At 48.2% G+C, this 57,671-nt stretch carries 49 protein-coding genes (2 of these 49 running past the window's edge); 31 read left to right on the top strand and 18 right to left on the bottom strand.

What is annotated here, in order from left to right:
- The 5 genes from B4E62_RS06010 to B4E62_RS05990 form a co-directional block, all read left to right on the top strand.
- On the top strand, positions 1-414 hold the 3' portion of the coding sequence (locus B4E62_RS06010) for a FadR/GntR family transcriptional regulator (RefSeq protein WP_310075534.1). Its footprint begins 297 nt before the window's first position; only the last 414 of its 711 coding nucleotides appear in the window; its start codon lies off the left edge, out of view; the stop codon is at positions 412-414.
- A gap of 83 nt (positions 415-497) precedes the next feature.
- Positions 498-1,283 (top strand): SDR family NAD(P)-dependent oxidoreductase, encoded by a 786-nt coding sequence (locus tag B4E62_RS06005; protein WP_310075536.1) that lies wholly within the window; start codon positions 498-500, stop codon positions 1,281-1,283.
- 187 nt (positions 1,284-1,470) lie between these two features.
- A complete protein-coding gene (locus B4E62_RS06000) occupies positions 1,471-3,036 on the top strand; it encodes a sodium/sugar symporter (RefSeq protein ID WP_331351482.1) in 1,566 nt (521 codons plus the stop codon).
- 101 nt (positions 3,037-3,137) lie between these two features.
- Entirely contained in the window at positions 3,138-4,019 is an 882-nt protein-coding gene (locus tag B4E62_RS05995) for an SMP-30/gluconolactonase/LRE family protein (RefSeq protein WP_331351481.1), read from the top strand.
- A 17-nt stretch (positions 4,020-4,036) separates the two neighbouring features.
- Positions 4,037-4,531, top strand: coding sequence for a GNAT family N-acetyltransferase (locus B4E62_RS05990; RefSeq protein WP_331351480.1), 495 nt, complete (start codon positions 4,037-4,039; stop codon positions 4,529-4,531).
- A 16-nt stretch (positions 4,532-4,547) separates the two neighbouring features.
- On the opposite strand, the gene B4E62_RS05985 is transcribed toward B4E62_RS05990, so the two are convergent.
- Positions 4,548-5,504 (bottom strand): AEC family transporter, encoded by a 957-nt coding sequence (locus tag B4E62_RS05985; protein WP_331351479.1) that lies wholly within the window; start codon positions 5,502-5,504, stop codon positions 4,548-4,550.
- Between the two features lie 82 nt (positions 5,505-5,586).
- Positions 5,587-7,002 (bottom strand): glucuronate isomerase, encoded by a 1,416-nt coding sequence (gene uxaC / locus B4E62_RS05980; RefSeq protein WP_331351478.1) that lies wholly within the window; start codon positions 7,000-7,002, stop codon positions 5,587-5,589.
- 485 nt (positions 7,003-7,487) lie between these two features.
- Between uxaC and B4E62_RS05975 the strand changes: the two genes are divergently transcribed.
- The 3 genes from B4E62_RS05975 to B4E62_RS05965 all read left to right on the top strand — a co-directional run bounded on the left by B4E62_RS05975 (position 7,488) and on the right by B4E62_RS05965 (position 11,625).
- Positions 7,488-7,838, top strand: coding sequence for a pentapeptide repeat-containing protein (locus B4E62_RS05975; RefSeq protein ID WP_331351477.1), 351 nt, complete (start codon positions 7,488-7,490; stop codon positions 7,836-7,838).
- A gap of 19 nt (positions 7,839-7,857) precedes the next feature.
- On the top strand, positions 7,858-9,162 hold the full coding sequence (locus tag B4E62_RS05970) for a glycosyl hydrolase (protein ID WP_331351476.1): 1,305 nt from the start codon (positions 7,858-7,860) through the stop codon (positions 9,160-9,162).
- A 219-nt stretch (positions 9,163-9,381) separates the two neighbouring features.
- On the top strand, positions 9,382-11,625 hold the full coding sequence (locus B4E62_RS05965; RefSeq protein WP_331351475.1) for a glycoside hydrolase family 3 C-terminal domain-containing protein: 2,244 nt from the start codon (positions 9,382-9,384) through the stop codon (positions 11,623-11,625).
- Positions 11,626-11,688: 63 nt separating this feature from the next.
- Here B4E62_RS05965 and B4E62_RS05960 read toward each other — a convergent pair whose 3' ends face one another.
- Positions 11,689-12,237: a PEP-CTERM sorting domain-containing protein gene (locus tag B4E62_RS05960; RefSeq protein ID WP_331351474.1), complete on the bottom strand. Its 549-nt coding sequence runs from the start codon at positions 12,235-12,237 to the stop codon at positions 11,689-11,691.
- A gap of 129 nt (positions 12,238-12,366) precedes the next feature.
- Positions 12,367-15,753: a glycosyl hydrolase gene (locus tag B4E62_RS05955; RefSeq protein ID WP_331351473.1), complete on the bottom strand. Its 3,387-nt coding sequence runs from the start codon at positions 15,751-15,753 to the stop codon at positions 12,367-12,369.
- Between the two features lie 294 nt (positions 15,754-16,047).
- On the opposite strand from B4E62_RS05955, the gene B4E62_RS05950 reads away from it, so the two are divergent.
- A complete protein-coding gene (locus B4E62_RS05950; protein WP_331351472.1) occupies positions 16,048-16,509 on the top strand; it encodes a GNAT family N-acetyltransferase in 462 nt (153 codons plus the stop codon).
- A gap of 62 nt (positions 16,510-16,571) precedes the next feature.
- The gene (locus B4E62_RS05945; RefSeq protein WP_331351471.1) at positions 16,572-17,123 is read left to right on the top strand and encodes a pyridoxamine 5'-phosphate oxidase family protein; all 552 of its coding nucleotides are present in this window, start codon (positions 16,572-16,574) and stop codon (positions 17,121-17,123) included.
- Positions 17,124-17,204: 81 nt separating this feature from the next.
- Here B4E62_RS05945 and B4E62_RS05940 read toward each other — a convergent pair whose 3' ends face one another.
- Together B4E62_RS05940 and B4E62_RS05935 are read right to left on the bottom strand one after the other, a co-directional pair.
- Positions 17,205-17,489: a transcriptional regulator gene (locus tag B4E62_RS05940; RefSeq protein ID WP_331351470.1), complete on the bottom strand. Its 285-nt coding sequence runs from the start codon at positions 17,487-17,489 to the stop codon at positions 17,205-17,207.
- A complete protein-coding gene (locus B4E62_RS05935; protein WP_310075563.1) occupies positions 17,489-17,962 on the bottom strand; it encodes a hypothetical protein in 474 nt (157 codons plus the stop codon). Before B4E62_RS05935 ends, B4E62_RS05940 begins: the two co-directional genes overlap by 1 nt.
- A 331-nt stretch (positions 17,963-18,293) precedes the next feature.
- On the opposite strand from B4E62_RS05935, the gene B4E62_RS05930 reads away from it, so the two are divergent.
- Positions 18,294-19,310 carry a hypothetical protein gene (locus tag B4E62_RS05930; RefSeq protein ID WP_331351469.1) on the top strand — a complete coding sequence of 339 codons (1,017 nt, stop codon included), beginning with the start codon at positions 18,294-18,296 and terminating at the stop codon, positions 19,308-19,310.
- Between the two features lie 86 nt (positions 19,311-19,396).
- On the opposite strand, the gene B4E62_RS05925 is transcribed toward B4E62_RS05930, so the two are convergent.
- Positions 19,397-20,314: a response regulator gene (locus B4E62_RS05925; RefSeq protein ID WP_331351468.1), complete on the bottom strand. Its 918-nt coding sequence runs from the start codon at positions 20,312-20,314 to the stop codon at positions 19,397-19,399.
- 46 nt (positions 20,315-20,360) lie between these two features.
- A complete protein-coding gene (locus B4E62_RS05920; RefSeq protein ID WP_331351467.1) occupies positions 20,361-23,819 on the bottom strand; it encodes an ATP-binding protein in 3,459 nt (1,152 codons plus the stop codon).
- Between the two features lie 445 nt (positions 23,820-24,264).
- Between B4E62_RS05920 and urtA the strand changes: the two genes are divergently transcribed.
- The 5 genes from urtA (at position 24,265) to urtE (ending at position 29,327) form a co-directional block, all read left to right on the top strand.
- The gene (gene urtA, locus B4E62_RS05915) at positions 24,265-25,527 is read left to right on the top strand and encodes an urea ABC transporter substrate-binding protein (protein ID WP_310075571.1); all 1,263 of its coding nucleotides are present in this window, start codon (positions 24,265-24,267) and stop codon (positions 25,525-25,527) included.
- 203 nt (positions 25,528-25,730) lie between these two features.
- Positions 25,731-26,657, top strand: coding sequence for an urea ABC transporter permease subunit UrtB (gene urtB, locus B4E62_RS05910; protein ID WP_310075574.1), 927 nt, complete (start codon positions 25,731-25,733; stop codon positions 26,655-26,657).
- A gap of 15 nt (positions 26,658-26,672) precedes the next feature.
- Positions 26,673-27,878: an urea ABC transporter permease subunit UrtC gene (gene urtC / locus B4E62_RS05905; RefSeq protein ID WP_331351466.1), complete on the top strand. Its 1,206-nt coding sequence runs from the start codon at positions 26,673-26,675 to the stop codon at positions 27,876-27,878.
- Positions 27,868-28,614: an urea ABC transporter ATP-binding protein UrtD gene (gene urtD / locus B4E62_RS05900; protein WP_310075579.1), complete on the top strand. Its 747-nt coding sequence runs from the start codon at positions 27,868-27,870 to the stop codon at positions 28,612-28,614. The genes urtC and urtD overlap by 11 nt, the downstream gene beginning before the upstream one ends.
- 23 nt (positions 28,615-28,637) lie before the next feature.
- A complete protein-coding gene (gene urtE, locus B4E62_RS05895) occupies positions 28,638-29,327 on the top strand; it encodes an urea ABC transporter ATP-binding subunit UrtE (RefSeq protein WP_310075580.1) in 690 nt (229 codons plus the stop codon).
- Positions 29,328-29,427: 100 nt separating this feature from the next.
- Here the strand turns inward: urtE and B4E62_RS05890 are convergent, their stop codons facing one another.
- Entirely contained in the window at positions 29,428-29,748 is a 321-nt protein-coding gene (locus B4E62_RS05890) for a hypothetical protein (protein WP_310075582.1), read from the bottom strand.
- 291 nt (positions 29,749-30,039) lie between these two features.
- On the opposite strand from B4E62_RS05890, the gene B4E62_RS05885 reads away from it, so the two are divergent.
- The 4 genes from B4E62_RS05885 to B4E62_RS05870 all read left to right on the top strand — a co-directional run bounded on the left by B4E62_RS05885 (position 30,040) and on the right by B4E62_RS05870 (position 37,869).
- Positions 30,040-34,710 (top strand): glycosyl hydrolase, encoded by a 4,671-nt coding sequence (locus tag B4E62_RS05885; RefSeq protein WP_331351465.1) that lies wholly within the window; start codon positions 30,040-30,042, stop codon positions 34,708-34,710.
- Positions 34,711-34,890: 180 nt separating this feature from the next.
- Positions 34,891-36,048, top strand: a complete 1,158-nt coding sequence (locus B4E62_RS05880; protein WP_310075586.1) for a helix-turn-helix domain-containing protein — start codon at positions 34,891-34,893, stop codon at positions 36,046-36,048.
- A gap of 122 nt (positions 36,049-36,170) precedes the next feature.
- On the top strand, positions 36,171-37,400 hold the full coding sequence (fmdA, locus tag B4E62_RS05875; RefSeq protein WP_331351464.1) for a formamidase: 1,230 nt from the start codon (positions 36,171-36,173) through the stop codon (positions 37,398-37,400).
- A gap of 100 nt (positions 37,401-37,500) precedes the next feature.
- Positions 37,501-37,869 (top strand): zinc ribbon domain-containing protein, encoded by a 369-nt coding sequence (locus tag B4E62_RS05870; protein WP_331351463.1) that lies wholly within the window; start codon positions 37,501-37,503, stop codon positions 37,867-37,869.
- A 71-nt stretch (positions 37,870-37,940) separates the two neighbouring features.
- Here B4E62_RS05870 and B4E62_RS05865 read toward each other — a convergent pair whose 3' ends face one another.
- Together B4E62_RS05865 and B4E62_RS05860 are read right to left on the bottom strand one after the other, a co-directional pair.
- On the bottom strand, positions 37,941-38,558 hold the full coding sequence (locus B4E62_RS05865; RefSeq protein ID WP_331351462.1) for a TetR/AcrR family transcriptional regulator: 618 nt from the start codon (positions 38,556-38,558) through the stop codon (positions 37,941-37,943).
- Positions 38,559-38,657: 99 nt separating this feature from the next.
- A complete protein-coding gene (locus B4E62_RS05860) occupies positions 38,658-39,401 on the bottom strand; it encodes a hypothetical protein (protein ID WP_331351461.1) in 744 nt (247 codons plus the stop codon).
- A 408-nt stretch (positions 39,402-39,809) separates the two neighbouring features.
- Here B4E62_RS05860 and B4E62_RS05855 point away from each other — a divergent pair, with 408 nt between their 5' ends.
- The 3 genes from B4E62_RS05855 to B4E62_RS05845 are packed head-to-tail and all read left to right on the top strand — an operon-like array spanning position 39,810 to position 41,582.
- The gene (locus B4E62_RS05855; protein ID WP_331351460.1) at positions 39,810-40,298 is read left to right on the top strand and encodes a DUF3465 domain-containing protein; all 489 of its coding nucleotides are present in this window, start codon (positions 39,810-39,812) and stop codon (positions 40,296-40,298) included.
- Positions 40,299-40,333: 35 nt separating this feature from the next.
- Complete coding sequence (locus B4E62_RS05850; protein WP_331351459.1) at positions 40,334-40,888, top strand: cytochrome b; 555 nt, start codon at positions 40,334-40,336, stop codon at positions 40,886-40,888.
- Between the two features lie 4 nt (positions 40,889-40,892).
- The gene (locus tag B4E62_RS05845; protein WP_331351458.1) at positions 40,893-41,582 is read left to right on the top strand and encodes a VIT family protein; all 690 of its coding nucleotides are present in this window, start codon (positions 40,893-40,895) and stop codon (positions 41,580-41,582) included.
- A gap of 1 nt (position 41,583) precedes the next feature.
- Here B4E62_RS05845 and B4E62_RS05840 read toward each other — a convergent pair whose 3' ends face one another.
- Complete coding sequence (locus tag B4E62_RS05840; RefSeq protein ID WP_331351457.1) at positions 41,584-42,288, bottom strand: type 1 glutamine amidotransferase; 705 nt, start codon at positions 42,286-42,288, stop codon at positions 41,584-41,586.
- A 331-nt stretch (positions 42,289-42,619) separates the two neighbouring features.
- Here B4E62_RS05840 and rhlB point away from each other — a divergent pair, with 331 nt between their 5' ends.
- From rhlB to B4E62_RS05820, 4 genes are all read left to right on the top strand, one after another.
- On the top strand, positions 42,620-44,239 hold the full coding sequence (gene rhlB, locus B4E62_RS05835; protein WP_414633253.1) for an ATP-dependent RNA helicase RhlB: 1,620 nt from the start codon (positions 42,620-42,622) through the stop codon (positions 44,237-44,239).
- Between the two features lie 88 nt (positions 44,240-44,327).
- Positions 44,328-45,200, top strand: a complete 873-nt coding sequence (locus B4E62_RS05830; RefSeq protein ID WP_331351456.1) for a DMT family transporter — start codon at positions 44,328-44,330, stop codon at positions 45,198-45,200.
- Positions 45,201-45,227: 27 nt separating this feature from the next.
- A complete protein-coding gene (locus B4E62_RS05825; protein WP_331351455.1) occupies positions 45,228-46,037 on the top strand; it encodes a class III extradiol ring-cleavage dioxygenase in 810 nt (269 codons plus the stop codon).
- Between the two features lie 86 nt (positions 46,038-46,123).
- A complete protein-coding gene (locus tag B4E62_RS05820) occupies positions 46,124-47,386 on the top strand; it encodes a response regulator (protein ID WP_310075613.1) in 1,263 nt (420 codons plus the stop codon).
- A 66-nt stretch (positions 47,387-47,452) separates the two neighbouring features.
- On the opposite strand, the gene cysZ is transcribed toward B4E62_RS05820, so the two are convergent.
- Genes cysZ through B4E62_RS05805 form a run of 3 tightly spaced genes read right to left on the bottom strand, consistent with a single transcriptional unit; the run spans position 47,453 to position 49,708 of the window.
- Positions 47,453-48,190 carry a sulfate transporter CysZ gene (cysZ, locus tag B4E62_RS05815; protein WP_310075614.1) on the bottom strand — a complete coding sequence of 246 codons (738 nt, stop codon included), beginning with the start codon at positions 48,188-48,190 and terminating at the stop codon, positions 47,453-47,455.
- Positions 48,191-48,934: a rhombosortase gene (gene rrtA / locus B4E62_RS05810; RefSeq protein ID WP_331351454.1), complete on the bottom strand. Its 744-nt coding sequence runs from the start codon at positions 48,932-48,934 to the stop codon at positions 48,191-48,193.
- A gap of 3 nt (positions 48,935-48,937) precedes the next feature.
- Positions 48,938-49,708 carry a DUF6748 domain-containing protein gene (locus B4E62_RS05805; RefSeq protein WP_331351453.1) on the bottom strand — a complete coding sequence of 257 codons (771 nt, stop codon included), beginning with the start codon at positions 49,706-49,708 and terminating at the stop codon, positions 48,938-48,940.
- Positions 49,709-49,900: 192 nt separating this feature from the next.
- Here B4E62_RS05805 and B4E62_RS05800 point away from each other — a divergent pair, with 192 nt between their 5' ends.
- On the top strand, positions 49,901-50,818 hold the full coding sequence (locus tag B4E62_RS05800; protein ID WP_331351452.1) for a VanZ family protein: 918 nt from the start codon (positions 49,901-49,903) through the stop codon (positions 50,816-50,818).
- Here B4E62_RS05800 and B4E62_RS05795 read toward each other — a convergent pair.
- Together B4E62_RS05795 and B4E62_RS05790 are read right to left on the bottom strand one after the other, a co-directional pair.
- Positions 50,805-52,109, bottom strand: a complete 1,305-nt coding sequence (locus B4E62_RS05795) for a GGDEF domain-containing protein (RefSeq protein WP_310075623.1) — start codon at positions 52,107-52,109, stop codon at positions 50,805-50,807. The two genes, B4E62_RS05800 and B4E62_RS05795, sit on opposite strands and share 14 nt — an antisense overlap.
- Positions 52,110-52,496: 387 nt before the next feature.
- The gene (locus tag B4E62_RS05790) at positions 52,497-52,703 is read right to left on the bottom strand and encodes a PA3496 family putative envelope integrity protein (RefSeq protein ID WP_310075626.1); all 207 of its coding nucleotides are present in this window, start codon (positions 52,701-52,703) and stop codon (positions 52,497-52,499) included.
- A 253-nt stretch (positions 52,704-52,956) separates the two neighbouring features.
- Between B4E62_RS05790 and B4E62_RS05785 the strand changes: the two genes are divergently transcribed.
- Entirely contained in the window at positions 52,957-53,421 is a 465-nt protein-coding gene (locus tag B4E62_RS05785) for an ATP-dependent zinc protease (protein ID WP_310075627.1), read from the top strand.
- Between the two features lie 37 nt (positions 53,422-53,458).
- Positions 53,459-54,364: a 30S ribosomal protein S6--L-glutamate ligase gene (rimK, locus tag B4E62_RS05780; protein ID WP_310075629.1), complete on the top strand. Its 906-nt coding sequence runs from the start codon at positions 53,459-53,461 to the stop codon at positions 54,362-54,364.
- Between the two features lie 24 nt (positions 54,365-54,388).
- Here rimK and B4E62_RS05775 read toward each other — a convergent pair whose 3' ends face one another.
- Positions 54,389-56,707, bottom strand: coding sequence for a putative bifunctional diguanylate cyclase/phosphodiesterase (locus B4E62_RS05775; protein ID WP_310075632.1), 2,319 nt, complete (start codon positions 56,705-56,707; stop codon positions 54,389-54,391).
- A 473-nt stretch (positions 56,708-57,180) separates the two neighbouring features.
- On the opposite strand from B4E62_RS05775, the gene B4E62_RS05770 reads away from it, so the two are divergent.
- Positions 57,181-57,671, top strand: the 5' portion of a protein-coding gene (locus B4E62_RS05770; RefSeq protein ID WP_310075634.1) for an STAS domain-containing protein. It continues 172 nt past the right edge of the window; only the first 491 of its 663 coding nucleotides appear in the window; its start codon is at positions 57,181-57,183; its stop codon lies beyond the right edge, outside the window.

Raw genomic sequence — 57,671 nt, 5'->3', positions numbered from 1 at the left:
GAGTTCACCCAACTGCGCATGGCAATAGAACCTGAAGCTGCTGTTTTGGCGGCGGAAAACAATCAGGACACGGTAAAAATTAAAGCCATCGGTGATGCGCTGGCGCGGATGAAGCGCGCCGATGAAGGCCACGATGATCCGCTTTCGGCTGATATAGAGTTCCATTGCGCGATTCTGGCGGCGGGCAACAACCGCTTCTTTTTTCAGTTGCGCGAGTTTATCCAGGTTGCCCTGCGGGTCAGTATCGCCAGCACCAACCAGCTGAAAGGCGTACTGACGGCGGATTATGACGACCACAAGCGCATCTATGACGCCATTTGTGCGGGCGATCAGGAAGGTGCGAGTAAGGCGGTAAAAACACTGCTGCAGGAAGTTATGCAGTTGATTAATGTATCTCTGGTTAAACCTAAATAGCTAAAGCAGGTCTCATACAACTGCCTATGCTTATGAGTGCCTGTGTCTTCACGAATAGCACCTGAACCCAGAGAGAAATCAACATGTATAGCTACTCAGCCCATAAAAGATATACCGCTTACCCCAGTTTGCAGGGGCGCAGTGTATTTATTACTGGCGGCGCCACTGGTATAGGCGCGGCATTAGTCGAAGCTTTTGCTGCGCAGGGCTCAAAGGTGGCTTTTGTCGATATTGATGAGCAGAGCGCAATTGAGTTGTGCGATGGGATGGTGGCAAAAGGCTACGCCCGGCCCTGGTTTGAAGTGTGTGATGTGAGTGACATAGCCGCATTGCAGCGCAGTATTAGTGATGCCCAGCAGGCGCAGGGAGATATAACTGTACTGGTCAACAATGCCGCCAATGACCAACGCTTTGATACACGCAGTATTACCGAAGCGGACTGGTATCGCGGTTTGGCGATTAATCTCCACCCAGCTTTTTTTGCGGCGCAAGCGGTGCAGCCGATGATGGCCGCGCAGGGCGGTGGATCAATTATTAATATCAGCTCGATCAATGTGCAGTTCGGGCCACCGCGTTTGGCGAGTTATATCACCGCCAAAGCGGGAATTTTGGGAATTTCCAAAGCGCTGGCGACGGATTATGGCGTGGATAATATTCGCGTGAATTCTATTTTGCCTGGTTGGGTAGCAACCCCCAAGCAACTGGAAAAATGGTTGAGTGCGGAAGAGGAAGAAGAGTTGATGAAACGAGTGTGCCTCAAAAAACGTTTAGGCGCACACGATGTAGCGAATTTGGCTCTGTTTTTGGCAGCGGATGATTCTGCCATGATCACCTCACAAGAATTTGTTGTCGATGGTGGGAGAATTTAAGTAGCGAGATTAGTTATAGAAGAATTGCTACAAGCGTTAACCCGGAAGCATTCATTAGTCACCCTAATGAATGCTTCTTGTTTAAAGGGCAAACAGAATTGCGAGTAATTTGGTTTGCCGCCATAAAAAGAAAATTTTTTAATAACAAAGTGCGCTCCCCATACGCACTACTACATAGAGGTCAATCATGATTTTAAATGGACTCGATATTGGGGTATTGATTGCTTATACCCTGATCCTGCTGTTTGTTGCTTACTGGGTATCGCGTGACGAAAAAGGTCACGAGAAAAATGCCAATGATTATTTTCTCGCGAGCAAATCCCTGCCTTGGTGGGCGATAGGTGCATCCTTAATTGCCGCTAATATTTCCGCTGAACAAATCATCGGTATGTCCGGCTCCGGTTATGTGATCGGTATGGGTATTGCGGCCTATGAGTTAATGGCAGCGATTACGCTGATTATTATCGCCAAATATTTCCTACCGATTTTCCTCGCCAAAGGCATCTACACTATGCCGCAGTTTTTGGAGAATCGTTACGATGGCCGCGTGCGCACAGTCATGGCCATTTTCTGGCTCGCGCTTTATACCTTTGTAAATTTAACGTCAGTACTTTACTTAGGCTCGCTGGCGATTTCACAATTCCTCGGTGTGGATATGCTTTACGGCATGATCTTCCTCGCCATTTTCTCCATGACCTATTCAATTTATGGCGGCCTTAAAGCCGTGGCCATGACTGATATTATTCAAGTGGCTTTGTTGGTATTAGGCGGCATCTTGGTGAGTTATTTGGCACTGAATCAAATTTCAGGTGGAACCGGCGTACTGTCGGGTTTCTCTACACTGTTAGAAAAAGCGCCGGAAAAATTTGACATGATTCTGTCTAAAGACAACCCCAGCTATGCAAACCTCCCTGGTATTTCGGTGTTGATCGGTGGCTTGTGGATTATGAATATCAGCTACTGGGGTTTTAACCAATACATCATTCAGCGTGCGCTCGCTGCAAAAAGTTTGCAAGAAGCGCAAAAAGGTATGACCTTTGCGGCCTACATTAAATTATTTGTTCCATTGATTGTAGTATTGCCTGGAATTTGCGCGGTAGTGCTTGCACCGGATTTGAGTAAGGCGGATCAGGCTTACCCGGAAATGATGAAATTGTTGCCACATGGTTTATTGGGAGTTGCCTTTGCTGCACTGGTCGCTGCAATTGCATCTTCACTCAGCTCCATGAGCAACAGCGTCTCCACTATCTTCACTATGGACATTTATAAAAAGTCCATTAACCCTGCAGCATCTGAACATAAATTGGTATTTATCGGGCGCGCTACAGCATTTGTCGCGATGATAATTGCAGTGCTATTGGCAAAACCTTTAGTGGGTAAATCAGAGCAGGCATTCCAGTTTATTCAGGAATTTACTGGCTTCTTTACCCCGGGTATTGTTGTGATTTTCTTGTTTGGTTTCTTCTGGAAAAAAGCAACCGCAAGTTCAGCATTAACGGCGGCGATTGCATCGGTCACTTTCTCCTGGTTGTTTAAAATTTACATTCCCGAAGTTCCGTTTATGGACCGTGTTGGTTTAGTCTTTATTCTCTGCTGTCTATTAGCGGTAATAGTGACCTATTTGGGCGGTGCAAAAGATCAACCAAATGCGGTTGACCTTAATGATGTGAGTTTCAAAACTACGTCAGGTTTTAATATCGGTGCTGTCGGTGTTGTGCTCATCCTCATCGCAATCTATGCCACCTGGTGGTAAGCTGCGCGACCACTGAAAACGGTTAAAAAACGCCCCTATTCAGGGGCGTTTTTTTTGCTAATGAAATTATTTCGTTATCCAACATTTGAAAAGTGAACGCTATGGCTACATTGACGCTTATCGATACAGTTCCCTGTGCAAACTTACTCGGTGAAGGTGTGCAGTGGAATCATCATGATGGCTGTTTTTGGTGGACGGATATTCCATCCTCCAGACTCTATCGGTACCGTATCAGCGATAAACAATTAAGTACTTGGGATATGCCCGAGCGTCTTTGCTGTTTTACCTTTGCTAAAAATGATGCACGTATTCTTGCTGCATTTGAATCGGGATTTGCGTGGTTTGATATCGCAAGCGGTGCAGTTGAGTGGATCGCAAAACCGGAAGAGGGAGTTGCTGGCAACCGTTCGAACGATGGCCGTTGTGATCGCCAGGGGCGTTTCTGGATGGGTACTACTGTGGAGCAAAAAAATACTCCTGAGCAAAGTGCCGCGCTTTATTGTTTGGATCAACAATTTTCTGTGAGCAAACATTTTAGCGGGTTGATGATTTCCAATGCGCTCTGCTGGAGCCCCGATTCACGCAAGTTATATCACGCCGATTCACCCACCCATAGTATTCGCGTTTATGATTTTGATGCGCAGACTGGCGAACTCTCTAATCCGGAAATTTTTGCACACACAGAAATTGGTGTGGAACCGGATGGTGCTTGTGTCGATGCTGAAGGATTTGTATGGAATGCGCAGTGGGGCGGTAGCCGTGTAGTTCGTTATGCGCCGGATGGCACTAAAAATTTGGTGTTGGATATGCCTGTCTCGCAAGCAACTTGCGTCGCATTCGGTGGGAACGATTTTAATTTGTTAGCCGTGACCAGCGCGCGAATTGGTTTAAGTGATGCGGCTATCACCCAGCAGCCGCAGGCGGGTAATTTGTTTATTTTCCAAACCGATTTTACTGGTTTACCTGAAGCCTGGTTTGGTTGAGTTAGCGGAGATTCATAATGGGTCAGCGACAAATCAATATTGTTCGTGTCGATTACGGTAATCCGCAGCATGGCAGTGATTTGGTATTGTTGCTCGACAGTTATGCTCGCGATCCTATGGGCGGTGGTGAACCACTCAGCCAATTTGTAAAAGATAATCTGGTTGCTGAACTATCAAAACGCGATTTTGGATTGTCGCTAATCGCCTATGTTGATAATCAACCTGCTGGATTGCTAAATGCATTCGAAGGCTTTTCGACATTTGCATGCAAACCATTATTCAACGTTCACGATATTGTTGTGCTGGAGGCATTTCGCGGCTTGCAGTTGAGCCAATTATTATTGCAAGAGCTTGAAAAAATCGCACGCGATAAAGGCTGCTGCAAAATTACGCTGGAAGTGTTGGAAGGGAATGTGATTGCCCAGCAGGCTTATCAAAAATCTGGATTTGCGGGTTATGAGTTGGATCCACAAATGGGAAAAGCGATGTTTTGGCAGAAAAAATTACTCTAATTTTTTCTGCGCAACATCAAACCCAATGCATTATTTGTAGCATCCATAGGCCTAATGTCACCGTTATTAGTGACCACAGTGTGCTTTGGGCAATTATATTAGCCGCTAATTCCCCGTTTCCTTTCATTGCTTGTACCATCACAAAACTGATCGTTGCGGTGGGAGATGCGGCCAATAAAAATAATACCGCAAGTGCATCGCCTCTTAGTCCTAAGCCAATAGCGATTGCGCAGGCAATCAATGGGGATAAAATCAATTTCCATACGCAGGCGCTTACCGCCGTCACATCCAGTCGGGTTAATCGCTCAATACTCAATGAACCGCCGATGCAAATTAACGCGAGTGGCAAAACCATTTGGCTCAAATATTCACCGCTATCCATTATTACGCCGGGTAGTGTGATGTGGAGAGCATTCACGGCGAAGCCCACAAAAATCGCAATAATTAACGGGTTTTTCGCTACGCCAATCAATGTCGGCATGAATGAATTGCTGGTGTGATGTAAACTGCGATTCAACACATAAACCGAAAGTACATTATAAAATACTACCGTCATAGCGACGGGTAGTGATGCTAACGCTAAGCCCTTTTCGCCGTAGGCATTGGCGCAAAAGGCCAAACCCAGAATCACCAAATTCCCGCGAAAAGCCCCTTGGATAAAAACCCCCTGGTCGCGCGCATCTTTGCAGTGCCAATGGGCAGTCAGCAAGCTGCCGATAAATACCAGCGCGGTCATCACACAAAATGCAATCAGTAAATTCCAATCGGTAACCTGGGAAATATTGGTTGTTGCACTGGTGATAAATAACATCACCGGCAAGCCAATGTTGTACACCAGCTGCGAGGCAGTTTTAATAAAATCGTCGTTGACCATGTTGCGTTTTTTCAGCCATATGCCGAGAAAAAGCATCACAAAAATGGGTGCAGTGATGTTGAAAGCGAATAAGAATGTATCGAGTGCGTTGTGCAGCAATTCTGCTTCTCAGTCTAAAGTAGAAAAAATAAAAGCCCGGCGAACCGGGCTATTTAAACTCGTGCAGATAATAACGCGGTGCTTAATCCGGCACTACAAACGGAAAATATTTTTTTGCGTTATTGAAGCTAATATCCTGAATCATCTTGCCAACCATTTTAGTGTCGTTAGGCACTAAACCCTTGGCCATATCGCGCCCTAAAATTCCACACAAAATGCGGCGGAAATATTCGTGGCGTGAATAGCTCAGGAAGCTGCGGCTGTCAGTCAACATACCAACAAAACGACTTAGCAATCCCAATTGGCTCAAGGCTTCGATCTGGCGAGTCATGCCTTCCATTTGGTCGAGGAACCACCAGCCGCTACCAAATTGGATTTTGCCTGCCGATGAACCGTCTTGGAAGTTGCCGATCATAGTGCCGATCACTTCGTTATCGCGTGGGTTCAGGTTGTAAATAATGGTTTTGGCGAGTTTGTTCTGGTCATCCAAACGGCCTAAAAACTTGGCCAAGGGTTTGGCGTAGTTGTGATCGCCAATGGAATCAAAACCTGTGTCAGCGCCCAGAGTACGGAACAGGCGCGGATTATTATTGCGGATCGCACCGATATGGAATTGTTGCACCCAGCCTTTGGCGTGATCCTGCAGTGCAAACTCCACCATCATCGCCGACTGGAATTTTTCAATTTCCTCTGCATCCAGATCTTTATGGCTGCGAATTTTCAGGAAAATCGTTTTGATTTCTTCTTGCGTGTAATCGGCTGCATACACAGTTTCCAAACCATGGTCTGACAAACGGCAGCCATTTGCGTGGAAATAATCGTGGCGGATATTGAGCGCTTTCATCAAATCGTCAAAGGTATTGATGTTCACGTCAGCCGCAATCGCCAGGCGATCCATATATTTATTAAAGGCTTCAGTGTTTTCTACCATCATCGCGCGGTCTGGGCGCCAGGTAGGTAGCATCGCGGATTTAAAAGATTTGTCAGCCGCCACTGTTTTGTGATGTTCGAGATCGTGAATCGGATCATCGGTAGTACACACCATTTTCACATTAGCTTGGGTCATCAAACCGCGCGCGCTGAATTCTGGAGTGGCGAGCAACTCGTTACATTCATCCCAGGTGCGTTTGGCATTACTGCTGTCGAGTAAACGGTCGGTAATACCGAAGGGTTTACGCAGTTCCAGATGGGTCCAATGGTAGAGCGGGTTGCGCAGGGTATAAGGCACAGTCGCAGCCCATTGCTCAAACTTTTCCCAATCACTGGCATCGCCAGTACAGAAACGTTCATTCACTCCGTTGGAGCGCATGGCGCGCCACTTGTAATGGTCGCCTGCCAACCACACTTCAGTAAGGTTTTTGAATTGCTTATTCTGGCCTACTTGTTCGGGGGGGAGATGGCAGTGGTAATCAATAATGGGCATGTGTTTGGCATACTCATGAAAGAGTATTTTCGCCTGCTCAGTGTCGAGCAAAAAGTCGTCGTGGATAAAGCTCATTCTCACAATTCCTCAATAATGCCGAAGCGACAGCGAACCCGCGTGAGGCTGTGCGATGGCAAGATAATTTTTTACGCTCAACGCATGTCTTTAGCATAGCCCGAAAAATGAGCAACTAAACCTTATGAAAGGGAGACTGGCTGAAGATTGTTATTCCAACAGGCGCTATACCTGATGGGATAAGTTTGACCGAGGATTGCCTGCCCAAAGGCTAGATTGATAAACAACAATAACCGTAAAAATTGGGCGTGCTGCTATGTTGCAGCTTGTACGCAAGTGTAACCTGCGCCACTTAAAATACCAACTGGACGAACTACGCTTTTAACACTCTAATTACACTTCTTAAACCCGAATGTAACCGTTTACAGTATAATGCTGGCGGTGCTGAAATCGGTTAAGCAAATCTGCGTTCCTGGGCTATAGTCAAAACTAATAATGCCCTGTGCATATTGTTGCAACTACTAGCCAGCCAAATGGAGCCCGCCATGACTAAACCTATCGTGCATCACAACCCTTATTACGAGTTATTGCGTTCAGAGCGAGTGGCTGAATTCAACCAGCGTAAAGCGCGCGGTGAAGTGAAGGATGGGATTCTACGTGGTGGCGATTTTCGCGGCCTGGATTTGCGTGAGCTGGATGCGAGTGGTCTGGATTTGCGCGATGCTTATTTTCGTGGCGCCGATTTACGTGGCATTGATTTTCGCACTACCCAATTAGAGGGAGCCAGTTTTTGTCAGGCACATATTTCCGGATGTTTTTTTCCGCGTGAAATTACGGCTGATGAATTGAGACTTTCATTTGATTTGGGGATACGTGTGCGATACCAGAATAATTAGCTATTTTCCCGAGGTAACAATGAAAATAATTTTTTCACCGGCATTCTTATCAGCGTGTGTGCGTAGTTTGATCGTGGCGGTGATGTTATTTGCAATAGTCGGCTGTAATGATAAAACAAACGATTCTGAGTCTGTTCCGGTAACAACTAGAGAATCAGTCGCAAGCGCTGCACAAAACACAGCTGCAATTGAAATCAGTATTGTCGATAAACAAGCTACCTTTGAAACCCGTTCGTTGTTTGCATTTATGCAGGCGCAGCGTAAACAATCGATTATGTTTGGCCATCAGCATGAAACCACGCAAGGCTTAACGATCACAACTACCGACGGTACGCAATCCGATACCTTTAACGCAGTCGGTGATTTTGCGGCGGTCTATGGCTGGGATACGCTCTCCATAGTCGCCCCTCAATCAGAGGGCGACGTGGTTGAGCAAATTAAAAAAGCTTATGCGCGCGGTGGCATCATCACTGTGAGTTCCCATTTTGACAATCCTATTACGGATAAACAAAAGGGCGTGTGGCCAGTAGGGACTTCCTGGGATAAAACTCCCGCAGTTGTTGCCGCTTTGCCGGGGGGTGAATTTAATTCAGTCTACAACGGTTATCTCGATCAACTCGCTGCCTGGGCTAATAGCCTTAAAGACGATAATGGAAAACATATTCCGGTTATTTTCCGCATACTGCACGAAAATACCGGCAGCTGGTTTTGGTGGGGGGCGGAACAATCTACGCCCGAGCAATATCAAAAACTGTATCAATACACGGTTGAATATCTGCGAGATACCAAAGGTGTACACAATTTTTTGTATGCTTATTCGCCGAATAATTTTCCAGAGGCAACTGAAGCCAATTATTTGGAGCGTTACCCCGGTGATGCCTATGTCGATGTGCTCGGATTTGATACCTATGGTGCCGCTGAAAATAATGCTGATTGGTTTAAAAATGTAGTGGATAACGCGGCCTTGGTGGCGCGTATGGCAGAAGCGCGTGGCAAGATTCCGGTGATTTCTGAAATTGGTATACGTGCCCCGGATATTGAAGCGGGTAAATACGATAACCAATGGTATCGCAAACTGATTGCCGGCTTAAAAGCTGACAAGGATGCGCGCAATATTTCCTTCCTGCTGACTTGGCGCAATGCCCCTGAAGGTGTGCCCGGGCCCGACGGTAAAAACGTACCTCACTATTGGGTACCAGCCAACCGCGAAGAAAATATCCAGAACGGCACATTGGATGATCTGCGTGAATTTTATAATGATGACTTCACCGCATTTAATCGCGATATTTCCGGTGTTTATACCATTGAAACCCGTGTGAAATAACTGATCGCTTTTTAATAGTAAAAACGGCCTTCATAGCAGGCCGTTTTTGTTTGTAGCAGGGTAAAATTCGGTTAATTTCCAGCGGCTATTTTGTTAGATGGTTAGTATCTGCGCGTTAAAATGATGCTCTTTTTCCAACTCCACTACAAACTTGCCGCCAGGCTATCAACATAACAATTAAAACCGCTCTCCCGGGTAAACACAGCAAGAGGCTCAAGCATGAAATTCTCCAAAAAACTCAGTGTCATCGCGATTGCATACGCTCTGGGCGCTATTCCATTTGTCACTGCACAAGATGCCAGCTCCAGTGCCCAGCCCTGGATGAAGACCGATCTCAGTGCCGCCGAGCGTACGCAATTAGTGCTCAAAGAAATGACGCTGGATGAAAAATTATCATTGGTTGTCGGTTATTTTGGCACTGATGCACCCTGGAAAAATTTTACCCGTCCAGTGGAGTCCCATCCACAATCTGCAGGTTTTGTCTATGGTGTTCCACGTTTGGGAATTCCTCATATTTGGCAAGCAGATGCCGGTGTTGGTGTGGCATCACAAGGTGGACCCAATGTGCGTGAACGCACTGCATTGCCATCGGGAATGAACACCGCGGCCACCTGGAATCCACAAGTGGGCTTTGAAGGTGGTGCAATGATCGGCTCCGAAGCGCGTACTTCGGGGTTTAATGTGTTACTTGCCGGTGGCGTCAATCTTGTGCGTGAACCGCGCAACGGCCGCAACTTTGAATACGGCGGTGAAGATCCACTACTCGCAGGCGTAATGGTGGGAACACAGATCAAAGGTGTGCAATCAAATAAAATTGTTTCTACGTTAAAACATTTTGCCTATAACGATCAGGAATCCGGTCGCTTTCATTTAAATGTCACTATCGATGAAGCGGCAGGCCGCATGTCGGATTTGCTCGCATTGCAGTTTGCTTACGAAATTGGCAACCCCGGATCGGTGATGTGTTCATACAATCGCGTTTATGGTGTATATGGTTGCGAGAGTGAGTATTTATTAAATGAAGTGCTGAAAAAAGATTGGGGCTTTAAAGGCTGGGTAATGTCGGATTGGGGCGCAACTCACAGCACAATTCCCGCTGCCAATAATGGTTTGGATCAGCAATCCGGTTTGCCCTTTGATCATGCTGCTTATTTCAAAGAACCGCTAAAAGAAGCAGTCACCAATGGCTGGGTAACGCAAGCGCGTTTGGATGATATGGCTGGGCGGGTATTACACGCTTTATTTGAACAGGGAGTAATGGATAACCCGGTTCCGCAAGCCAGCAATAATATCGATTTCAAAAAACACGGTTTGATCTCGCAAAAAGATGCGGAAGAAGGCATGGTGCTACTGCGCAATGAAAAGGTAAATGGCGCAACACTTTTACCACTTGCAAAAGAGTTGAAAAAAATTGCCATCATTGGTTCACATGCCAATGTTGGCGTACTTTCCGGTGGTGGCTCTTCACAAGTCTATCCAATTGGCGGCATGGCAGTTAAAGGTCTTGGTCCTAAAGTGTTTCCCGGTCCAATGGTCTATTACCCTTCATCACCCATGAAAGCCCTTGCGGTACGCTACCCAAATGCACGTATTAGTTTTGATGAAGGCACCAATCCACAAGCGGCTGCAAAATTGGCGGCGGAAAGTGATTTGACCATTGTGTTTGCAAATCAGTGGACAGCAGAATCGGTCGATGTACCTAATTTGTCGCTGCCCGATAATCAGGATGCACTCATCGCCAGCGTTGCAAAAGCCAATGCTAAAACGGTGGTGGTGTTGCAGACTGGTGGTGCGGTGTTAATGCCTTGGTTAAACGATGTAGGTGCGGTTGTAGAAGCTTGGTATCCAGGCACGAACGGTGGCGAAGCAATTGCACGGGTGTTGTCCGGTGAGGTCAATCCATCAGGTCATTTACCGATAACATTCCCCGCAGCGGAAAATCAATTGCCGCGGGCAATTGTCGATGGCAGTCTGAAAAAACCTGAGGAGCGTTTTGAAGTAAATTATTTCGAAGGCGCTGCGGTGGGTTATAAATGGTTTGAATTAAAAAACCATCAACCACTGTTTCCATTTGGTTTCGGTTTGTCTTACACCGATTTTGCCTACAGCGATTTAAAAGCCGATGTGAAAAACGGTCAGTTAAATGTCAGCTTCAGCGTAAAAAATACTGGCGCTATTGCCGGTAAAGATGTTGCACAGGTTTACGTTGCTCCAAAAAGTGCCAAGTGGGAAGCACCAAAACGTTTGGGGGCTTTCCAAAAGGTGGATTTAAAACCGGGTGAGTCTTCCAATGTAACAGTGACTGTTGACCCGCGTTTATTGGCTATGTACCAAAGCAAAGATAAAACCTGGAAGATCGCCAAAGGTGAATACGAGGTTATCCTCGCAAAATCCACCGCTGAACCACAAACTAGCGTGAAAGTGAAATTGCCAGCACGTAAATTGGATGTGAATGGTAAATAGTTTATTTGATTGCACTTTCTATAAAATAAGGCGGCAATGAGCCGCCTTATTTTTTATATACAATTATTTCCTTTGTGTCTTGCGCGCAAATACCAAGCCCAACAATCCCAATCCCAACAACATAATTGACGATGATTCAGGTACGTCAGAGATAATTGTATCGCGGACGTACCAGGTTTCGTAGACGTCATAGAGTGAACCTATATCGTAACCGTTGGTTAGTCTGCCCTCTGCAGCATCATTTAAATCGATGTGATTAAAGTTGCCCCAGTATTCAGGCGCGAAACGATAAACTGCGTGATCGCTGAAGCCAGCGACGGCATCTACCGTTGCACCGCCAATAATAAAATCTGTCCAATCGGGGCGTAAGTCCCATTCAGCTTGAGTGGCATAGCGCCAACCTTCTGCAGCGCGATATTCAGGAGCTTCAATATTGCCTGGACCCCACTCCTCAGTAGCGATAGGACCTGCATAAACCCAATCCAAACCATTGAAGTTCAGCAAAATATTTTCGTCGGGAATTACTGTGGATGCATCGATAATAACAGCGTTGGCTTGCGCTCCGAACAACAAGCCAGCAGTTAACGTCAGCATGGTAATCATTTTTTTCATGGTCAATCTCCGTGTATGAGTGTTGTAATTTATTTTTCGCTATACCGCAGCTGAGAATTCAACTGCGGTATTTTTCATGGATACCCGCATGCGTGGGTATGACGAAAATGCAAATTAACGTTTGGCTCTTTATATTTTGGTAATGCGCAACCAGTTAATACTCCAGCCGCCTTGCTGCGCATAAATGCCGAGGTTGTAAGTGCCGGCATTGATGGTGACAGTTTGGGTTACGGTGGTGAAGTTACCCCAATCACCCGTGGCGGGAATGCTGGCATTACCCAACACAATTGAACCGCCGTTTAGATCGAGTGACAGCAGTGAACCGGTTGGGCTGGCTACACGATATTCCACCAAATAATTTCCGGTAGTTGGGAATGTGATGTTGGTAAATGCCATCCAATCGCCTGCATCGATTGCACCAACCACTTGTCCGCCACCAACATCGCCAGTGCCAAATAATTCAAGGCCAGACATAAACGCATAGGTTTCTGCTTCTATATGTTGGCTGAATGCAGCTATTGAACTTGCACTTGATGAGCTGCTTGTCGGAGTGCTGGATGCAGCGCTTGATGAAGCAACAGAACCACTCACAACAAATTCAGCCCAGGGGGTATCCATTGCGCCGAGGGTTTGTGCAATCGTCATAAAATAACGCACGGTTGCACCAGCAGGTAAGCCGGTTAATTCGTAGGTATTGGAATTGTCTGCGTTGTGCACCATGCGAATATTTTGTTGACCACCACCATTGACGGTGAAATGGATATCCGCCCATGCCGCGTTGTTTGCAAAAAATTGCACACTGTCGGCGGCGATGACTGTGTGGCCATAATTTGCGTTGGCAACAGATGAACTTGATGCTTGTGATTGACTGGTCGCGCTGCTGGAAGCAACCGCATTGCTGGTTGCTGTTGAGCTGCTAGCGACTACAGCGCTGGTGGTTGCAACAGAGCTTAGCGCTGCCGAGCTGCTCGCTTTGGATGAAGTCACACTGTTGGTCACTGAACTGGCAAGGCTGCTCTTGGAGGAGCTGGTTGCCGGTGTGCAACTGGTAGATGTCGGCAAAGAATCCGGTGTTTCGCCTGTGCGTTTTACACGGAAACTTTTAGCGGGCACATTTAACGTCATACCATCTGAAAACACTACATACTGCGAACTGCAACCATAGTTGTACGCAATGTAAGTCATCAAACCATTTTTATTAAATGCGACAGCAGTAGGGCTGTTTGCGGTCAATGCACCTGTGCCTGTTGCCAAATGGCCTAATTGTTTGAGTGTGTAAACCCAGTGATATGTGTGCGCTTTGGTCTCACCTGCTTCAGGTACGTAGTTAAAACCATAGGTTTGCATATCATCGACAGCGGCCTGGCCGTCAGCCATTGCCCAAATATTCCACCAGACATCGCGCCATTGATCGTTGATCAAACCGGAAGGTTTGCCGTTGCTTGATTGGCTCATACCTAAATCGACATATTGATCGAGGTAATCAGCGTGTTGGCCAATGTGGAAAACCAATGGGCTCAGCGGCAGGCCTTGAATCCCCAGGATATGCGCGTAAGCACCGCTGAACCAGGTAGAAAATACATGGCCATTGCCCCAAATAATGGAGGTAGTCATTTTTGGATAAGCAGCATCAAAGTTATCGTAATCACCGCCTAAACCGCGGAAGCGATCCAGGTTATTCCAATATTCCCAATAAGCTGCAGTGGATGATGCATGTAAATAAATGCCGCGTTCAGTGAGTGCTCTGTTATTGGTGATTTGGCCGTACAACACCATTGCGCCGTAGGCATTGGCTGCTTCAGAAGTCGATTCGTTATTGTTGCCCAATACAAAGTTCGCATGGCCTGATGCCCAGGAGAATCCATAAGCCGGATCAAAATTGCGCAGGTAAGGGAACATGGCATCATCGCGCGGTGCGGCGTAATCGCGAATTAATAATTCCACCATGGGGCCGTAATTCGTTGCGCTACACCAGTTGGAATCAACACGGCAAATTTCTGCAGCGGCGCGGACAAAATAGCCGTAGTGGAAGTGGTGATCGTTTAATTGTTGTTGTGAACCGAATGATTCATCGTAGCCAAGCAAGGTATCCCAGTTGCTGTCGTAGGAAAAATATTTGGTGGTATCGACACTGCCGTTGGTATTCGCGCGGAACCAATCTTGCAATTCACCTTTGAGCCAATTGATCAGTTGATCTGCTTCTGCTGTCATGCCAATTGAGCGGGCAATTGCAGCGAGTTCGGCAACCTTGCCGTAATTTTTACCCGCCCAGTAGGTATCGGTCATATTGTTCCAACCGGCTGGGCCTTGGTTTACAAATTCAGTGACAAACGCTTTTAATTGGTTTGCATCGTAATCACCAATATTTTCTGGCAAATAAGGCAGCACACCCACGAATGGAATCGTGTAGCTAAAGCCATTGGTTGCTGCAAATTTTGTTACGCCGCGCGCGCTGCGCACTTTGTAATTGCTTACCGCTTGCGTAGAATTTTTCCATGCCATTGGCAACATGCCCGCCATAGTGGTTACGGGGGTGCCATTGAATTGGAATTTATGGGTCACAGTCACTTTGCTAGTGGTGCGGTTTACGGCGTAAGTGATATTCACTTTATCCACGCGCTGTGCAGCGTATTGTGCAAAATCCTGAATCATTGCTGCAGACGGCGTGCCGGATACTTGCGGCAGCAACGTGACTGTCATACGTTTGCTGGTATTGTTGATGCCGATAGTCGCCGTATTGATATTGCTAAAGGTGGTTGCATCGTGACCGGTGATCAGGAAATTGTTGTAGTTGCCCGCAACGCTGGTCCATACACCCAGAGAGTTTCCTTGCTGGTAAAAAATCCCTTTTTCTCCGCCATCAGCGGCCTTGGTGCGCAACTGCAAGTTACCTTTGAGTGCAGTGAAATAGGCATAGGGCGAACCGTGCACAAAGGTTGCTTCCATCACCGGCGTACTGCCGCTGTTCCACTGCACAGTCACTGAGCCATCGCTGTAATCTTTCAGGTAGGCTTCGAGGTTGGTGTAATCGGTATTGGCAATGGCGATACCATCAAACACTTCATTGAATGGATCGGGAATGGAATACTGTGTTGCCGTGGGATTGGTACGCAGGCCGCCGGGAATGCCCATAATGCGCACGCCGCGATCAGTTATGCGCGCAGTCATAGGATCGGGCGTAATGTAGCCGGCGCCGTTAGGATCGCCCACTTTCATTTCGCCCATAAACGAAATCGAACCCCACCAGCGATGAGTCATGGTGTGTTTGGCGGTTGCAGGAGCCACTTTTTGTGGATAGATGGCCGTGGGTGCGCCAATCGGGCTGCAACTGCTAACGCCCGGCTTGACGATGCCCGCGTTGTAAATCCAGTTACCATGATCAACCGCACATTTGTAACCGGCGGGGTTGGCGGCGTCGGTAATATTACCGGCACCGTAGGAGGTTATTGTTGCTGAGCAGACAGGTGCGAGTGCGACTGCCCCCCAGATGAGTAAGGCATTCTTTAACTGTTTCATGATATGTCCCATTTTATTGTTAGATTCTGGTGCGCTTGGTGCTCGCCCGGCAGGCGAGCCTTGTCCGACGCGCCACCCTAGTCCAAGGTGTCAGTTAAATCGTCCCAAGTTGAAAATAAACCCAATGTGGGAGGGTTCACTTTATGGAATATAAAGAGTGAAACACCTTTATCTAAGAAATAAGACTGAGAAAATTTTTGCTTATTCACTCGTGTTGTAGCGCACGTCGCCACTTATATAGATGCACTCATTCGGTGGATAATGTTGGCTCTTGAGCAACCAAGATGAAACTGCATGAAAATTATCAATCTAGCTTCTGCCCCAGAACATATTCCCACTATCGCCGCGTGGCATCATGCGCAGTGGGGCTATTTAAATCCGGGCGGGACTTTGGAATCACGCATCGAGCGCATGCAGCGCTTTTTAAAAGGCGCGCCTATACCCGCGATGTATATCTGTGTGGATGGCGAACACTTGGTGGGTACTGCTGCGTTGGTGGAGAGCGATATGGATAGTCACCCCGAGCTATCGCCCTGGCTCGCGAGCGTCTATGTGAGGCCGGATTGCCGCAAGCGCGGGGTGGGTGCGGCATTGGTGAAGCATATTGTTAGTCAGGCCAAAGCACTCGGTTTCAGCCCGCTTTATCTCTTTACTCCAGACCAAGCCAAATTCTATCGCGAGCTGGGTTGGCAGTTTATCGCGCAGGAGTCGTATCGCGGTGGCGAGGCGACGTTGATGAAGATAGATCCACTTTGACAACAATAGCGCGGCTGGTGACTTATCAATCAGCTGCTTATTAATAAACAAGGAGTTGAACAATGGGAAAGCGTTATTCAGAAATGACTGCAGACATTCAGGAATTTATTGCTCGACAAAAATTATTTTTTGTCGGCACTGCCACCGAAGACAGCCGGGTCAATATTTCTCCCAAGGGAATGGATTCACTGCGCGTACTCGATAGCAACCGCGTTATCTGGCTCAATGTCACCGGCAGCGGCAATGAAACCGCCGCGCACCTGCAAACCCATCCACGTATGACGATTATGTTCGCTGCCTTTGAAGGTGCGCCTATGATTTTGCGTCTATATAGCAATGCGCGGGCGATTCATCATGGCGATGCGGAGTGGAATGAACTCTACAGTCACTTTGCAGTAACTCCCGGCGCGCGCCAGATTTTTGATCTGCAAGTTGACTTGGTGCAAACTTCCTGCGGGATGGCAGTGCCTTTTTTTGATTATGTCACTGAACGCGAGCAATTAACCAACTGGGCGATAAATAAAGGCCAGGAGGGAATTAAAGCTTATTGGAAAGAAAAAAATCAGCTGAGTTTGGATGGGAAGGCGACGGGTATTGTGGAGAAAATGTCGTAACACCATTGGTGTGCCGTCAGTATGTAGGTTGGGTCGGGCCGCGTAGGCAGCTATCCCCAACACTACACACTATCAATTTTATCACCCCACAATTTCCTTCAATGCTTCTACATGCCCTGCAAAAGCCTTGCGTCCTTTAGATGAGAGTGACAACCAGGTTCTCTGCCTTCCATCGCTGGTCTTTTTGTTAATAACCACATAATCCGCATCGACAAGTGACTTAATGTGTTTGGAAAGTACAGAGTCGCTCACGCCCAATTGTTCGCATAGGGTTACAAATTCCAGTGATGCGACCGGTGCGAGAAGCGCGCATATTTTTAAACGGTTGGGCGCGTGGATCAATTCATCAAAACAAGCGGTAGCCATTAATTTTTCTCCCTTTCTTTTACATTCCATCGCAGACCAAAATGTAGGCCGTAAGCAAGAATCAGTGTATTGAATATACCCGCTATAACCGGAAATAAGAGGGAGCCTGTTTGCAGGTAAGTCACGCGGGATGACACAAGCAATGTGCAAATAAGAATGGCGGAAATAATCCCTGTTTTTGTTATGTTTACATCAACAATCTTTATGTCTATGCCTTTTACGTGCAGAGTAATAATCCATGAGGCAATACAGATGCAGCAAACAATATAGGAGCCCCATTGGATGCTAATCCACAGGTCATTGCTAATCATCAGTCCCATAGCAGCAGTTTTTATGCCCAAAGAGACTGCGCACAGAAGTATTAACCATAACGGCGGCCGCATACTATTAACGGCGATTTTGTTAACCATTGCTAATGATTCAAGTGCTGCTCTTGCATCGTCAGCGGTAATGGGGTGGTCGGTAGTATTCATCGTTTAGCTCCCTTTAGTTTCCGTTTCGGAAACTAATATAACATTGACTTTCCGTTTCGGAAAGTTGTTTTTTTCGTTGCGGAAAGTGATGGTCATCTTACCGCTGCGCCACAGACTGCTTTTTAAAATGTTTGTTATTTTCTTGTATTGATCGCGATTTCTATGATCAATGGTCATTGATACGCCAAATGTAAAAATATCACTAGGTCGTTTCGTATTTACTCACATACGTGAAATATCGGGATTGATATGTTGATGTTGGCTAGAGGTCGCTTGTGATCAGAAGATGTCTCTAGAATTCACTTAACCGTTAGGAATCAAGGAGAAAGATATGCCAACTGCACTCAGACTTAGACCGTTAATTGCGGAAACTACTTTCAATGTATTTAAGCCACGCAGTGTTATTTTGTGGTCGCATAAAAAAATAAACGAAAAACGAGAACAAAACTCATGGTTGGGGCAAGCCACATCTGCCATCTTGCCTGCACCAGTGCGCGCAGGTTGGTACCAGCACTATGAGAAGGGTTCCATCTATTATTCAGATGCTGGCGCTTGTGTTATTTATGGCCTTATTCGCGATAAATGGGCTTCAATGGGGTGGGAGAACGGATTTTTAGGGTTTCCTGTTACAGATGAGCTAGGCGCAAACGATGGTGTTGGGCGCTTCAATCATTTCGAAGGAGGATCGATTTATTGGACCCCCGAGACTGGTGCACACGAAATACATGGTGATATTCGGCAAAAATGGTTTGACCTGGGTGCCGAGCAAGCAGGATTAGGCTATCCCATTTCTGACGAAGTTGACGTGAGTCAGGGACGTGCAAGCAATTTTCAGCATGGGCAAATAGCCTGGTCTCCTTCAGCGGGTGCGGCTGTATCGTCATTCATTCGGTCTGCGCCAGCGGGTGGAGTCAGACCTCAGGATCATGGTCATGCGGGAGTTACCAGCGTAAGGCGACGTGTTGTCGTTAGCGCGCATATGGATCTCACTGATCATGAAACTTTTGAGGCCAACGAGCATGGCAGTGGAGATAAGCAGGGCCAAGCGACTGTTACAAGTGACATGCCACAAGAAACAATTTTTATGGAAGTTGTCGCGGGCGATGAAATGCGAGTTGAACTTAGATTAAATGCGCAGGCAATGATTAGTGGCGATGTAATGATGACTGGCACACTACGCCTTTATGAAGGAACAGATGATAGAACTTCCGATCTGGATGGTGAGGAACCGCTCAGTTTTATTGTCGTGCGCGACCAATTTACCGCGAAAAGCTTTGTGGTAAATAATGAGGACGAAGGTGACGATTTTGCTAATGTCATTATCAATATTAGTAACTTTGCTGTTTGATTTGAATAAAAATAGAATGTGTTGGGTTTAGTTATCATCACATTCTATTTTCTATCATCAGAATAGGTTTCCACATAACTTTTGTGTCATCCTCGCGCCAAACACTTAATCGCCACCGCTGCCGCCGACGTTCGATTTTCCACGCCCAGTTTTTTAAAGATCTGTTCCAAATGTTTATTCACCGTACGCGGACTCATCTCCAAAATCTGGCCGATTTCTCGGTTGGTTTTGCCGTTGGCGATCCATAACAATACGTCGGCTTCGCGGCCGGTTACTGAAAATTGTTGTTTGAGGGATTGGGTGTCGTCAGCGGGTTTGTGAGGGTTAGTCAGGCGTAGTAAATATTCTTTGCCGTCGATTAAATTCAACATTTCCACGCTGAGTTCTTGCGTCACTTGTTGTAGTGGCAGTTGTCGCCCGGTTTCGGGTTTGTGGCTGATCCACTCGCGCAACTGCTGGCTAATGGTGTGGGTGAGGGCGATGGAATCTGCAGTGGCGCCGGCACCGTCCAACAATTGATAAACCTGTGGTGTGGCCCATACTAGTTGCCCGTGTAAATCGATGGTTAATAAATATTGCCCTGCAGTATCCAGGGCAGCACGTGCACTTTGGGTGATGCGTGCGTTGGCGAGGTGCACACGCATGCGCGCAATCAATTCGTCCGGGTTAATCGGTTTAGTTACATAATCCACACCGCCTGCATTCAAACCCATTACCACATGCTCAGTGTCGCTAAGGCCAGTCATAAAAATAATCGGTACATCGGCGAGCTGCGGGTTGAGTTTTAATTGGCGGCAGGTTTCAAAGCCATCCATGTTCGGCATTATGGCGTCGAGCAAAATAATATCCGGGCGAATATTTTTAGTGATGGTCAGTGCCTGCGCGCCTTCCAGTGCGACTAATACGGTGAAGTGCGATTCTTCCAATACATCGTTAAGCATATGAATACTGTCGATAGCATCATCTACCACCAATACGACTTGCGACTGGGTCTTAGTGTTCATTGCAATTTACTCTTTGTTTTAACGAATTTATGATCTTCAAATATAACTACTGGTCTTGAGTCACTTCTGTATCTTGTTCTTCAGCAATCTCTGCATCTACTAAAGCTAAAATTTTTTCAAACTGGAAATTGCCAGTGAGCTTTTTTAATTCCTGAATAAATACCGGATGGGCTGTACCGGATTTTTCAAGCTCCTGGATTTTGTCTTGCAACCCCTTTTTGTGGCCTATAGCTGCGAGATGAGCAATATCGTCCAGATGATTATCGGCCGGTAATTCCAGCGCTCCGATAAGCTGTGATGCAGGTGCGGCGCTTTCCTGTTTTTCGTAACACCACACCAGGTTCAATAAACGGCCAATATGATCCAGTAATAAATTGATGCGCACTGGTTTAATCACGTAGGCATCATGTAGCGGTGTAACTTCAGTATTATCATGCGCAGGTAAATCCTTGCCTTCACTGGCATCTGCAGAAACCATAATAATGGGTGAGTGGTAACCCGCTTCACGCAATTGTTTTGCCAACTGCCAACCATTTATGCCGGGCATGGAGACGTCGAGCATAATTAAATCCGGGCTGCGGTTGTTGTCTATTTCCTGCATTAGCCGATCAAGCGCAAGCAGGGGATTATCCAGTTCTATAATTTCGAAACCGAGCGGTGCCAACATGGCGCGCATCAGTTGGCGGTGCGATGCTTCATCGTCAACCAGCATGAGAGTCCGCACTGTGCCTTTGTAACCGTAAATAGTTTGCACCGGTGCGGTGATAAATTCGGGGTGGGGCTTGCTGATGCTGGCGAGCATTAAGCTCGCTTTAAAGGTGCTGCCAACGCCGGGTGTGCTGGTGACGGCGATATCGCCACCCATAATTTCACTGAGCAAGCGGGTAATCGTTAATCCCAATCCGGTTCCCGTTGCAGTAGAACCTGCGCGGCGCACGCGTTCAAAGGGGCGAAAAATACGCTCGATGTTTTCCGGTGCAATGCCTTCACCGGTATCAGTAATCGTAAATTCAGCGACCTGACTGCGATAGCGCAGTTTAAACACCACACTACCTTTGTCAGTGTATTTAATGGCGTTGGATAATAAATTAATTAAAATCTGGCGCAGGCGTTTTTCATCGGTGCGCACAAATTCCGGCAGTCGGTCTTTGCATTCGTAAATAAAGATCAAGCCTTTGGCTTCCGCTTGTAAACGGAACATATGAACCAGCTGTTCCATTAATACCGCAATGCGCACTTGGTCTTGATGCAAATCCAATCGTCCAGCTTCGATTTTGGAAATATCCAACAGACCCTCAATCAAATCCGCAAGATGTTCGCCGCTGCGGCGGATGACACCCAACGCGTCTTTGCGATGCGCTGGCATGCTCGGATCTTTTTCCAATAATTGTGCATAACCCAGTACGGCATTTAGCGGTGAGCGCAGTTCATGGCTAATTCCGGTGAGGTAGCGGCTTTTGGCCTGATTGGCCGCCTCTGCTTCTTCTTTAGCGGTTTGCAGTGCGCGGTCGGTGCGTTCATGTGCTTCAATTTCTTCCATAAGCAAGCGTGTCTGCCGTTGCGATTCTTCCTGTGCAACAACACGGCTTTCATGGGCCAATACAAATAACCAGCTGACTACGCCGGTAATAATCACTAACAGGAAAAATACTTTCCACAATGTTGCTTCTAATAATGCTGCTGTCTCTGGTGCATCGATCGGCGTTTGGAAATAAATGAGTGAGAGAAGAATCGCCGAGAGCCCGTTAATAAATAGCACAAGGACTACAAAATGCCCCACACGCGAATTGATATTGGTGGTAATCGACTTAGGTAAAAATACCTTAAAGAAATTGCTCAGCTGCGTGGAATAATTAGCGCCCGGTTTACAGTAATCGTGACAGCGTGCATCAAGCGAGCAACATAACGAGCAGATGTGTCCAGCGTAAGCGGGGCAGTAGGTGATATCTTCAGTTTCAAATTTATGTTCGCAAATACAGCAGGAAATCGTAGCGTGAGTACCTTCGCTGTGATCGGCATCTTTCATCACATTAACGACCGGACGGGCAAGGTAATATCGCCCACCAGTGGCAAATGCAATCAGTGGTGCACAGATAAGTGCAAGGCCCAGCGCGATAAAATGTGAAAGCGCCTGTGCAATATTACCGAGGATTCCCGTATGGCAAACAATGCCGGCAATCGAAGCAATCAACATTGAACCCACGCCCACAGGATTAATATCGAATAAGTGCGCGCGTTTGAATTCAATGTGTTTCGGGCTTAGGCCGAGCGGTTTGTTAATCACGAGATCGGCCACCAGCGAACCCAACCAAGCCACGGCGACTATCCCATAAAAACCTAGCGTTTGTTCCAATGCGCGATAAACGCCAAGCTCCATCAGCAGCAATGCAATCGCCACATTAAATACCAGCCACACCACGCGACCGGGGTGGCTGTGGGTTAAACGCGAGAAAAAATTCGACCAGGCAATTGAACCGGCATAGGCATTGGTTACATTAATTTTGAGCTGGCTCAAAATGACAAAAATACCCGCGACCGATAAAGCCACTTCCGGCGAGCTGGCGATATAACTAAACGCCACCATATACATCCGTGTTGGATCGGCAGCTTCTTCGATACCAATACCGTGATTTAATGTGAGTACGGCGAGAAACGAACCGGCGAGAATTTTTATCGCACCTATTACAATCCAGCCAGGTCCACCAGCAATCAGTGCAGCCCACCAGCGCAAGCGCGCATTGGGTTTTGGTTCGGGCAAAAAGCGTAAAAAATCCACCTGCTCGCCGATTTGTGCAATCAACGAAAAAATAACGGCGGAGGCTGCACCAAATAATAAAATATTAATGCCTTCATCTTGTGCTTCTTGTGCTTGCATCCCGCCCGAAAATTCTGTCCAACTTTCTACCGCGCTGGCATCGGCATAGATAATAAAAACAAACGGCAATAACTGCAGAATAATCCACAGTGGTTGGCTCCATAATTGGAACCGGCTGATAAAGGTAATGCCGTGGGTTACCAGTGGGATTATCGCCAATGAACTGATTAAGTATCCCCATGCGAGCGGGATTCCAAATAATAAATCCAAAGCCATCGCCATAATGGCAGCTTCGAGCGCGAAAAAAATAAACGTGAAGGATGCGTAAATCAGCGAAGTGATAGTTGAACCGATATAACCAAAACCTGCGCCGCGTGTGAGCAGGTCGATATCCACACCGTATTTGGCAGCGTAGTAGCTGATGGGAATGGCGGTGAGAAAAATAATCAAGCTCACCGCCATAATCGCGGCGACTGCATTGTTAAAGCCATAGTGCAAGGTAATTGCACCGCCTATGGCTTCCAATGCAAGAAACGAAATAGCGCCCAGCGCTGTGGTTGCTACCCGTGCAGCAGACCAGCGCCGTGCGCTTTTGGCAGTGAAGCGCAGCGCGTAATCTTCCAGTGTCTGGTTGGCAACCCACTGGTTGTAATTACGCCGCACGCGAAATATATGCTGCTTGGCAGTCATGGTTTACCCGTTAAACAGTCTGTTCGTCCGGGAACGTCTCGTCGATTAAGTGAGTGGTTTTATCAGCGCTTTATGTTGTGCGCTTTATTTGTGTGCATTTGTGCACTTATTGTTTCTTTCTTGGTGCATTTTTTGTTGCTGCGATATTAATCAACACCGCTATCACTGGCGTTTAAACATCTACGATTAATCCCTACTCAATTGCTGTACCAACTTTGTGATTTATCCATGCGTCAAATAACGTAGTGGTCTGTGTCATTTATCGAATGGTCTCAAATGCTGCTCGCGCTTAGATTGTGAAGCGTAGAGACAGCTTCCGCTTCAAAGCTCCCTCTCAGTGATTAAACGTCGCAGTAAGGACAAAAAACTCAGTGGTAACAATCTGCAAATCCCTATTACAGCTTGTGCGCAACCTAAACAATTTTTAATTACCTGAGGAATGACCATGAACAAGACCCTGCTATCTTCCTTTCATGTTTCGCCCCGCACACAGGGTGCGGGCATGAAAACCTGGAAAAAATGTTTGCTCACACTGGCGGCTTCGCTTGTGTTTGGTAATGCTCAAGCTGCCGATGTAAACACGACTGGCCTAGCAGTGACAGATACGACTGTGAAAGTGGGTATCCTGCACTCGGTGACCGGCACCATGTCGATCAGTGAGACAGGTTCGGTGCAAGCAGAAAAGCTGGCGATCGATCAAATCAATGCGATGGGTGGTGTGCTTGGTCGCAAAATTGAATACATCCAGGAAGACGGTGCAAGTGACTGGCCAACCTTTGCGGAGAAATCTAAAAAATTATTGGTGAACGACAAAGTTGCTGCAGTGTTCGGTTGCTGGACATCTGCATCGCGCAAAGCCGTGTTGCCAATTTTTGAACAGTACAACGGTATGTTGTATTACCCGACCTTCTACGAAGGTTTGGAACAATCGCCTAACGTGATTTATACCGGTCAGGAGGCAACGCAACAAATCATTGCCGGTATCGATTGGGTAACTAAAACCAAGGGTGCCAAATCATTCTACTTGCTCGGTTCCGATTATATTTGGCCGCGTACCTCTAACAAAATTGCGCGCAAGCACATTGAAAAATTAGGCTTGAGTGTGGTGGGTGAAGAATATTATCCACTCGGTCATACCCAATTTAACTCGGTGATCAACAAAATTAAATTGAAAAAGCCCGACGTGATTTATGCGATTGTGGTGGGCGGTTCTAACGTTGCCTTCTACAAGCAATTAAAAGCGGCCGGTATTGATATGACTAAAGAAAAACCATTGGTGTTGACCATTTCGGTAACCGAAGACGAAATTCTGGGTATCGGTGGTGAGAACATGGTCGGTGCTTATGCAGCGATGAAATATTTCCAAAGTTTGCCGAACGAAAACAACAAGAAATTTGTTGCGGATTTCAAAGCGAAGTATGGCAAAGATATCGTGATCGGTGACGTAACCCAGGCTGCATACCTCGGCCCTTGGTTGTGGAAAGCGGCAGTGGAAAAAGCGGGATCATTTGATATCGATAAAGTGCGCGCTGCATCACCCGGTATTGAGTTGACGACGGCGCCTGAAGGCTATGTAAAAGTTCACCCCAATCATCACCTCTGGTCTAAAACCCGTATCGGTCATGCACGCACTGATGGTCAATACGATGTGGTCTTCGAAACCAAAGATTTGATCGAACCGGATCCATTCCCGAAAGGTTATCAATAATAAAGTCGCAACCAGCCGCAAGGCTGGTTGCGATATGTGTTGAGAAGATCGTGATGAGTGAGGAGTAGAGTTTGATTTAAAACAATATGAGGCATGGATGCCGATTTTAGCCTACATGGATGTATTTACGGCGTGTTTTAAATTGAACTCTACTCCTCACTTTGGATAGAAGCTCTGTTTTTAAATCGAGATGAGGTGCAGCTATGTTCGCTGAATACAGTAGCTCGGAATTATTATCGATCTTTGCGATGCAAGGTGTAGCGGGATTGATTTTGTTTTCGGTATTTGTGCTTATGGCCTTGGGGCTGGCGATTATTTTTGGCCAGATGGGCGTTATCAATATGGCGCACGGCGAATTTATGATTCTCGGCGCTTACGTCACTTATTTAACTTCGCATGTTTTTTCTACTTACCTGCCTGATTTTTTCAGTATTTATTTTATTCTCGCGATGATACTCGCGTTTATCGCCGCCGCCGCACTAGGTGCATTAGTCGAATGGGCGATGATTCGACATCTATACCACCGGCCATTGGATACTCTTTTGGCAACTTGGGGTTTAAGTTTAATTCTGCAACAAACCTATCGCACTGTATTTGGTCCGCGCGAAGTGGGCGTCACCTTACCGGATTGGTTGATGGGTTCTTATCAACTCACCGAATCGATTGAGTTACCAATCAACGGTTTATTTGTAATGTGCCTCGCACTCGGGATTTCACTCGCAGTTGCCTTGCTCATGTATCGCTCGCGTTGGGGCACTCAAGTGCGCGCTGTAGTACAGAATCGCCCTATGGCAGGTGCAGTGGGCATTAATACCGGCAAAGTGGATCGCGTTACGTTCGCGCTGGGTTGCGGCATTGCGGGCGTTGCGGGCAGCGCGTTTACGATGATTGGTTCTACCGGCCCAACCTCTGGCCAACTTTATATTGTCGATACATTCCTGGTGGTGGTATTTGGTGGCGCATCCAGTTTGCTTGGCACCATTGCTTCAGCATTCAGCATTTCGCAAGCGCAATCGACCATGGAATTCTTTATGAGTGGTTCTATGTCCAAAGTATTAACACTCTTGTTTGTCGTGTTGATCCTGATGCTACGCCCGCAAGGTTTGTTCACCCTGAAAGTACGCCGTTAAGAGGAGTCTCTCATTATGTCCTATCAAGGTTTCAGATCACTCTTGCCGAAAAAAGATCTCTATAGTTTTTTGGTGCTCGCATTAATTCTGGTGGTTGTGCTGCCGCTCTCGCTGGATATTTTTCGCCTCAACCTTGTCGGTAAATATTTAACCTATGCTTTTGTTGCTGTGGGTTTGGTTCTGTGCTGGGGTTATGGTGGGATTTTAAGTTTAGGGCAGGGTGTTTTTTTCGGTTTAGGCGGTTATGCCATGGCGATGTTTTTGAAATTGGAAGCCTCTGATCCGGAGAGCACCAAAATTCAATCCACACCCGGCATTCCGGATTTTATGGACTGGAACCAAATTACCGAATTGCCTTTCTTTTGGGAGCCCTTCTACAGTTTTGGATTTACGCTGCTGGCGATTATTTTGCTGCCCACCATTTTGGGCTACATCATCGGCGTTGCCATGTTTAAGCGCAGGGTAGGGGGCGTGTACTTTGCGATTATTACCCAAGCACTCGCTGCAATTCTGACGATTTTAATTATCGGCCAACAAGGTTATACCGGCGGTGTAAATGGTATGACCGATTTGCGCACCTTGCACGGTTGGGATATCCGCACCGACAACGCCAAATACGTGTTTTATTTTGTATGCGTGTTTTTGCTGTTTGTATGCTTGTTTATCGCGCAATTTATTCGTAAAAGTAAATTGGGCCGATTGTTAGTGGCAATGCGTGATAAAGAAGACCGTGTGCGTTTCTCGGGTTACGACGTTTCTAACTTTAAAATTTTTGTCTTCTGCGTTGGTGCTATTTTCGCAGCGATTGGTGGTGCCATGTTTACCCTGCAGGTGGGATTCATGTCGCCTACTTTAGTCGGTATTGTACCTTCGATTGAAATGGTAATTTTCTGCGCAGTTGGCGGACGTTTATCCATCATCGGCGCAGTGTATGGCGCGCTATTGGTGAATTTTGCTAAAACCTCATTTTCGGAGAGTTTTCCGGAGCTTTGGTTGTTTGCGATGGGTGGTTTATTTATCGCGGTGGTAATGGCATTTCCTAACGGTCTGGCCGGTTTATACAACACCTACGCTGCACCGAAAGTAGACGCGTTCTTCGCCAAATTATTTGGCAAAACTCCCGTGAGTCATTCATCACCACCAACACCTCTGCCATCAAAACCAACCAATACTAAAACTGAATCTGTCACCTTGCCGCAAGGAGTTGTCCATGAGCAGTAATACTGACTTTGTCCTGGCGGTGGAAGGTCTCACTGTCTCCTTCGATGGTTTTAAAGCGGTTAATGATTTGACTTTTTATGTGGATGAAAATGAGATCCGCGTCATTATCGGCCCTAATGGCGCGGGCAAAACTACAGTGTTGGATTTGATTTGTGGCCGCACCAAAGCGACTGATGGCTCCATTAAATTTCGCAACCGCGAACTCACCAGAATGAAGGAGCACGATATCGTTAAAGCCGGTGTTGGCCGCAAGTTTCAAACCCCTTCTATCTACGGCGACTTGAGTGTATTTGAAAACCTGGAAATTTCTTTTCCGCGCGGACGCTCGGTATTCGGCGCGTTGGTATTTAAACGCGATGAGGAAGTGATCAGTAAAGTCCATGAAGTTGCCAATATGATTTTTCTTGGCGACCAATTGGATAAACAAGCGGAACTGCTCAGCCATGGGCAAAAACAATGGCTCGAAATCGGCATGTTGTTGATGCAAGACCCGGACTTGTTGATGCTGGATGAGCCTGTAGCGGGAATGTCAGTAGGCGAAAGGCAACAAACTGCAGAGTTATTGCGCAGCATTATCAAAGACCGTTCGGTGATTGTGATTGAGCACGATATGCAATTTGTAGCGCAAATCGCCGATAAGGTCACCGTGTTGCACCAAGGCAAAATTCTCGCCGAAGGTTCGGTCGATAAAGTCAAAAATGATCCGAAAGTGATTGAAGTCTACCTGGGCCATTAAACCCATAGCACGAGGAATTTATTATGTTGTCTGTCAGTGATTATCGTGTCAGTTATGGCCAGAGCGAAGTGTTACACGGATTAAATTTTGAAGTGAAGCCGCGTGAAATTGTCGCGGTGATGGGCCGCAATGGCATGGGCAAAACCACACTGATGAAATCCTTGATGGGTGTGATCCCCAGCTCCGGTGGCAGTGTAAAACTGGACGGCAAGGAAGTGAGCCAACTGAAAAGTTACCAGCGTGTTGCCGGCGGGTTTGGTTTTGTACCCCAAGGGCGGATGATATTTTCCAGCATGACCGTAAAGGAAAATATTGAGACAGGTTTAACCACTACAAAAAGACGTTCGGTACCACAAGAACTTTACGATATGTTTCCGGTGCTATTGGAGATGCGCAATCGCCGTGGCGGTAATTTATCCGGTGGTCAGCAACAGCAATTAGCGATTGCCCGCGCACTGGCGAGTGATCCAAAAATGTTATTTCTCGACGAACCGACAGAAGGTATTCAGCCGTCGATCATTCGCGAAATTGGTCGAACCTTAAAAATGATTCGCGACCAGCGCGGTTTATCAATTGTTGTTTCAGAGCAGGTATTAAGTTTTGCATTGGATATTGCCGACCGGATTCTGGTGATCGAGAAAGGCGAAATAGTTCATGAAGAATTACGCGAGACGATTAATGAGGCAAAGGTTGCGTCCTACTTATCAGTGTAAAAGGGCAGTGTAATTTTTCATTGTTGTTTTGATTTCAGTTATTACTTCTTAAGCCAGCTTTCGCTACGTCTCGGGCGATTGCTGGCTCTTTTATTTGCCGTTAATCCTGACGGTCTTCAGGCGGTTCTCCATTGTGTGGTTCTGGCATATTGTCTGGTTTGCACGCAAGGGTGATCTCATCTGATTGGTGCGGAGGTGTGCTGCACACGCCGTTCACCAATTCATCATTGCGCCCTGCAAACGAACAGACATCATTTTCCGTTAATCCTTTGCAGGCAAGCAGTGCTTCTTGAGGTGGGCCGAAATGATGTTCATCGCGCGGTGGTCGCTGCTGTTCAGCGGCGTAGACTGGCATTGCAAACGAATGCAGTAAAACGCCCAAAACACCTGCGCATTGCGCTGCTTTTATTAATATCTTCATTGTTTACCTCGTGATTGGTCAAATTGCTAAAAGACGTTTCTAAGATAAATAATAAAAATAATAGTTCGGGCTTCTTACTGGTTATCACAGTCTTTGCACAATCACGCGCTTGACGCTGGGTTCAACGCGTACTGCCTGCGTGAATCTCAACTGGGACTTATTAGTGGGACTTTTAATGTGCGTCTCAAGGAGCACCGATCCGCCGCTGGGACGACAGCCTCCTCGCACTTTGATTAGATAAGTTAACCGCCATTGCGGTGCTCACAATAATCAATAAAAGAGGTATACGAGATGCAATCCTGTAGACGATTAATCGGGGTATTGTTGCCCAGCCTGCTCACCACCTCCATCGCTGTACAGGCGGGGGAAGTACCTGCCGGCGCCGGTAGTTTTACTACCGAAAAACCCGCCCATCGCTGGGCGCCATCCACCGCTGAAGGTTATGACCAAACCGTGCCACAAGGGCAGCCCTGGGGTATTTATGTGCCACGCCAGGAGCAGAGCCCCAAGGTCACCAACCGCTTTCAAAGCTCGGGTAAACCCACTCCCACGCACGAGTTCTGGTCCTCGGTGGTCTGGCCCCACGCTGTAAAAAACCTGATCCGCAATGAAAACGGCGGCATTATCGAAACTAATGTGGATACCGTGCCCTACTCACACTGGATGAGTAATTCGCCCTACACGCTCAAGTTCACTAATCGCGGCGTCAACCTGACTTATGCGCAAATCCCGCTGCTGGTGCCCTACCGCTACGAGGATCCCAACTCCGACAAACGGGTACTGCCATCCACCAGCAACCCGAAATTCACCGCCTACACCTATCCGGCGCGCATCGACCCACGCCTTGACCCGCTGGGTGGCACCGAGCTGAATATTCGTTTTGACGGTATGGATGCCGATGAAACCCAGTTGGATAACTACAGCGACTTTGCCGCCACCGTGCTGCTCAAAAATCCCGACGCCAATGAAAACACTCAGGCTGCAAGGGTGACTCTGGTGAATGGTTCGCCCTACATTCACTTCCAGAAAACGGGCCTGAGTAGCGTGAGTTTCACCTACTTTAATGGTATGCGCATTGTGCACGAGTCCGACGGAGTGCTCGCCCTGTACTTGGGCGACGTGCGTGCAGGCTACGGAATTTTTGCGCCGCCGGGCACTCAGTTCAGCTACAACCTGGCGAATCTTGACTTGAAAGAGCTGGCCAGCAATGGCCAGATAACCATGACCCTGCCCGCCAGTCACCAGTATTTCAGCGTGGCGGTTCTGCCCAACGAAATTAACGACATTTTCAAGGCGCCTACCAGCTATACCGAGCAGGGTTTTGCGATTGCTGCAGGTACGGCGGTGAGCGACTTGCCCACCCATATCGCTGGCACCCGCCAGCCGCTGGTGGTATCGCGTTTGGTTGGGGATTTTTTCCGCGAGGATGAAGCCGGTGACGGTGTCGGAGTCGAAGAACTGGATGCGCTGATTGCTGACTATCGCCGCCATGCCTATGCTCTGCCCACCGATACCCGCTTTGACTACCGCTATAACGAGGCGACCGCAGAAGTGGTATCCACTTACACAGTCACCACCCATCAGGTAGGCACCGAGCAATACGCTGACCCTAATGCCATCAACCAAACCATGATGGGGCTCTATCGCCACCAATACATTAACGCGGGCGACCTCGATTACGCCTACACCTACTCCACCCCGCGCGGTGAGATGAAAGTGATTAAAGGTAATAGCTTTGAGACCCGCATTCACCACCCTGGCCTGCTGCCCAACCTGCCCAATAAATTGGAAGGCGCCGAGCTGGAGCGTTTGATGACATTGTTGGAGCAGGACAAAAACGGCCAGTGGGCCGACGGCCTTACCCAAAACGATGTGCTGGATACCTACAACAACGGCAAAGAACTGAACTGGATGCTGCAGCTGCTGCACATTGCCGAGCAAACCGGCAGAAGCGATATTGCCGCCACCTTGATGGGGCGCATTAAAACGCATTTGGAAGATTGGTTAAGTGCCGACGACTGGCAGCAAGACCAGGCCTACAACAATAGCCATTGCAACCCCATGGCTGAACCCGCGCGCAGTAACTGCTACCGCGACTTGCGCCTCGCCAACGAGAAAAAATACTTCTACTACAACGAGGAGTGGAACTCGCTCACCGGCTACCCCGCCAGTTTTGGCTCGGATACCGAACTGAACGATCACCATTTCCACGCCGGTTATTTGATCTCGGCCGCTGCCGCCATCGCCCGCTATGACCACAGCTGGGCGCAGCAGTGGAAGCCAATGGTCGACTTGTTGATTAAAGACTCAGCCAACTGGGATCGCAGCGATACCCGCTTCCAGTACCTGCGCTACTTTGACATCTACAACGGCTACTCACTCGCCAATGGCCATTTGAACATGGACGCCGGCGGCAATCAGGAGTCCTCCTCCGAGAGTATTAACTTCGCCCAAGCGGTTGCGCTCTGGGGTTCGGAAACCGGCGACAGCGCCATTCGCGACTTGGGGATTTTCCTCTATGCCAGCGAGATCCAGGCCATTCACCAATACTGGTTCGATGTGGACAATGCGGTATTTCCACGCAATGTATTCTGGGATAACGGCAGCCAATTTGTGCAGAAGGATTTTGACCGCGCCTCGGTGGGCCTGGTATGGCACAGCAAGGCCGACTACGGCACCTGGTTCTCGGCTGCACCGCGTATGATTGCGGGCATCAACTTCCTGCCCGTGACCGGCGCCTCCCTGCACTTGGGCCATATGGAGCGCAAACTCAGTAGTGGCAGCACTATTCCCTCGCTGCAACTGGTGATGGATCGTCTGAATGAGGACACCAACTTCTTTGCCTCTGTACTCTGGCACAGAGACCTGCCCGCCGAGTACACCCAGTACGATTTCCGTCGCAAAACCAAATTCTGGGACGATTTGATGTGGCAGGCCGAAGCATTGGTCAACCCGCAGACAGCGGCCGACAAGTTCAATGCCGCCGGCAACTACAAAACCGAGTTTGATCCCTCACTCGCACCTATGTACCCCAATGACGAAGTGCGCAGTGAAGCCGGTGCCAGCAAAACTCATACCTATCACTGGATTTTCAACCTGCGTCAATTAGGTCGCCCGGTAAAAGGCATTAGCGCCGATACCGCGCACTACGCGGTGTTTGAAAAAAATGGCACCCGCACCTATGTGGCTTACAACCCTACGGCCACGCCCAAAACCATCACTTTTAGCGATGGAGTCAGTATTAGTGTGGCGCCCTTTAGCATGAGCGGTGACGACGCTGTGGCGCCAGCGGTAAGCAACCTGAGTGTGGCAAACCTAAGCTTTACCGGTGCCAATGCCAGCTGGACAGCGTTGACTGGCGAGTGGACTGGCGCCAGCTATCGCGCAGTGGTGAAAGACAGCAGCGGCAGCGAAGTGTTTAACCAGCTGGTCACCGGCACCTCAGTCGCCATTACCGGTTTGACCCACAGCACCAGCTACAGCCTGAGCGTAACCTCTGTTTTTGAAGGTTTAAGCGGCCGCTCGGCCTACAGCACCTTTGAGACTTCATTAGATACCAGCCTGGTGCCAGCAGTGAAAAACCTTAGCACCACTAATGTGGATCACCAGAGTTTCACCGTGAGCTGGAGCGCTATTCCCGCTGCCTACCTGAACGCCGACTATGCCATTGAGCTGCGTAGCAACGGCACATTGGTACAGTCGATTCCCTCCACTGGCGGTGCTGTCCAGCGCGCATTTACCGGCCTGAATGCCGCAACCAGCTACCAAGTCAGTGTGATTGCGAGCAATAACGCGGCGCTATCGCCCGCGGCAACACTTACCGTTGTCACCAGTGAAGCACCGCCCGCCTGCGACCCAACCGCTGCCTACTGCATAGAAAGCACCAGTTGCAGCGCGGTGCGTATCACCCTCAATCGCAGCGCGGTTTGGGCTGATATCCGCCTCACTTCACCCATGCAGGCAGGTGGCTATCGCATGCCGAAAACGGCGGAGGGCAAGTCCTACTTTGACGTGACCGGCCTGAACAACAACAGCGGTGTGAATTTTGAATTCACTTACTTTGATACCGTTGGGCACGATCTGGGGCCTTACAGCTACAGCCACAGCACAGCTAACTGCGGCACCTCGTCCAGTGTGCCCAGCTCATCCAGCTCGTCTTCAACCAGCACGTCCACCAGCATTTCAAGCTCAACGTCATCCTCAAGCAGTCTGTCCTCCAGCAATTCGTCAGTGGGCGTGGAGTTGGGGGTAGTGAAAATGACCGCGCTGGCCAATGGTGGTATGCAGTTCAGCATCCGCCTGAATGAGCGCAAACAACAGGTACATTTGTTTGCCCGTCGCAACGGCCTGCAGGACTATGTGGTGAATGACCTGCAAGCCCAGGCAGGCGCCGAGATCAACAATGGCGATGGTACCTACACCTACCAAATCACCCGCAATAGTGTTTATGCGGGCTGGGATGTGGTTGAAGCGCGGTTTTACACTTTCAATCCAAGTAGTGGTCAAACCTTCTACCCTGGTCCAGGTGAAACCAGCTGGAAAACAATGACCTATTGGGCGGGTTCTTCGTCAGTATCCAGCGTATCCAGTTCATTGGTGCCATCGAGCAGTTCCAGCTCATCGCTGTCATCCAGTAGCTCCAGCTCTTCGTCTTCCGTGGTCACTAATGGCTACTCGGCGAGTGCAGTAATGCCAAATGGCGCGAACGTGGCTTACACCACTACTGCCAGCTACAGCAATGGCGGGGTGAAAATCACCTTCACCACCACTGAAAACCTGAACTGGGTATGGGTATTTACCCCTGGCTGGAACAACATGACCCGCTTACAGGGCAACAGCTTTGAGGTGATCATTCCCGGTATCACCCCAGGCACTGCGCTGAATTATTACTTCACCATCAGCACCGCCAGCCGTGGTGAAGCCAATAATAGCAACCAACCCCATACATGGACTGTGCAATAAGAATTTGCCCGCAATGCAATTATCACCGGCGCAATTGCGCCGGTTTTTTAGCTCAGCCTTTGCCTGCGATGCCGCAGGTATTAAGTCGTCCTTTTGTTTGTTGACACTCAACCCCTGGGCTATGCTGGTTTTATGAAGAATGATGTGACATAAAAATAAACAAACATCGGTGGGCTTTAGGTGGATAAATTAGTTTTAAGCTTTAATGATATTCCTCTTATTCTGGTCATTTTCCAGTCGTTGCTTTTCTCTATTCTTTTGTTGACGGCGAATCTGGGAAGGCGTCAGGCCAATTTTTTTCTCGCAATGTTTCTGCTAGCGATAGGGCTCGATGCGTTTGATTCGCTTATCTACTGGAGTCCTAGTATCAAAGTTGCCTATCTGGATGGCGCTGTACACATATTTTATTGGTTGAAATTCAGCGTTTACCTTGCGGCACCTATGTTATTTTTTTATGTGAAATCGATGATTGATCCCGACTTCAAGCTGCACTGGCGGTATGCCGTACACTTGTTGCCGCTGCTGCTATTCCCCTTGTTTATCATCGGCCTCTATACCAGCCTGACACCAGAAGAACGGGTGCTGGGTATTACCCAATTTGGATTGTTATACAAAGAGCCTGTATTCCAGATGCATCTATGGATGAGGCATTTCTTATATGTAGGTTATGGCATCGGTTGTTTTTACCTACTTTTCCAATACAAAAACCGTTTAAAGCAGCACTACTCCAACATTGAAAACATCGATATGTTTTGGTTGCAAATGTTGATAGGTGGTTTTTTGATGATTTGGGTGTGGGTGTTTATTTCTTACTTGCTAACGCTGCTAAATGCATCCCAATGGATTGGAAATCTGATTGGTATTTCCGGCAACGTGTTTAGCTTCGTGTTTGTCAATGCATTAGTGCTTTATAGCATGGCCCATTCCACCATCGGATATCGGCGAGTAGTGTCAGAGGAGGAAAAATCTGACGCACCTGAACCTGAAAAATATGACCCACTGATTATGACAAAACTCAATCAGTTGATGAAAGACAAGGAGCTCTATCTCGATCCTGAATTCACGCTGGAGCAACTGGCGGAAGTTAGCGAGATTCCTGTGCGAAAAATTTCCGCTGCCATTAACCGCGATGCCGGACAAAACTTTTTTGATTACATCAACTTCCATCGCGTGCAAAAGGCGGCTTACATATTGGCCAGCCGTAACGGCAAAACCTCCATGCTGGATGTGATGGCCGATGCTGGCTTCAACAGTAAATCGACCTTTTATCGCGCGTTTAAAAAATTCCTCCATATGACGCCAACAGATTACGTTGATCAACTCAACCGTAAAAACTGATTGTCCATACGTCAAATAGCGTAGGTGCGCGCGCTATTTGTCGTATGGTGATTCGTTAGTCTGCGCCAGATACTGACCCTGTTCCGAGACGTATTGTCCAACACTCACCAGGAGTCAGAACCATGGCTGAAACGATTATCAAAATAGATTTAACCAAATCGCCCTATGAAAATGAAATGATCCACAATCGCTGGCATCCGGATATTCCCATGGTCAAAACCGTGAAGCCTGGTGAAGATTTTATTATTGAATGCTATGACTGGACGGGCGGCCAGATTGCGAATAACGACAATGCCGATGACGTGCGCGATGTAGATTTATCGCAAGTACATTTCCTCTCTGGCCCGGTGGGAGTGGAAGGCGCAGAGCCGGGTGATTTATTAGTGGTGGATATTCTCGACATTGGTGCCTTCCAAGAAAGCTTGTGGGGCTTCAATGGATTTTTCTCCAGGAAAAATGGGGGCGGATTTTTAACAGAGCATTTCCCGGAAGCGCAGAAATCGATCTGGGATATCAACGGTATGTTTACCAAATCCCGTCATGTGCCTAATGTGGAATTTGCCGGACTGGTACATCCCGGTTTGATTGGTTGTCTGCCATCGAAAGAAATGTTGTTAGAGTGGAACAAGCGCGAAAAAGAGCTTTACGATACTGAGCCCGATCGCGTTCCAGCGCTTGCCACACTCCCTTATGCCGACACCGCTCACATGGGCAAAATGGCTCCCGATGCGGCAAAAATTGCAGCTGCTGAAGGTGCGCGCACCGTGCCACCGCGTGAACACGGTGGTAACTGCGACATTAAAGATTTATCGCGCGGCTCTAAAATTTATTTTCCGGTATATGTGAAGGGCGGTGGGCTTTCGGTTGGCGATTTGCACTTCAGCCAAGGCGATGGTGAAATCACTTTCTGTGGTGCCATTGAAATGGCGGGTTGGATCCATCTGCGGGTGAGTTTAATTAAAGATGGTATGGCGAAATACGCTATTAAAAATCCGATCTTTAAACCAAGCCCGATCGCACCGAAATACGATGACTATTTAATCTTCGAAGGTATTTCAGTCGATGAATACGGCGAGCAACATTATCTCGATGTGCATGTCGCCTATCGCCAGGCCTGTTTGAATGCGATTAATTATTTGACCAAATTTGGTTACTCCAAAGCGCAGGCTTATGCAATTCTCGGTTGTGCTCCGGTGCAAGGGCATATCTCGGGTGTGGTGGATATTCCGAATGCCTGTGCAACCTTGTGGCTGCCGACGGATATTTTTGATTTTGATGTTAATCCCTCCGCAGAAGGGCCAACCAAAAAGGTAACGCCGGGAATGGATGTGCCTTTATCTAAAGATAAGTAAGGGGAAAGATAAATAGCATTTGCTCCGGGACTGCGCGTCCCGGAGCAAATGACGGAGTCCATCCCCGCGAAAATTCCAACGCTTTTATTGAGGAATTCACATGCCCGTTTACGACTACAAATGCGCAGACCACGGTCTGTTTTATGAATTGGCTTCGATGGATGATTCGAGCAAACCCGCTGCTTGCCCAACCTGTGCAAAGTTGAGTGCACGAGTCATTATGGTCGCGCCGGAATTTCTGAATATGAAAAAAGAAAACCGCGCAGCACATGCACGCAATGAAAGTGCGATGAATGCCCCCATTTTTTCTACGCCGGATTACCGCGCCGAACAGCAGGCACGGCGTGAGCACAAACATGGTAAAGGCTGTGGTTGTGGCGATAAGCCGATCCGCAAATCGAATCTCATGTATACCGCTGGCGGCAATAAAATGTTTCCATCAATGCGGCCATGGATGATTAGCCATTGATGTTTTTTTACAGCAAATAAAAAGGGCTTCATTCGAAGCCCTTTTTAAGTTTTAGATAACCAAGTGGATCGCTAATGTGTTTTTTCCGATGCGCGCAGTGTGTCAATATAATCATTGAGCGTACCAAATAAATCGCTCAACAATTCCGGCGCCTGCATACATTTTGCAGCGCCCATAATCCCTTGGTAACTGCTGAAGATAAACATTGAAATTCGCACGGGGTTAATATCCTTTCTGACCAGTCCATCCACTTGGCCTTTTTCCAGTGCGCGCACAATCGTCATGTGTGCATTCTCAAATACTTTTTCCAGGCGCTGGTGAAAGCCGTCATCAATAGCGGCCATCTCCTGATTTAAATTGTTTAAGGGGCAGCCGTTAAAGCAGGCGGCGTTTTGGAACGACTCGGCTTTATAGACAAACATTTGCTGCAGTGTAGTAAGCGGATTTTTGTGTTGCTGGAAAAAATCTTCCCAGACTGTCTGGAAATGCCCCATCAATACCTCGTCCACTACCGCATAACCCAAGGCTAGTTTATTGGGGAAGTAGTGATAGAGAGCGCCTTTAGCCAGCTTGGTTTTTTGCAGGATCGCATCAATGCGCATCCCCTGATACCCGTTTTGGAAAATTTCCTCGCGCGCTGCTTCAAGTATGCGGGTGCGCGTTTGTTCGGCATTGCGTTCAGTGGCCATAGTTGTCTCTTGGGTATGCAATCATATTATTGTTATCGAGTTTCATGACATCCCGGTGAAACATTCCAGTAGAAACACTCTAATTAAAACACGGCGCCGTTAAAACGACGGCGCCTGGATTTTTACTACATCAGTTTTGATACTGCCCAATAAGCTTGCGCAGAAAAATAACAAGCAAGCATTAAGTTCAAAGGTCTCCTCAAACCACTGCGATAGACCTTTATCCATATCGAAGAGTTCCCGGTCAAACGGCCAGCCGCAGGCGTAGAACACACAGGCTAGCATGGTTAGCATAACCGTTGGTGCCAACAGGACTTTACCGAGGTTACGGAAAACCAACTTAACTCTGCGCGATATGTGCCACGTAAAGCTGAGTATCATTAACAGGGCGATTACGCGCAAGATTTTTTCGAGTGCATCCCATGCTGCACTGCTGCCCAATTTATCGATATCTACTTCGCGCAAAAAAAGTGCTAACGCAAATAGTGCAAGTCCCACGCGAATATCGCGCTTTAAGCCGGAGTCATGCGTATTAAACGCACGCCAACCTTGCACCAGTGCTGCCAGGAGCAAGAAGCCGCCTTGCGCCAACTCCAGGAGACCATTTTCTTTTACGATTGAGGGATTGAATTGCCAAGCCTCAAAGCTCAGGGTACTGCTAATCGCGAGTAGGCCAACAATAAAAAAAGTCAGGGCTATCGCACGGATATGCCGCGTGTAACTCATGAGTTCCAGCGAAAATGGCTGGAAATCAGCTAAATGATAGGGGGAGCGTAATTCAAGGGTTGGGAAACTTTGCAGTAACGGCATGTGCTGGACTGACGATTTCAGTGTGTTTTTCATTAGGGCTTGGCTCCTTGAGCGATCTTTTGGTTCTTGTGGCATCAGTTTGAAATCTGAATACCCGCGACTAGATTGGCGCTGGCGAGCTGAATCCATACTGAAAGCAGCGGGCGATTGCCATCTCTGGTGTGAAGTTCCTTTTTCTCCATTATTAACTCTGGTTGTATCTTGAGCGGTTTGTGGGGTAACCGAAAAACCGACCGTTTGGTCGGTCGTCATTAAATAACAGACCAAATGGTCTGTCAATTCGACTTTTGTGAAAAAGTGTGGGGCTCACCAGATGTGTTAAGTGCTGAATTAATCTTGGCTTAAGTTTGCGTGGGTAGAGTGCGGCGCGGGCAAGGCAGGCGTTAACAGCGCGGTTGGTCTGGGTTATGCTGCGCGCTCCGCAGTTGTTGAGACTCATCCATGAAGTCGCGCAGTAAACTAAAACCGCTATTTGCCCTGTTGATTTTTGCTCTGGGCCTTGCGCTGCTCAATAACCTTAACAAACAACAATTGTTGGAGTCAGACGCAGCCCAAGCGCAACTGGCGCTGGCCGTAAAGGGCGAGAGTGTTGTCGGTGCAGATGTATTAATCGCCGAGGCATTCCGCAATGGGCGGTCCAATGTGCAGTTGGGAGGTGAGGGCAGGGTTGCCCGGATTCTTCCCGATGATAATAAAGGTAGTCGCCATCAACGATTTTTACTGGAATTGGAATCCGGCCATAGCCTGCTCATTGCACATAATATTGATCTGGCGCCACGCGTGGAAAATTTGCGTGAAGGCGAGCAGTTGGAATTTTATGGTGAATATGAGTGGAATCAAAAAGGGGGCGTGATTCACTGGACGCATCACGACCCAAAAGGCGTGCACCCTGGAGGATGGTTGAAGTACCAGGGCCGTGTGTATAAATAACATCAACACAATAAAAAACTTGCAGAGGAACAACGATGAATAATCCCAACACTGTTAGCCGCTATAGCCCAATCCTTATTGGCTTGCATTGGTTTATGTTTGTACTTTTGATTGCTGTTTACGTCACTATGGAATTTCGCGGCATGTTTCCCAAAGGCAGTGATCCTCGTGAGTTTATGAAAGCACTGCACTTTATGTTTGGGATTGTAGTGTTATTGCTGGTGATAGTTCGCCTTGGCGTGCGCTTATCCAGCCCAACGCCGGCGATAGTGCCCACGCCTAAACCGCTCGAAAATGCGCTCGCAAAAATTGTGCATCTCTCGCTCTACGCTTTTATGGTTTTTATGCCAATTGCCGGCTGGGTAGTGTTAAGTGCTGAAGGTCATGGTGTGCCCTTTTTTGGATTGGAATTGCCGCCGTTAGTGGGTGAAAATCATGACTTGGCGGAACAGGTCGAGCATTGGCATGGGCTGGTTGGGGAAATTGGTTACTACCTGATTGGCTTGCATGTGTTGGCGGGCTTGTTTCATCACTACGTAAAACGGGATAACACCTTGAAGCGCATTTCATTAATCAATAAAGAGTCGTAAGCCTATGCGCCATCGTGAAGGTCACCGCTCCCATCATTCAGGTTGGTTGCGCGCAGCGGTGTTGGGCGCGAACGACGGCATTATTTCTACCGCCAGTTTGATGATGGGAATCGCCGCCGCAGAGGCTGACACTTCAGCAATTTTATTGGCTGGTGCGGCGGGTTTGGTGGCGGGTGCGATGAGTATGGCGGCGGGCGAATATGTTTCTGTTCGCTCGCAGGCGGATACTGAAGCGGCTGATCTTGCGCGCGAAATTCACGAATTGGAAAACGATGTTGCAGGTGAATTGCGCGAGCTGGAAGAGATATATGTCGCGCGTGGTTTGGAGCGCAGCCTCGCCCATGAAGTGGCCAAGCAATTGACGGCACATGATGCGCTCGGCGCCCACGCGCGCGATGAGTTGGGCATTACTGATATGTTTAGTGCGCGGCCACTGCAAGCGGCGCTGACATCCGCAGGAACTTTTGCAGTGGGTGCGCTGATCCCGTTGTTGGTTGTGCTATTTCATCCAGCACAATATCTTTCGTTTGCGATTGTGTCTTTCTCACTCATCGCGCTGGTGTTATTAGGTGGGCTTGCGGCAAAAGTGGGTGGGGCAAATACGTTTGTTGGGGCTGCGCGCGTTGGTTTCTGGGGCGCTGCCGCTATGGCGTTAACTGCAGCAGCAGGGCATTTATTTGGCGTGGTGCTCTGAGTTAAGGGTGTTGCTCTGATCCAAAAATTACTGCAATTACTTCACTCATCGCACGATTGATCTGCGCAAACTTTTCATCGCTCGCGAGAATGGTTTGCGCCGGTTGTGTGTAGTGCGAACCATCAATATCTTCCGCACAATGTTCAATTAACGCCCGCGCGGATGCAGGTGTGGTTTCCAAATGAAATTGGAAACCGTAAACCTGATCTTGAAAAACATAAGCCTGATTAGCGCAGCCCTCGCTGCTGGCGAGGTGCATCGCGCCGGGCGGTAATGCAAATGTATCGCCATGCCAGTGAAATACATTGGGGTTGCGTGCGAATACCTGTGCGATGGGATGCGTCGCAGCGGCAGGATTAATGTTGATGGGTAGCCAACCAATTTCTTTGTGCGCATTGCGTGTGACTTTTCCGCCCAGCACATCAGCAATCAGCTGCGCGCCCAAACAAACTCCCAACACGATTTTCCCTGCGGCGATGGTCTCTTTAATCAGGATTTTTTCATCGGCTAGCCAAGGGTAAATTGCTTCATCGTAAATCTCCATGGGGCCGCCCATCACCACTAAAGCATCAAAATCACTCACTGCCGGCACTGCATCGCCCCGGTACCAATGGGTAGTGGAGAGCGCATAACCGCGTGCGCGAAAGTCGCTTGCCATGCTGCCGATATCTTCAAATGGAACATGTTGCAGGCTGTGAATTCTCATGGATAGCTCCTGTCGATGTCGTCGGGGGGATGTTAGCAGGTGCTAATTATGCAGAAATCCCCTTGGTTGGGGAGCATTAATTCTGTCCAACTGGCTGCAAAGCCGCTGATTGTCTGATGATTGGTGTATACTCGGGCACAGTTCATGCGTGCAATTAATAGACTCTTTGCGCGCTCCTTCTACTGTTTCGCCGCAGGTTTAAACCCTCATAATCAGGTTTGAATCCCCCAAATGCCAGATTTGAACTCCCTGCTGCATAAACGCGAGATAGTGGTTATATCGGCAAGTCTGCGTGACTGCCCCTTTAAGCCGTTGGCTGAAATAACTTTTGGTGAATAGATTGATCGGAAATTTCTTTAAAAAACTGATAGGTTCAGGTGCGGATAAGCTTGAAAAGAACGAGGCAACCTCCAAGCCCGCCAGTGACAAAACAACTGCCAATGATAGATCTGGTGCAAAAAAACATCCCCGCGAACGCAGTGGATCAAGTCAAAATATCCGTGGCAACCGCAATTCTCGCGACCAGCGTCCCGCCCAAAAAACCGGTGAGCAAGTTCCTGCGGTTGAGCGTGACCACTCAGCCAAACCCCCGCGTCACTCGACCGCGCCGCGTCCGAAAAAAAGCGTGAAAGTGGATCATGGCCCTTGGGATATTTCCCAGTTTGAAGTTGAGGAGATCGAAGGCAAAACCCGCTTCCACGATTTTGATTTTGAGCCTCCGATCATGCGAGCAATTGCCGATCTCGGCTTTAAATACTGCTCGCCGATCCAGGCCCAATCGCTGCCCTACGCTTTGCAAGGTAAGGATGTCGTTGGTAAAGCCCAAACCGGTACCGGTAAAACGGCCGCGTTCTTAACGGCGATTATCGATGACCTGCTCAAGAATCCTATCGCTGAAAAACGCTATGCCGGTGAGGCTCGTGCGTTGATTATCGCCCCTACACGCGAACTGGTTATCCAGATTGCGGAAGACGCCAAAAGCCTGTGCAAATACACGGATTTAAAAATCCACACGCTCGTGGGCGGTATGGATTACGTCAAACAACAGCGCCATCTGCATGATGATCTGGTCGATATTTTGGTGGCGACTCCCGGCCGTCTGCTCGATTTCTGTGGCAACAAAGATGTGTATCTCGACCAGTTGGAAATCCTTGTCATCGACGAGGCTGACCGTATGCTCGATATGGGTTTTATCCCGCAAGTGCGTCAAATCGTACGCCAGACTCCCAAGCGCGAAGATCGCCAGACACTCTTTTTCTCCGCCACTTTTACCGATGAAGTGCGTACCCTGGTGGAGCAGTGGACTTACAAGCCGGTCACCATCGATATCGAACCTGAATCCGTCGCCAACGAACGTGTTGACCAACATGTGTATCTGGTTTCGACGGAAGAGAAATACACACTGCTATATAACCTCATTCAGCAAGAACATGCCGAGAGCATGATCGTGTTTGCTAATCGCCGCGACGAATGCCGCGATCTGCAAGAAAAGCTGCAGCGCCACGGTATCAAAGCAGGTTTACTCTCCGGCGAGATTGCACAGAACAAGCGTGTATCGACCTTGGATGCGTTTAAATCCGGCGAGATAAAAGTGTTGGTAGCGACTGATGTTGCCGGGCGCGGGATTCATATCAGCGGCATCAGCCACGTAGTGAATTTCACCCTGCCGGAAGAGCCGGAAGATTATGTTCATCGCATTGGCCGCACCGGTCGTGCAGGCAAAAACGGTACCTCGATCAGTTTTGCCTGTGAGGATGATGCGTTGTTGCTGGAGCCTATCGCGCAGTTGTTGGGTAAGCCGATTAAATGTGAGCAGCCGCCGGAATATCTGTTGCTGACTCCGCCGGACAGCCCTCCAGCACCACCGCGTGCGCGTACCAATGAGCGTTTTAGCAATCGCTCCGTTGGCAACCGCCCCGGCGGCAATCGCAGCCGCAGACCGCGCAATTAAATTCTTTAAAATCAATAACCACTGATTTGATTCCGCCCGGCATTCGCCGGGCGCGCCTAGCGGGGCGCTCCTGCTGCCTGGAATGGTTATGTCCTCTGCTAAATCGGCCTTGTTAACCCTGCATTTGGGTGCGTTCCTGATGGGCGCGACAGGGCTCTTCTCAAAAATTATCGAATTGCCTGCATGGGATATCACCGGCTACCGCACCTGGATTGCGGCAGTGGTACTTTTCGCCTGGGTCTATTGGCGCGAACGCAGTATCGGGCTTAGAACGACGCGAGATTATGGTCGCATGCTGGTGCTTGGCGTTCTGCTTGCCCTGCATTGGGTGACCTTCTTCTACTCCATGCAGGTCGCGAATATTGCGGTGGGAATGATTTCGCTCTACGCCTACCCGGTCGTCACCGTATTTCTGGAGCCTTGGATCAAGCGCACCAAACTTGATTGGCGCGATGTAGTGAGCGGTTTTCTGGTGCTGGTTGGTATTTATTGTCTCGTGCCTGAATTTGATATCGACAACAACATGACCCAAGGTGTGATTTGGGGAGTGATATCCGCACTGACTTTTGCAGTGCGCAATTTATTGTTGAGCTATTGGTTCAGCGACCAAACTGCCGCGCGCTCGATGAGCTATCAAGTATTGATCGTCGCACTATTGATGACCCCGATTTTATTTTTTTCATCGCACCAACCGAGCACGCACGACTGGTGGCTGCTGCTCTGCCTTGGCATTGTGTTTACCGCTTTTACCCATACATTGCTGGGTTATGCGCTGCGCTACCTAAAAGCGAAAACGGTGGGGTTGGTGGCCTGCTTGCAGCCGGTGTATGCGGTGATATACGAAATTGCGGTGCTGCACACTTATCCTGATTGGAGCACAATCATTGGCGGTAGCATTATTATGGCCGCAGCGATTTACGAGTCTGTGCGCGAACACAATAAAGCTGCCGCCCTGCTGTAAATACAGCAAATAATTTTCGGTGAGTTTATGAGTCAATCATTAATGCCAATTGTGTTTGTTCCCCACGGCGGCGGCCCTATGCCTTTGTTGGGCGATGCCAATCACCGTGAGCTCACCCGCTTTATGCAATCGCTTGCGGTCGATTTACCTCGTCCAACAGCAATTGTGGTGATCACCGCGCATTGGGAAGAAGAGGTGGTCAGCATCACTTATTCTCCCGCACCGGGCATGATGTACGACTACTATGGTTTCCCGCCTGAGAGTTATGAATTCAAATATCCCGCACCGGGCGACCAACCTTTAGCAAAGCAAATCCAGCAGCTATTGCAGGATAACAATATCGACGCACGTTTGGATAACCAACGCGCTTACGATCACGGGACCTTTGTGCCGCTGATGTTGATGTACCCCGCCGCTGATATTCCGGTCGTACAATTATCTTTACTCTCCTCGCTCGATCCTGCAGCGCATATTGCCATTGGCAAAGCGCTTGCGCCGCTGCGTGAGCAGGGCGTGTTGATTGTTGGCTCGGGTATGTCCTTTCACAATATGCGCGCTTTTTTTTCTAATGACCCATCGATAAAAGGCAAAAGCGAGATTTTTGACGATTGGCTGGCCGAGACACTCACTGCATCTAACTTGACCCCTCAGGATCGTGAACAGCGTCTGTGCACTTGGGCCTCTGCCGCACAAGGACGTTTTAGCCACCCCCGCGAAGAACACCTGTTGCCATTGCATGTATGTTGGGGTGCTGCCAGCAAAGGCTCATTGGTGGCAGAGCAAAACTTCAGCAGCCTACTGTTCAACACGGCAATTTCTGGTTACCTCTGGCGCTAAACACTTAGCCTAATCATAGACTTGGCGCATTTTTCCAAATGTTGGCTACACTCAATGGATACTTGAAAGCTGTTGAGTGATAACCCATGAAAAAAATTCTAATCGTCGAAGACAGCGAGATGGTGATGAAAATCATGCGCCATCTGGTGCAGAGTTTATCGCTAGCTTATGAAGCTGTGTACGCTGCGACTATGGCGCAAGCAACAGCGCTCTACGAACAATATCCGAACGATTTTTTTGCTGCCCTGGTAGATTTGAATTTGCCGGATGCCCCCAACGGTGAAGTAGTGGACTTCATCCTTAGCAAAAAAATTCCTACCATTGTGCTAACCGGTAGCTACGACGAAAAACGGCGCGAGCAATTATTCAACAAAGGCATAGTTGATTATGTGACCAAAGAGGGCCGCTACGCTTATAGCAAAGCCGTCGGCATGATCAACCGTCTGGAAAAAAACCAGCGCATAAAAGTTTTGGTGGTTGATGATTCTGATATGTCGCGCAAGCATATGGTAAATTTATTTCGCCGCCATTTGTTTCAAGTGGTTGAGGCGGTTGATGGTGTGGATGCGATCAAAGTGCTGCTGGAAAACCCCGACACTAAATTACTAATCACCGATTACAACATGCCGAAAATGGATGGCTTTGAGTTGGTGCGCAACCTGCGTTACAAGTACGACAAAACCGATTTGATTATGATTGGTGTATCGGGTGAAAGTAGCGAGGCGCTCTCCGCCAAATTTATCAAACACGGTGCCAATGACTTTTTGCGGAAACCGTTTCATCCGGAAGAATTTTATTGCCGCATTATCCACAATATTGAATCACTTGAACTGGTTGAACAGATCACCTATAACGCCCAGCGCGATCATCTCACCGGTTTGTTCCATCGCTCCTATTTTTTTAATGCCGCCCGTGAGTTATATAAAACTGCCGAAGAAAAAGCAGCCCCGCTGGCGATGGCCATTATTAATATTGATCATTTCGGTGATATTAACGAGAAACATGGCAACGGTTGGGGTGATGTAGCGCTCAAATATATCGCAACCAGCTTGCACACTATGCTGGGGCGATTTTTATTCGCGCGCGCCGATAGCGACGACTTTTATGTGCTGATGCCGGGTTTGGATCATGAAAAAGCGGCGGCCCTGTTAAGCAAAGTTAAACAATTGTTGGCCGCCGAAGCCTATGTTATCAACGGTGAAACCATGCACTTTTATTTTAGCGCGGGTATCACCAGCCAAATGTGTCAAAGTCTGGATCAGCAAATTGCCAAGGCGAATATTTATGTGCGCCACGCCAAAGAAGCTGGCGGCAATATGATTGTGGATGATGGCGATGCGGAGGAATAACTTGTCATCTTAGTCATGCCGCGCGAACGCAGGTATGACCGTTGTGTGTTTTGCAGGAAATTATTGTTAAGAAAGATGTTTTACTTCTTTCACCCAATAAAGTGTCGCTCCGGCTACCGCAATTGGCGTGACAAAAATATTCAACACCGGCACCATACTGCCCAACAAAATAATCCCGCCGTAGGAGTAGCTGGTCAATTGCTGTTTGTTTAAACGGCGACGCAACTCACGGAAACTCAATTGGTGATTATCGGCGGGATAATCCGAATACTGCACCGCCATACACCAGCAGCTCCAGATTACCCCAATCAATAAACCCAATAAATTTGCACCGGGAATAAAAAATAGCACTACGAAAATAATCAATACCAATAGGCCGCGACTCACAAAATACCAGAGCTTCACCGCCTCGCGTTGCAAGGTGCGCGGAATCAATTGACCCCATGGCTCATCGGGTGGTGCAACACCGGTTAAATGAGTCTCTATTTTTTCCGCCAGCAATCCAAAAAACGGTGCTGCGATAAAATTGGTAATAATATTAAAGCTGTAACCGTAGATAACTAAAAACACAAATGCCACCAGTGGCCAGAGTATCCAGGCAAACCAATCCAGCCAGCTGGGTGACCACTCCAACACCTGCGCAAAAAAATCGCCAAAGGCGTGAAAGAGCGCGATAGTCACGCCAACAAAAATAACCAGATTAATGAGCAGCGGAATCAAAATGAAACGGCGGAAGCCAGGTTTTACAATCAATCGCGCACCTGCCAAAAAATAATCGATAGCAACACCAGGAGAACCTTGCATCTACGCTTTCCTTTTTAATCGTTGTAATAACCAGTCAATAGCCGAGAATGCCAATCCAGCAATTGCGCCATATAAATGGGATTCCACTGCCACCACCACCGGCAACAGCGCCTGCAAATCAGTTGCTTCATAATCAGCACTATTCTCCTGAACTAATTTCGCCACCACCAAACCCAGGGCAATTACACGAATCCACTGAGGATAAGCGCGTGTTTGTAATAATCCAGCGACAATTAATCCGTGTATCGCACCGGACAAGCCTGCATAGGGTGAATACTCAGGGTTAAAACAATAAATCCCAATACCAACAATCGCGCAGCACCAGAGCAATAATAGCGAGAATTTTTTTAGTGAGTACTCCGTAAAAAAAGCCAGCGCGCATAACAGCAGTGCGGCCACATTCATCAGCGTATGCGCCCATCCAAAGTGGACCAGATTAGCGGTGAGCAAACGCCAGAATTCGCCAGTAGAGACTTTTGTAGCTTCGAGATTAAGTAGAGGGAAGAGCGGATTTGCAAGTGCAGTGAGGCAGAGCATGATCGTGCTTAGGATCAGGCAAAGTCTAAAGGTTACTGTTATTTTAATAATGTGCATTAGGTGTGCTGTGGCAAATGAGTCGAAGTGTATCTTAGACTCAGAGCGCAGCTTGGTGCAAACGGTCGTTGATTCAACCTGCTTAATCTTAGGTGATAAGTAGGACAAATAATCCCCGGCATGAATGATCCGGGGATTATTTATTTGCACAAATTATTTTTTCGCAGGAAATGCAAAAAATACTTTGGTAGCCGCTATGCCTATTCCTTTGCCCGGTTCTGCGCCGGTTTCATCAAAGCCAGTGCTCACATAAGTTGTGCCGGTAATGACCAATCCGTCGGTCGATATCGCCTGCCATGCTTGAGCTTCTTGCTCGCGATCCAGTGCTGCTTTTTCCAATGACAAATCATGAAATTCGCTGCTGTAATCGCTGTTAATTAATCCGGCTCTAAAGTAAGGGCAGGGGGTGGTGATACAGACTATACCGGTGCTGGAAATCTTCAGATAGGGGCCGACGGGTGGGTTTTTATTGGCGCCTACCCAAGCACCGTTAGCCACCAGGGTTTTAGTGCGGGTTACTACCCGGCCTGAAATAGGTGAATTAATCACCGCGCCTCGCAGCAGCGCTTGTTCGCTGTGTATTGCACTGTTCAATTCGGCAATTTGTTTTTCAGTTAAACCCAAACGTTTGTAATTAATGTAGGCAACATAAATGCTGTTAGGCAATAATGCAGCGCTTTCATAGGCTTCATCTTCCGTTTGTAATTGGAGTGAATACTGGTTTACTGGCGTTAAAAACCAGCCTCCACACATGGGGAATGCGCATTTGCGGTAGTCCGGTTTAACAATATAAGTCGTGCCTGTTGGTTCGGGGCTAATAATGGTTTGAGCGTGAGTGCCAAGACTAAAAACAGCAGCGCAAAGTGCTACCAAACCGGCGCTATGTGCTATAGCTCGAGCAATGAAGGAAATGATGGTGTTCATAATAGTAAGTCCTGTTATTAGATTGAACTGTTTTCCCCATGCACACGGCATAGGATTTATACACGGCTTTACCAGCCCATGCCGGCTTTATACTAAACCTTACTCACTTTTAGTCATTACTGATTGCCAAACTGCGCGCCAGTCATTTGTAATGAATTGTTCTTTTGTGAATTAACTTATGATGGAGTTATTTTGAAAGCGAGCCTGCCTTCCTGGTTGTCGGGATTATTTATCCTGCTTGTCGTACCGTTCTTTTTTGTGGGTGGGCCTGATTCATTTTCGTCGCTCTTACTAAAAAATGTATGGAATTTTGGCCATATCATTTTTTTTGCGGTATTGATGTTGTTAGTTCAAGCGTTTAAACCTTTGGCGCATTGGCGGCAATGGTTTTTAGTGACAATTGTTGCAATTGTAATTGGCGGTGCGATTGAGTTAGTCCAGCATTTTGTAGGACGAAACACCAGTGTGGATGATGTTTTGCATAATGTATTTGGTGTGTGGTTGGGGTTGTTTTGGGGGCAAAAACCAACGCGGCGGGTTTGGTTGCTGCGTTTTATTAGCGTGATGTGTGTCCTGCCATCATTATGGTCAGTGCTGGATGCGGCGTGGGGAGATGTTGTAATGCGGCAACAATTCCCGCTGGTAAATAGTTTTGAGTCACGCCATGAAATGCAGCAGGTACAGGCGGGTGCAGCGCGTGCAACCGTGCGGCAATCAGACAGCGTTGTGCGCCACGGCCATAGGTCATTATCTGTGATCTTAAGCACTGAAAAATATGCCGGGATCAGTTTGTTAGGTCCTTATGGCGATTGGAGTGGCTATCAATTTTTAACAATGGATTTTTATAATCCTGAAGCTGAACGGCTGGAGCTGGTGATAAAAATTTCTGATTATCAGCACGATTCCGGTAGAAATTTGCATGGTGACAGATTTAATTATCCCGTTGTATTAATGACAGGTTGGAATCATGTGCGTATTGATCTCAATGAACTCCGCAGTGCACCTGCTGGCCGCGATATGCAGATGGATAAAATTACCGGTTTTACCGTATTTGCACTGCAATTACCGACATCACGCGAATTTTATTGGGACAATATCAGGCTGCAGTAATTACCCGGTTACGCCCCGCCGCTTTCGCCCTATAGAGTGCGGTGTCTGCCGCTTTAAACAGCTGCTCCAAATTTTCATTGGTTTTTAAAGTAGCGACACCGAAACTCGCGGTGATATGAATGTCTTTGTGCAGGGTTTGGTTCGCAATGAGCTCGCGCAGTTTGTCGGCAATAGCGCAGGCACTTTCAATATCCGTATCGCGGCAGACCAATACAAACTCCTCACCGCCCCAGCGGGCAAACAAATCCTGGGTGCGTGTATGTTGTTGCACAATACTGGATAAATGGCTTAACACCAGATCGCCAGTATCGTGTCCATGCCGATCATTGACCTGTTTGAAGTGGTCTATATCGATCATTACCAGCGAGAGTGGTTTGCGGTATTTATGCCACTCCTGCAAGCCCAGGCTGATCGCTTCTTCAATGCCGAGGCGATTAAAAGCGCCGGTGAGAGGATCGGTTTTGGCTTTTATCTCCAACGCTTTACTGCGCATGTCGAGCACTTCATTAATTTCCAGCAATTCCGATTCGCGTTTGCGCTGAATAACCACTTCATCTTTTAATTTGATAATCCGATAGGCCAGAAAGGATAAAATAATCCCTAGCCAAAACATCATAATCGCGAGATACCAATCAGCAGTGGTTAATGCCTGCCCAATAAATTCTACTTTATGTAAATGGAATTGATGCTTTCCCAGTGGTCGCCCTGAGCCGGTTTGCACTTCAAAAATGGTGACGTTATCGAATTGTGGATGGCTCAATTGCGGCGGGATTTTATTTTCCAGTACCCACCAGTTGGCAACAAAAAAATCCTTGAGGGAAAATTCTGCAACACCATTGAGTAGGCCAACGTTGAATTCAATTTGATTGTATTTGGTGCTCTGCAGAATTTCTTTTTTGCTGTAAAGCGGGTCAAAATTGCGCAGCGAAATACGCACGGTTTGGCTGGGGCCATTGTAATCCAGCCAGAGGCGGATTTTGTTGTAATGGCGCAGGTCAACGCCATTGGTGCGCTCTTTATCAAACAGGATTTCAAATCCGCAATGTGGATAAGAGTAGCTCTCGCGCAGTATGCAATGCCATTGCATATTTTTTTTATCTTCGAGGTGAATGCTGGAGTTGCCGCCGTTTTCCCTATCGTCGTACACATTGAGTGCCATACCGCTGGTGTTATCGATAACCAAGCGCTCTTCGAGTATTTGCTCTTCGCCTGTGATAGCAAAAATAGTGACTATGACCAGCAGGCCAAGGATGATTTCAAAGTACAAACGGTGTGGGGGTGAGTGTTGCATACAGTCTGGGCTCCAGCGGCGGATGCGTTGAAGCATCCATCAACTATTCTTATTTTCGCTGTGTTTGGAAATGCGATTTTTTTTGGGTGTAGTGTCGATCAAACCCGCCTTGGAGAGATCGCCTGAACGCTATCCATATCAGATATGCATCCAAACTGACTATAAGCCGATGATAGAAGTTAATCGTTTGCACGGCAATAGCGCAGCTCACCGCGATGGGTAAAGTTATGAAACGGTGGGCAAAAGCGCATAAAGACCAGCCGCCAGTGAGCTGGCGGCTGACAATGTTGTTATGGGTATTGACCGAATACCTGAATTTCAGGTTTGTTGCCAGATGCGACGCTTGGAATTAATGTGTTAGGTTTTTAAATTACCCGAATACTTAGATTAAAAGTCCAGATCGGAAATATCGTCGTAACCCAATTGATCTTTAATACGGCGACGCTCCAAACGGTCTTCGATTTTGCGGCGCATTTCCAAAGTGTGCTGGCTGGCTTCTTTGCCTGTAAGCTTTGGTGTTGCCTCTTCATCATCGGTTTCGATGGTAACATCACTCATCAGATCGGCATCTGGTGACTCTACATCAACTGACATAAGACTACTCCAACATTGATAGAGAGGGGGTGGTGGCGTCTGCTTCCCGGTAGGGAAAATTTGACCCGCGCTATTTACCATAGCCTATTAAAAAACAAAAGAAAAATCGCGCGATGGCAATAAAATTTTTCTTTGTACCTTGGCCCTGAACTGGGGTACAAAGCGCGCCTGTTAAGTTGGTCGCGCGCATGCTTGCATCAAGACCGGCCATCCCCATCTTCTTAATCGACCAGCAAACCGAGGACTCCTGGCAGTGACCAAAAAACAACCTGAAGTAATTGGCTGGCGCGAGTGGGTAGGGCTACCCGAGTTAGGTATTCCCGCCATCAAGGCCAAGGTCGACACTGGCGCGCGAACCAGCGCTTTACATGCTTACTACGTTACGCCTTTTGATAAAGATGGCAAGCCGTGGGTGAGGTTTGGCCTGCATCCGCTGCAAAAAGACAGCCTCACTTGCATCGAGTGTGAGGCGCCCGTTAAAGATGTGCGTATGGTGACCGACTCGGGTGGTCACAGTGAGCAGCGGGTGGTCATTGACACCTGCCTGCAGATCAATGGTATCAGTATGACTATTGAGGTCACGCTGACCGATCGTGAGAATATGCGCTTCCGAATGTTGCTCGGGCGCAGCGCCCTTAAGCAGGGTTTTTGGGTTGATAGCAGCAAGTCCTTTTTACTGGGTGGCAATAAAAACCAGCCAGCGATGGCATCGCTCTAGCGGTAGCCACTTTCTTTTTTATTCAATCAGGTCTTTTATGAAAATTGCTATTTTGTCGCGCAACCGCCGCCTCTATTCCACCCGTCGTTTGGTGGAGGCCTGCACGCAACGCGGCCATGAAGTGCGGGTCATCGACATCCTTAAATGCTACATCGATATTGCGTCTGACAGTCCGGCCATCTGGTACATGGGTGAGCAGTTGGAAGATTTTGATGCGGTGATCCCGCGTATCGGGGCATCGGTTACCCACTATGGTCTGGCGGTGATTCGCCAGTTTGAAATGATGGGGGTTTACTGTCTGACCGAGTCCATCGCCCTGGGGCGCTCGCGCGATAAGTTACGTGCACTGCAGTTGCTGTCGCGTAAGGGGATTGGTCTACCCAAGACCAGTTTCGCTTACAACGTGCATGACGCCAAGGAGCTTATCAAACTGGTTGGTGGCACACCACTGGTGCTCAAGCTCTGCGAGGGCACTCAAGGGCGCGGCATAGTGCTCGCGGAAACCCAGAAAGCAGCGGAGAGTGTGATTGAAGCTTTCCGCGAACTGCGTGCCGAGTTTCTGGTACAGGAATTTATCAAAGAAGCCAATGGCAGCGATGTGCGCTGTTTTGTGATCGGGGATAAGGTTGTCGCTTCGATGGAACGTACCGCGCAAGAGGGAGAATTTCGCTCCAATTTACATCGCGGCGGCACCGCCAAAGTTACCAAACTCACCCCGACCGAGCGACGCACAGCAATTAAGGCAGCGCAGACCATGGGGCTGCACATCGCGGGAGTAGATTTACTTCGTTCGAGCCGTGGGCCCCTGGTGATGGAAGTGAATTCATCACCTGGATTGGAGGGAATTGAAGGTGCAACGCAAAAAGATATCGCTGAGGCGATTGTGATGTTTGTGGAAGAGAATGCGCGCCCGAATGCTAATAAAACGCGGGGTAAGGGTTAAGGGCGCAAAATAAGCATTGGGGGGTTACGCCCCCAATTTCAAATGCGGCTCCAAGTGAACGATGGTGCCGTCGAAATAAAATCGGCCATTGTGAAAATGGTTTTCCAATTGTTTGGCGGTCATGGGTTTGGCGTAGAGGAAGCCCTGCGCCTGGTCGCAGCCTTTGTCGCGCAGCCATTCAGCTTGGCGTTCGTTCTCAACACCTTCTGCGACTACGCGCATCTGCATATTGTGCGCAAGACCGATGATCGATTTGGCGATAGCGGCATCGTTGTCGTCGTCGTGGATGTCGTTGATAAAGCTGCGGTCAATCTTGAGTTTCTGGATTGGGAAGCGCTGCAAATAGGCAAGCGATGAGTAGCCAGTACCGAAGTCATCAATCGCGAGGAACATGCCCATCTGGTTCAATTGGTTGAGCTGGTTGATCGTCTCACCTGCATGTTCCATGGCGCAGCTTTCGGTGATCTCCAGTTCCAGATGTTTTGCTTCCAAGCCGATGTCGGTGAGAATCGCCTCGACTTTGCCAGGAAAGTTTTTTTGACGGAACTGGCGCGGCGATAAATTCACGGCAATCTTGCCTACGAACTTACCTGCATCCAGCCAGATTTTTTGTTGGCGGCAAGCCTCGCGCAGCACCCACTCACCAATCGGCACAATTAATCCCGTCTCTTCCGCGAGCGGGATAAAATGTGCGGGCGAGATCAGGCCTCGGTCAGGATGTTGCCAGCGTACCAGCGCCTCTACACCCATCATCTCGCCTGTTTTTAAATCGACTTGCGGTTGGTAATAAAGCACCAATTGTTGTTGGTCTACTGCGCGGCGTAGATCGTTCTCTAGCAACAAATAATTGACTGCTGTGGCATTCATGCCCTTGGTATAAAACTGGCAATTGTTTTTACCAGCTTCCTTTGCCTTGTACATGGCGACATCGGCGTTTTTCAGCAGCTCGTCGGTATCCATACCATCATCCGGGAAAAGGCTAACGCCGATACTGACAGTAGTGGAAATACTGTGGCCGCTGATTTCCAGCGGACGCGATAAGGTGGTGAGCAGTTTGTTGGCCACAAACACTACATCTTCAAGATCGTGAATTCCTTCCAGAACCACCACAAATTCGTCGCCGCCCAAGCGCGCGACTGTATCCATGTCGCGCACACCTTCATTCAGGCGCATAGCGATGGCTTTCAGCAGAATGTCGCCGGCATCGTGACCGAGACTGTCATTGATATTTTTGAAGCGGTCGATATCGAGCAGCATGAGCGCGACTTTGGATTCGCTGCGGCGCGCGCGCGCCAGGCCATGATAAATGCGGTCATAAAACAGTGAGCGGTTGGGCAGGGAGGTGAGCGAGTCGTGGAACGCCATATAGTTGAGGCGCGACTGTTGCTCGCGCAGGGCGTTTTCAGCCAGCTTGCGCTCGGAGATATCGGTACCGATTGTGCAAACACCAAACACATTGTTCTCTTTGTTGCGCAGCGGAAACTTCACCATCAAATAGGTGTGCTGGCTGCCATCTTTATGCATTAAATCCAGCTCAACCTCATAGGTCTGCTGCTTCGTCTTGGTTGCTGCGTCTATTTCCCACATAGATTGGGCTACATCTTTGGGGTAAACATCAAATACGTTTTTGCCGACGAAACCGGTCTCGTCGATATTGGCCATCTGCTTGTAGTGTTCGCTGGCGAGCACGACATTGCCGTCCAGATCCTTGACTGAAATTAGCGCCGGTGAATAGCGCAGAATTGCATTCAGATAGGTTTCGCTCGCCCAGAGTGCCTGTTCAGCGAGGCGGAAGCGCTCGGCTTGCTCCTCGTGATGCCACATGTCGATCACTTGCCGCACCAGCAGCGAACTGAAGGTCCAGACAGTATCCAGCTCATTTACCGCTTTTTGCAGTTGGGGCAACTCGTGGGCAGACTCCATATAAAACACGGCGATGGTTTTATTTTTTTCCTGGATGGGATGTAAAAAACAGGAATGAGTGCCTTTCTGGATAAAGAGTGCGCCGAGTTTGCTGATGGTCTGCTGATCCAGTGCGCAGGCGCGGCCGGAATCAAACACCTGATGGATATATTGATGGGGTAAATAATTTAAGCGGCTGAGGGAGGTAGCAACGCCGTTGACGAAAGGTTCGTCGGTGCCAGCGGAGGCAATTGCCTCAACATACAGATGGCTGTCGCGTTCAACAATTAACACCGCTCGGCTAATGGTTTCCTTGGCAATTACCAATTTAACCAGGCGCTCGGCGATTTGTTTATGATTTAAATCGGTAAAAAGTTGCTGGAACTTTTTAATTAATTCTATAGCAGTATTCTTTGACTGCCCTGCTTCACTGTTTTGCATAGTTGCTCAATTTGGGTAATCGTCGCGCCATTTAGTGCATCTCGCCTTGGAGTCATCCCCGTTACTGGCGGCGGACCACTATCACTAAAAACCTAACCTCTGGCCGCTCTTCCGGGGCCTGCATTTCCCAAATTTCTATATCGAATCAGCACTTTACAACAAAAAAGCTTATCGGAGATTTTTTTTATGATAAATAAATCAGGAATTTACCAGACGAATAAAACCTCGGCTGAAATCAGTACAACAGTGTTTCCAAAGTTCCCAAACGGGGGCGCATTTTGTGCAAAAGATGAAAAGTGTGCCAATAATATGTTTTCATAAGAAAGGGTAAAAGCGCGCATCGGTAAACCCAACAGGAAAAGCGCCTGCAAAAATACCTGTGCAACTAACGAAGGGGTGCCGCTACTGACTCGCTTTTGCTTATTCGTGCACTAAAATTAGGTTAACTACTAACGGCATTTCGGGAGTACTGCATGCGCCATCATGTTCCCTTCGTGGGTGAACGCAAAATTGTTCGCGCCGATGACGAGCAGGCGCGCCTTAAACGCACTAGTGGCAAAGTGATTGATGATGTGGTGGGTGATGGCAAAGTAGAAAGTAGTTGGGATGATGTAGTTCCCGATGATTGGGTGGATAAATCCCAGCCCAAACCGACCAAGCCTGCTGCCAATGCATCGGTTTCTATGCCCAGAGGTCATGTTCCGATTAAGGCGAACCGCAAGACCACTGCTGCTGTACCAGCTAAAAAAGTGGCGACTTCAAAGGCTACCAGCGCATCAGGTCCTATTACGTTCTCTGATTCGGCCAGTATGGACTGGGTGCGCATTAATAACGGGCGTGGTTTGCGGGTGAGCATTCACGGCAATATTGATAATGATTTGCGCAAAGAGTGGAGTCGGTTGCTAAACGATTCTGAATCAGCCGATGTAAAAGAATTTGAGTTTAATCTCAATGAAACACCGGC

The sequence above is a fragment of the Cellvibrio sp. UBA7671 genome, from assembly GCA_002483145.1.
GTDB classification, from domain to species: domain Bacteria; phylum Pseudomonadota; class Gammaproteobacteria; order Pseudomonadales; family Cellvibrionaceae; genus Cellvibrio; species Cellvibrio fibrivorans.
Note: the sequence above shows the minus strand (reverse complement) of the source record. Positions and strands in the feature narration are given on the sequence as shown.

What these genes read in the sequence shown, in the direction of transcription:
- B4E62_RS05890 (WP_310075582.1), bottom strand. Translation starts at nt 29,748, where the DNA reads ATGAAGATATTAATAAAAGCAGCGCAATGCGCAGGTGTTTTGGGCGTT.
- B4E62_RS05960 (WP_331351474.1), bottom strand. Translation starts at nt 12,237, where the DNA reads ATGAAAAAAATGATTACCATGCTGACGTTAACTGCTGGCTTGTTGTTC.
- B4E62_RS05825 (WP_331351455.1), top strand. Translation starts at nt 45,228, where the DNA reads ATGAGTCAATCATTAATGCCAATTGTGTTTGTTCCCCACGGCGGCGGC.
- B4E62_RS05845 (WP_331351458.1), top strand. Translation starts at nt 40,893, where the DNA reads ATGCGCCATCGTGAAGGTCACCGCTCCCATCATTCAGGTTGGTTGCGC.
- B4E62_RS05885 (WP_331351465.1), top strand. Translation starts at nt 30,040, where the DNA reads ATGCAATCCTGTAGACGATTAATCGGGGTATTGTTGCCCAGCCTGCTC.
- B4E62_RS05805 (WP_331351453.1), bottom strand. Translation starts at nt 49,708, where the DNA reads ATGAACACCATCATTTCCTTCATTGCTCGAGCTATAGCACATAGCGCC.
- B4E62_RS05775 (WP_310075632.1), bottom strand. Translation starts at nt 56,707, where the DNA reads ATGCAAAACAGTGAAGCAGGGCAGTCAAAGAATACTGCTATAGAATTA.
- B4E62_RS05940 (WP_331351470.1), bottom strand. Translation starts at nt 17,489, where the DNA reads ATGGCTACCGCTTGTTTTGATGAATTGATCCACGCGCCCAACCGTTTA.
- B4E62_RS05850 (WP_331351459.1), top strand. Translation starts at nt 40,334, where the DNA reads ATGAATAATCCCAACACTGTTAGCCGCTATAGCCCAATCCTTATTGGC.
- B4E62_RS05990 (WP_331351480.1), top strand. Translation starts at nt 4,037, where the DNA reads ATGGGTCAGCGACAAATCAATATTGTTCGTGTCGATTACGGTAATCCG.
- B4E62_RS05935 (WP_310075563.1), bottom strand. Translation starts at nt 17,962, where the DNA reads ATGAATACTACCGACCACCCCATTACCGCTGACGATGCAAGAGCAGCA.
- B4E62_RS05925 (WP_331351468.1), bottom strand. Translation starts at nt 20,314, where the DNA reads ATGAACACTAAGACCCAGTCGCAAGTCGTATTGGTGGTAGATGATGCT.
- B4E62_RS06000 (WP_331351482.1), top strand. Translation starts at nt 1,471, where the DNA reads ATGATTTTAAATGGACTCGATATTGGGGTATTGATTGCTTATACCCTG.
- B4E62_RS05965 (WP_331351475.1), top strand. Translation starts at nt 9,382, where the DNA reads ATGAAATTCTCCAAAAAACTCAGTGTCATCGCGATTGCATACGCTCTG.
- rimK (WP_310075629.1), top strand. Translation starts at nt 53,459, where the DNA reads ATGAAAATTGCTATTTTGTCGCGCAACCGCCGCCTCTATTCCACCCGT.
- urtB (WP_310075574.1), top strand. Translation starts at nt 25,731, where the DNA reads ATGTTCGCTGAATACAGTAGCTCGGAATTATTATCGATCTTTGCGATG.
- B4E62_RS05995 (WP_331351481.1), top strand. Translation starts at nt 3,138, where the DNA reads ATGGCTACATTGACGCTTATCGATACAGTTCCCTGTGCAAACTTACTC.
- cysZ (WP_310075614.1), bottom strand. Translation starts at nt 48,190, where the DNA reads ATGCAAGGTTCTCCTGGTGTTGCTATCGATTATTTTTTGGCAGGTGCG.
- B4E62_RS05955 (WP_331351473.1), bottom strand. Translation starts at nt 15,753, where the DNA reads ATGAAACAGTTAAAGAATGCCTTACTCATCTGGGGGGCAGTCGCACTC.
- B4E62_RS05820 (WP_310075613.1), top strand. Translation starts at nt 46,124, where the DNA reads ATGAAAAAAATTCTAATCGTCGAAGACAGCGAGATGGTGATGAAAATC.
- B4E62_RS05970 (WP_331351476.1), top strand. Translation starts at nt 7,858, where the DNA reads ATGAAAATAATTTTTTCACCGGCATTCTTATCAGCGTGTGTGCGTAGT.
- B4E62_RS06005 (WP_310075536.1), top strand. Translation starts at nt 498, where the DNA reads ATGTATAGCTACTCAGCCCATAAAAGATATACCGCTTACCCCAGTTTG.
- B4E62_RS05790 (WP_310075626.1), bottom strand. Translation starts at nt 52,703, where the DNA reads ATGTCAGTTGATGTAGAGTCACCAGATGCCGATCTGATGAGTGATGTT.
- urtC (WP_331351466.1), top strand. Translation starts at nt 26,673, where the DNA reads ATGTCCTATCAAGGTTTCAGATCACTCTTGCCGAAAAAAGATCTCTAT.
- B4E62_RS05920 (WP_331351467.1), bottom strand. Translation starts at nt 23,819, where the DNA reads ATGACTGCCAAGCAGCATATATTTCGCGTGCGGCGTAATTACAACCAG.
- B4E62_RS05870 (WP_331351463.1), top strand. Translation starts at nt 37,501, where the DNA reads ATGCCCGTTTACGACTACAAATGCGCAGACCACGGTCTGTTTTATGAA.
- B4E62_RS05860 (WP_331351461.1), bottom strand. Translation starts at nt 39,401, where the DNA reads ATGAAAAACACACTGAAATCGTCAGTCCAGCACATGCCGTTACTGCAA.
- B4E62_RS05945 (WP_331351471.1), top strand. Translation starts at nt 16,572, where the DNA reads ATGGGAAAGCGTTATTCAGAAATGACTGCAGACATTCAGGAATTTATT.
- B4E62_RS05795 (WP_310075623.1), bottom strand. Translation starts at nt 52,109, where the DNA reads ATGCAACACTCACCCCCACACCGTTTGTACTTTGAAATCATCCTTGGC.
- B4E62_RS05950 (WP_331351472.1), top strand. Translation starts at nt 16,048, where the DNA reads ATGAAAATTATCAATCTAGCTTCTGCCCCAGAACATATTCCCACTATC.
- B4E62_RS05865 (WP_331351462.1), bottom strand. Translation starts at nt 38,558, where the DNA reads ATGGCCACTGAACGCAATGCCGAACAAACGCGCACCCGCATACTTGAA.
- fmdA (WP_331351464.1), top strand. Translation starts at nt 36,171, where the DNA reads ATGGCTGAAACGATTATCAAAATAGATTTAACCAAATCGCCCTATGAA.
- B4E62_RS05830 (WP_331351456.1), top strand. Translation starts at nt 44,328, where the DNA reads ATGTCCTCTGCTAAATCGGCCTTGTTAACCCTGCATTTGGGTGCGTTC.
- B4E62_RS05840 (WP_331351457.1), bottom strand. Translation starts at nt 42,288, where the DNA reads ATGAGAATTCACAGCCTGCAACATGTTCCATTTGAAGATATCGGCAGC.
- B4E62_RS05975 (WP_331351477.1), top strand. Translation starts at nt 7,488, where the DNA reads ATGACTAAACCTATCGTGCATCACAACCCTTATTACGAGTTATTGCGT.
- B4E62_RS05855 (WP_331351460.1), top strand. Translation starts at nt 39,810, where the DNA reads ATGAAGTCGCGCAGTAAACTAAAACCGCTATTTGCCCTGTTGATTTTT.
- urtE (WP_310075580.1), top strand. Translation starts at nt 28,638, where the DNA reads ATGTTGTCTGTCAGTGATTATCGTGTCAGTTATGGCCAGAGCGAAGTG.
- urtA (WP_310075571.1), top strand. Translation starts at nt 24,265, where the DNA reads ATGAACAAGACCCTGCTATCTTCCTTTCATGTTTCGCCCCGCACACAG.
- uxaC (WP_331351478.1), bottom strand. Translation starts at nt 7,002, where the DNA reads ATGAGCTTTATCCACGACGACTTTTTGCTCGACACTGAGCAGGCGAAA.
- B4E62_RS05930 (WP_331351469.1), top strand. Translation starts at nt 18,294, where the DNA reads ATGCCAACTGCACTCAGACTTAGACCGTTAATTGCGGAAACTACTTTC.
- urtD (WP_310075579.1), top strand. Translation starts at nt 27,868, where the DNA reads ATGAGCAGTAATACTGACTTTGTCCTGGCGGTGGAAGGTCTCACTGTC.